Below are 57,671 nucleotides of genomic sequence, written 5' to 3'. Positions count from 1 at the left end.
CATAGTTCGTATGCCAAGAAAAAGCTTTTTCTAAAATATGAGGAGTTTGTCCACCTCTTATTTTTGCTTCTTCGTAATAAGCTCGTAGCTGTTCACGATACATTGGATGTGCGCAATTCTCAATAATAAGTTCCACTCTTTCTCTTGGCGCAAGTCCCCTTAAGTCGGCATATCCCTGTTCAGTGACGATAACATCTACATCATGTTCAGTATGGTCTACATGAGAAACGAAAGGAACGATACTTGAAATGTTACCACCTTTCGCAATCGATTTAGTAACAAAGATAGCTAGGCGGGCATTTCTTGCAAAATCGCCAGACCCACCAATACCATTCATCATTTTTGTACCTAAAACGTGAGTAGAGTTAACATTTCCGTATATATCTAATTCTAATGCAGTATTAATTGAGATTAATCCAAGGCGACGAATAATTTCAGGATGATTGGAAATCTCTTGTGGACGCATCATTAATTTGTCACGATATTTTTCAAAGTTAGAAAATACTTGTTGCATTTTCTCTTCAGAAAGCGTGATAGAACAACAAGAAGCAAAATTGACTTTTCCAGCATCCATAAGATCAAAAACTGCATCTTGTAAAACCTCGGAATATACTTCTAAATCTTCAAATTCTGAATCTAATATTCCATGCAATACGGCGTTAGCCACTGAACCAATTCCTGATTGTAACGGCGCTAAACGATTTGTTAATCGGCCTACTTTGACTTCTTCTCGAAGGAATTCTATTAAATGCTGTGCCATAATAACAGTTTCTTCATCCGGAGGAACAATTGTCGATGGCGAATCCAATTGATTCGTAAACACAATTCCCTTTACTTTTTCAGGATCAATTGGAATACCGATTGTTCCAATTCGGTCATCTGTTTTCACAAGCGGAATTGGAAGCCTCTCCCCTTGTTTACCTGGTTCATATAGATCATGTAGCCCCTCTAATTGTGCGGATTGAGCCATATTCATTTCAATAATAATAGACTTAGCATTTAAGGAAAACGCTAAGGAATTTCCAATTGAAGTGGTTGGAATAATCATTCCGTCCTCTGTAATCGCAACCGCTTCCACAATGGCGAAATCTATATCCAGAACGTCAGCACGGAGTAACTCTGCTGTATGAGACAAGTGTTGATCCACAAATAAAAAGTCTCCGTTATTAATTCCTTTTCGCATAGTCGCGTCAGCTTGGAAAGGTAATCTTTTCCCTAAAATTCCTGCCTCAGCAAATAATTTGTCTACATCCGATCCTAAAGAAGCCCCAGTATAAACATTTACTTTAAAAGATTCATCATTCTTAACTCGGTTTACAAGCGCAAATGGGACTGCTTTTACATCACCTGCACGTGTAAACCCACTTAAGCCTAAAGTCATTCCACTTTGAATCCAGGAAGCTGCTTCTTCAGGTGTAACTACCCGATCTTTTAGACGTTGATCTCTGATTCTATCTAAATTGTTCTCCATATGTAATCCCTCTCTCATTGAATATTCATAATTATTTTACACATTAACACTATCAAAATAGGGATTTTAGTATACAATGCCGAAAATTCAGACAGAACAGCAAATCTAGGTTCTAAAGCAGAAAAATTTAGAATCCTAGAAGTTTACGGAAATAACTAGCGTATGATTGACTAACTGGTACTCTCTCACCATTATCCATTGAAAGTACAAAAGTAGAATGGGTATCAGGATAAATCGCTTTAATATGATTAACATTTACAATAAACGAACGGTGACATCTAATAAATGAATCTTTCGGAAGCAAGTATTCGAATTCTTGCAGAGAGTATTTATGTGTTCCTGATAACTCTTCTGAATTCACATACGTCTTTTTATCTTTAGCCTCTAAATACATAACCTTTGAAAAAGGAACCGGAATCCAGCCGTCTGTTGTTTTTAAAGTAACAACTGACTTTCCATCCGTTAAAGCTGGATAAATTGCCGTTACGCACCCTTCAAGCTTTCCATTGTTTGAAAATGGTACAGCCATTCCATGATAAGGAATACCAAAAACATCCCGATTAATAAACTCAGAGGTTTTTTGATTCATCACCATCGCTTTATGAGCAATCGTTCCTTCTTTTATAGGATCCCCGACACTAATCTTTAAATCAATTCGTTTACTTGGCCGATAGTAAATATATTCTTTCGTATTCGAAACAGCAATTGAAATTTCATCTGAAAATAATTCCCCAACAACATCTAGTAATAAACCTAACGTTCTATCTTCCATTCTATTAACACCTCATTCACTATTATACTACTATTATGAACAGGCATCTGTTGCTTTATAAAAAGTTTGATTTTAAGTTACTTTTAAAATTAGTTTTATTCACTATTACTTCGTTACTACAAAAAACCTCACTTCAGAAAAGTGAGGTTTCCTCTCATACAATATTTCTTTATTTTTTGAACGACTATAGAATAAGATTTATTTTTTATTAAGTAAAGTGAATTTAAGAATTTATTGCCCCTATTTCTGTATAATAAATAATCCCAAACTACAAACAGTTTGGGATTATCTTTCTCATTTATTATGCGCATCTAACCACGAAATTAAATCTTTAAATACTTCATCCTTATTTACTTCATGAAACATTTCATGTCTACCATTTTCATATAAACGTAGTGTCACGTCTTTCACACCACATTTTTTATAGTTTTCATATACTTCTTTTACACCTTTCCCCATATCGCCAACAGGATCACGATCACCAGAGAATATATGTATTGGAAGATTCTTTGGCGTCTTCTTGTATTCTTCTAGTTTATTTACTTCTAATACTCCAGAAAATAATTCTCGGTAAAAACTCGTCGTACAAATGAAACCACATAACGGATCCGCAATATATTTATCAACTTGATTATTATCTGAAGATAACCAATCAAATTTTGTACGATTTGGCTTAAAGTTCGAATTGAAGTTTCCAAAAGATAAAAAGTTTAACATTGGACTTTTCGTTTTTGCCCCGCGCAATTTCATTTCGATTGTTGCTACTTTATGACCAATAGCTCCTAAAAGCCCTGGATTTCCACCTGTTCCTGAAATTAGAAATCCATCATATAGTTCACCCCTAAGTTGTACAGCACGTCTTGATAAAAAAGAACCCATACTATGTCCAAGTAAAAACAAAGGACTTGACTGTTCTTCTTTTATCCTTTCTGAAACAAAGATAACATCCGATACAACTTGATTCCACCCTATATTTGGTTCAAAATGACCATAATCTTCTTCTTTTTTTACTGTTTTCCCATGTCCTTTATGATCATGCGCATAAACACCATAACCTGCTTCCAATAAAGCATCTACAAATTCTGTATACACCCCTGCATGCTCTGTCATGCCATGTGCAATCTGAATAATTCCTCTCGGATCTCCTTCTGGTAACCATTTACGCAAATAAATTTCCGATCCATCCAATGCCGTAACGAAACTTTCCTGTACATTCATTTCGTCAGCCCCCAAATTTATTATGTATACCTTTAAGAAAAATGAATATCCATTCACTTTTCTTATTTTATATTATATGTAATTGCTTTCATTATGACAAATGATGTATTTTTCAGACTTGCTTTCAAACTAATCTCTTGACGAACCAAAAATAAAATTATATAGTTACTTACATAAAGTAATTATATAATTTTTAGGAGGTTTCTACTATTATGATGCCATCACTATTTTTAGCACATGGTTCGCCTATGCTCGCTATTCAAGATACAGACTATACACGATTTTTAAAAACACTTGGAGAAACATATAAACCGAAAGCAATTGTTATTTTCACTGCTCACTGGGAAACTGAAGTATTAACGATTTCCTCATCAGATAACGAATATGAAACAATTTATGATTTTGGAGGTTTCCCCCCTGAGTTATACGAAATCAAATATCGTGCGAAAGGCTCTTCTAGCATTGCATCTATGTTAGAAACAAAATTTAGAAACAAAGGTATTTCAGTCCATCATAATATGACCAGAGGTTTAGATCATGGTTCATGGACACTCCTGCACCGCATGTATCCAGAAGCAAATATTCCTGTCGTGCAAATATCAGTAAATCCATTCCTTTCTGCAAAAGAACAATTTGAAATTGGAGAAGCACTTAAAGGACTCGGACAAGAAGATATTTTAGTAATCGGTAGTGGCGTTACCGTTCATAATTTACGAGCACTGAAATGGAATCAAACTACACCTGAAAAATGGGCAATTGAATTTGATGATTGGATTATTAAACATATGCAGAATAACGATAAAGATGCATTGTTTAATTGGGAGAATAATGCTCCTCATGCACAATTAGCCGTACCAAGAGCAGAGCATTTTGTTCCTTTGTTTATTGCAATGGGAAGTGGCGAGAATAGCGGTGAAGTCATTCACCGTAGTTATGAGCTTGGTACATTAAGTTATCTCTGTCTTCGATTTTAAAGAAAAAGGATGAAGCACATGTTGCTTCATCCTTTTTCTTTTTCATTCACTTAGTTAACTAACTTCCAAACGTTGTTTCTCTGATACTTCTTCGTTCTTATTATGAAAATAAACCCAAATACACGCAATAAATAATAGTGATGATGTAGAGAGGAAAACATATTGGAAGCCTGCATGCGCTGCAATTTGTCCCCCGAGCACTGGCCCAATCATATTTCCTAAAAACTGAAACGACTGATTATATCCAAATATTCGTCCCGTAACATGGGTTGGTGTATGTTGTTTTAGTAGAGTTTGTACGGAAGGCAATAATCCTGCTTGTGCGATACCTAATAAAAATCGAAGAATTAATAGTTGCCAAGCTGAGGTTACAAATGCTTGCGGGATAAAAATAATTCCTGCTGCAAATAACGCTACAACTAACGTTTTTTGAGGACCGATATGATCTGATAATCTTCCTAGTCTTGGTGCTGCCAAAATAACTGCTAATCCTGTCGCTGACATAACTGCACCCGCAATTGTTTCAATATGTGCAGTATGAGGACCTACTAAATTTTTCACGTACAATGTAACAATTGGTTGAACTGACATATTAGCAAGTTGAATAATAAATGTTGTTACAAATAAACTAATAATTAAATGCTTCGCTGGGACCATCGTCCATACTTTTTTCGGCTGTGTTTTTTTTGCTTGAGCAGAGTGATTTTCTTCATGCAGAAAGAAAAAAACGATGAGAAAGGAAAGGAATAAAAAAGCTCCTGTAACAAGAAAGACATGACGCATTCCAATTAACTCAGACAAATAACCTCCAAGTAACGGGCCAAGTAACGAACCGCTCACACCACCAGTTGAAATTGTGGAAATCGCCCAACCTGAATGTTCTTTCGGAGTTTCTGCTGCAATAAATGTCATCGCTGTTGAAAGGAAACCAGATACTGCTCCCATTAAAAATCTTAGTGCGACTAGTTGATACACATCCGTTACAAATCCCATAAGCGTCATAATAATCGCCATACCAAGGCTAGCACGAATAAGCATCAATTTCCGTCCATGTATATCACCAAGCTTCCCCCATATTGGTGATACAATCGCACCCATTAAAAATGTTACACCAAATGCAAGTCCCGACCACTGTGCAATGCTTGAAGTGCCAGTTACTCCTAATTCCTCAATATAAAAAGATAAGAAAGGAATTACTAAACTCATACCGGCTGCAGTGGTAAAACAACCTAGCCAACAAATCATTAAATTCCGTTTCCAGCTGGCCATTTTCACACCTTCTTTCTTTAGATACCCATTCTACACCCTTTCTTGTAAAAAGTTTAGTAATTTGCTTTATATGTAAGATTTACTACAAAACCCGCTATTTTCTAGTGAAAATCACTACAATCCCACATTTTTTTCATAATAAAACCAACTCCCACTAAATGAAGTTGGTTAATAATCCATTAAACCGTAACCATAAATAATTGAAACAATTACACCCACTACCAATATACCTGGAAGTAAATTTGCCACCTTGATTTTAATAATACTAAGCAAGTTCAATCCAATAGCAGATATCATAATGCCGCCCGTAGCCGTCATCTCCACTATAAATTGGTTCATTAATTCTTTCGGGACAAAACTATTAATTTGTGTTGCAAAAACTGCAATACCACCTTCATATAAAACAACTGGAATCGCCGAAAATACTACGCCAATTCCTAGAGTTGTCGTTAATATAATAGAAATAAATCCATCGATAATCGCCTTTGTAAATAAAATATCATGATTTCCGCGAATCCCACTGTCAAGTGCACCAAGTATCCCCATCGCGCCAATTGCAAAAATTAAAGTAGCTGTTACAAAACCTTCTGATATGCTACCTTTCCCTTTCGATCCAACTTTATTTTCTAGCCAATCCCCTAAATGTTTTAACTTTTCTTCTAATTGTAACCATTCTCCAATTACCGTACCAATCACTAAACTCAGTATGACAACAAGAAAGTTTTCACTTTTTAATGCCATTTGAAGCCCAAGCACAGTAACCGCTAAACCGATTGCGTGCATTATCGTCCCTTTCATACTTTCTGGAATCCTACTAAATAATTTACCAAGTAAAGTACCAAATATAATACAAATCCCATTTACAACTGCTCCTAATATAACCATTTCTCATTCTTCACCCTTCGAATTCTTTATTTCTATATTTTGGTTTATACATTGATTTACAGGTTATCTATATGTTAACTTAATATTGAGAATATTAACAAATGTTTTCCACTACATAACCCGCTATTTTTTGTAACTTTAATTACCTTTAATAGATTCAGTGTTAATTTAATTGCGGGATAATATTAAAAGGGAAGGTATATATGAAAACTTTACTAAAACGATTTTTGTTAATAGCCTTTTTCATTACACCGATTGTTTTATTAATCAATTACTCTTTTATTTCAAAAGCAAAAGACAAACCCGATTTGCAAAACAAATCTAGTAAAACCGCTTCAAAAAGCGAAAAGAAAATAGAAGACCAAGAAATCACACTCACCTTCTCTGGTGATACAATGTTCGATTGGCAATTACGTCCTATAATCGAAAAGAATGGGGCTGATTACCCATTCCAACATGTAAAAGAAGAAATAAAAAAAGCTGATATTTCTTTTGTAAATTTAGAGTCGGCATTTACAACGAAAGAAAAGAAAGCACCTGGGCAACTGTTTTGGATTAAAAGTGATCCATCTACACTACAAGCTATTAAAAACACTGGATATGACATCGTAAATATTGGGAATAACCACACACTTGATTATGGGCAAGATGGATTATTAGATACGATTTCTCACGTAGAAAAATTAAAGTTCCCTTACATTGGAGCCGGAAAAAATGCGAAAGATGCATATACAGCACGAGAAATGACCGTAAAAGGGAAAAAGTTTAAATTTCTTTCCTTCGTTCGATTTATGCCTGATTCTAATTGGGTAGCTGGTGAGAATAAACCTGGCGTTGCGAATGGCTATGATTTAAATCTTGTAACAAAAACAATTAAAGAACAAAAACAAGATGCAGACTATTTAATCGTCTATATGCATTGGGGCGTTGAAAAATCAAATCGTCCGGTAGAATACCAAAAGCAATATGTACCTAAAATGGTTGAAGCAGGAGCTAACGCAATTGTCGGAAGCCATCCACATTGGTTACAAGGGTTTGAGTATTATAATAAAGTTCCTATCGCTTACTCATTAGGTAACTTTTTATTCCCGAGTTATGTGAATGGGAAAAGCGCTGAAACTGGCGTATTAACTTTAACTTTTAAAGGAAAGGATGTCCAAATGTCATTCAATCCTTATATCATTCGCAACAACCAAGTTTCCCCTGTAAATGAGGGAGAAAAGAAAAAAGCTCTTCAATATTTACAAACAATTTCAACTGATGTAGAAATTGATGATACAGGGAAAATAAAAAACAAACGAAACTAGACAGCTCAAGATCTATTTCTCTGTAATATACTTTACAGAATAGGTGATAAACATGCTGAAAGACTTATTAGAAAATGTAAGTTTGTTAGAGAACGTTTATGAAATGTCTATAGCAGTTCTACTTTTATGTTCCTTTTATTCTGTGAGACTATTAAAAAAAATAAAGCGAGAGAGAAATCTTACTCCTTTTGAATTTACAATGTATGTAATCATTCGTATTGCGATACTCTTTTGGTTAGCTAGCTTTATTCTTCTTGAATTTAATGAGTACCTAGTTTAACTATAAAAAAGATAGAACAAGCACTATATTCCCTCGCTTGTATCTATCTTTTTTATTTACATTCTAACTCTCTCCTTCTATTAAATAAGCAAATCAAACAAAACAGGGTTTTTATTAAGTTCCATAAATTGAATATTATTTTCTTTAAAGCGAGTAATTAATTGCTCATAATCTTCTTTATGTTTTAATTCTACGCCGACTAATGCTGGACCATTTTCTTTATTATGTTTCTTAATATACTCAAAGCGCGTAATGTCATCTTCTGGTCCTAATCCTTTATCAAGAAATTCTCTTAGCGCACCTGAACGCTGCGGAAATTCAATGATAAAGTAATGTTTCAGTCCTTCATAAATGAGCGAACGCTCTTTCATTTCTTGCATTCTATCAATATCATTATTTCCACCACTTAGCGTACATACAACTGTTTTACCTTTTATTTCATCTCTATATAAATCAAGCGCTGCAATAGAGAGTGCACCAGCCGGTTCAGCTACAATCGCATTTTTCTTATACAGTTCTAAAATCGTCGTACAAACTTTCCCCTCTGGTACTAAAATAATATCGTCAATTACATCTTTACAAGTTTCAAATGTTAACTTTCCTACTTTTTTAACAGCTGCCCCATCAACAAAGCTATCTATTTTCTCCAATGCTACATTTTCATTTTGAAGAAAAGCCTCTTTCATAGATGCAGCTCCCATTGGCTCTACACCAATAACCTTTGTAGTAGGACTAACACCTTTTACATATGTACCAACTCCTGATGCTAATCCACCACCACCGATTGCTGTAAAGATATAATCAACCGGTTTCTCCATCTCATGCATAATTTCAACTGCCACTGTCCCTTGACCTGCAACGACATACGGATCATCAAACGGATGAACAAATGTCATTCTATTTTCTTCACAATAACACTGTGCTTCTTGGAAAGAGCTATCGAATGTATCACCAACTAATACAATCTCTGCGAAATCACCACCGAAAAATTGTACTTGTGATACTTTTTGTTTCGGTGTTGTTGTGGGCATAAATATTTTTGACGGAATCTTCAATAAATTACACGTATAAGCAACTCCTTGCGCATGATTACCAGCACTTGCACAAACAACACCGTTTTGTAACTTTTCTTTCGGTAAACTTTGAATTAAATTGTACGCACCACGAATTTTGAAAGAGCGAATTAATTGTAAGTCTTCTCGTTTTACATAAACGTCACAATCATATTTCTCAGATAAAACTGTATCACGTTGTAACGGTGTTTTAATAACGATATCTTTCAGGCAATTATGCGCCATTAAGATATCTTCAATTTTCACTCTCTCCTTTACCTTTTGCACCATTATATATCATCCTTATCTCTTTTAAATTGGCTCAATCAAAATGTGGGATTTTCAGAACAGCCCCTGTATTCGCCGATGTTACCATTTGTGCATAACGTCCAAGCCAGCCAGTTTTTACTTTCGGTTCTGGTCGTTTCCATTCTTTTTTACGCTTTTCTAATTTTTCATCACTCACTCTTACTTCTAGTAAGCGTTCTTCAACATCAATACATACAATATCCCCTTGTTCAAGAAGTGCAATCGTTCCACCAGCTGCTGCTTCTGGTGAAATATGTCCTACTGAAATTCCACGTGAAGCTCCAGAGAAACGTCCATCCGTTAATAATGCAACCTCAGCACCTAATCCCATTCCAGCAATTGCTGATGTTGGGGCTAACATTTCTGGCATACCAGGGCCACCTCTTGGTCCTTCATAACGAATGACAACTACATCTCCTTTTTTCACTTTCCCAAGCATAATGCCAGCAAGTGCCTCATCTTGTGAATTAAAAATAACGCAAGGCCCTTCAAAACGCTTTACTTCTGTTGCACCGCTTTTAATAACCGCTCCATCTTTAGCAAGATTTCCTTTTAATATACGTAAGCCCCCCTCTTCACTATGAGGGTTTTCGAGAGAGTGAATAACCTCCTTATCTTTAATCTCTGCCTCAGCAATATTTTCTCTTAATGTTTGCCCAGTAGCAGTGATTCGATCAAGATGAAGTACTCCTTCTTTCCGGCTCATCTCTTTCAAAATTGCACTAATCCCGCCCGCACGATCAATATCTTCCATATGCCAATTTGAGGCTGGACTTACTTTACATAAATGAGGTACACGTCTTGAAACTGCATCAATACGGTTCATATCATAATCTAGTCCTGCCTCTTGTGCGAGTGCTAGCGTATGTAATACTGTATTCGTTGATCCACCCATCGCCATATCAAGTGCAAAAGCATCGTCAATTGCTTCTTCTGTTACAATATCACGCGGCTTAATATCTCTTTCAATTAAAATTTTCAATTTCTCTGCTGCTTGTTTAATTAACTCTTCGCGTCTTGGATCAATTGCTAAAATACTCCCGTTACCAGGAAGAGCTAAACCTAACACTTCACATAAACAATTCATAGAGTTCGCGGTAAACATACCCGAACAAGAGCCACAAGATGGACAGCCATGATCTTCAATATCTTTTAATTCTTCTTCTGAAATTTTCCCAGATTGATAAGCTCCTACTCCTTCAAAAACGGAACTCAGATCAACAACTTCCCCTTTAGATGTTTTTCCTGCTGCCATCGGGCCGCCTGAAACAAACACAGTCGGAATATTAATACGTAGTGCAGCCATCATCATACCTGGTGTAATTTTGTCACAGTTTGGGATACAAATCATGCCGTCAAACCAGTGTGCATTTACAACCGTTTCTACTGAATCTGCAATAATTTCACGACTTGGAAGAGAATAACGCATACCGATATGTCCCATCGCAATACCATCGTCAACTCCAATTGTATTGAATTCGAATGGTACCATACCTGCCGCGCGAACTGCCTCTTTTACAAGTTTCCCAAACTCGTTCAAGTGTTTATGCCCTGGAATAATTTCAATAAAAGAATTACAAATCGCTATGAAAGGTTTATCAAAATCTTCATCTTTCAAACCAGTTGCTTTTAATAAACTACGGTGCGGTGCTTTATCAAAACCTTTTTTAATCATGTCACTTCTCATCTTGTCAAATCCCCTCTTACATATTTTTCATTTATACTCTCTTACTCTATTTCTTTACTAATTCTTTCGGTGCATGAATCCAGCTCATCATTTCACGAAGCTCTGCTCCCACTTTTTCTAATTGATGATTTTGTTCTGCTTTTTTCATTGCGTTATACGTCGGACGCCCTGCTTGATTTTCTAAAATCCATTTCTTCGCAAATTCACCTTGCTGAATTTCTGTCAGAACACGCTTCATTTCCTTCTTCGTTTCATCTGTAACAATTCTCGATCCTGTTACATAATCTCCAAACTCTGCCGTATCTGAAATAGAATGGCGCATAGTCGTTAATCCACCTTCGTACATTAAGTCAACAATTAGCTTTAATTCATGCAAACATTCAAAGTATGCAATTTCAGGACGATATCCACCTTCCGTTAACGTTTCGAACCCGGCCTTCACAAGTGCAGTTACCCCGCCGCAAAGTACAGCTTGCTCACCGAATAAATCCGTTTCGGTTTCTTCTTGGAATGTCGTTTCAATTACCCCCGCACGTGTACACCCTACACCTTTTGCATACGCCAGTGCTACATGTAGCGCTGTTCCCGTCGCATCTTGATGCACTGCGACTAATGCTGGAACACCATTTCCTTCTTGAAATACACGGCGAACGAGATGACCTGGACTTTTTGGCGCGACCATCGCTACATCTACGTAACTTGGCGGATTAATTTGTCCGAAGTGAATGTTAAATCCATGTGAGAAAAGTAACATTTGTCCTTCACGAAGATTCTCTTCTACCTCTGCTTTATACACATGAGCTTGCTGTTCATCTGGCAATAACATTTGTACAACTTGTGCGGTTCGAACCGCTTCTGAAACAGACATTACTTCAAATCCATCCGCTTTCGCTACTTCATACGACTTACCAGGACGAACACCAACTACAACCTCTACACCAGAATCACGTAAATTTTGTGCTTGCGCATGACCTTGTGATCCATAACCAACTACTGCAACAGTTTTTCCTTGTAATAACTCTACATTTGCATCTTTTTCATAATATGTTTTCATATTCCATACACTCCTTATAATTTATTTACTTGCAGAACATCAATTAATTTTTTCAACTGACTAACAAGTAATGTCGCTTCATTTTCAGTACAAACTGCTGTGAGTTTCATTTCAGAAACACCACTAGTATCTCTTTCTTTTAAATGTAAAGAAGAAATATAATAACCACGCCGAGCAAAAATCCCACTTATACGTAATAAGACGCTTGGCTCGTTATGAATAACGAGTGAAAAAGTATGACTCATTCTTCCCACCTCTTCATAATCATTTCGTTATTCCCTTTGTTTGGCGGAACCATCGGAAATACGTTTTCACCTTCTTCTACACAAAAATCAACTACGACAGGACCTTCGTGAGCAAATGCTTCTAACATCACTTGTTTTGCCTCGGTTGAATTTGTTGCTCTTAATCCCTTTACTCCATAAGCTTCTGCTACTTTCACAAAATCTGGTGATCCAATTTTTGATTCTGATAAACGATTTTCATAAAACATTTCTTGCCATTGCCTTACCATCCCTAAAAATTTGTTATTTATGATAAATACTTTTAAAGGGATGTTATTTTCAGCAATTGTTTGTAGTTCTTGAATGTTCATTTGAAAAGAAGCGTCACCTGCAATACAAATGACAAGTTCTTCTTTTTTAGCTAGCTGAGCACCAATTGCTGCTGGAAAACCAAACCCCATTGTTCCTAATCCTCCAGAGGTAAGGAACATCCGAGGTTTTCTTGCTTTATAGAAGTGAGCAGCCCACATTTGATGCTGACCTACTTCTGTTGTGACAATCGCTTCACCATTCGTTAATTCACTTACTAAGTTGATCACATGCTGTGGTTTTAACTCAGATTCTTTTTGCTTATAAGAAAGTGGATATTCTTCTTTCCATGTCTTTACTTTCTGAAGCCATTCGTCTGTTTGTGTATAAATAGACATATGTAACAGCATGTGTAACGCTTTTTTTACATCACCAACAATCGGATGTTCTACAGTTACATTTTTATGAAACTCAGAAGAATCAATATCAATATGTACTTTTTTCGAGTTTGGAGAAAAAAGTTCTAATTTTCCTGTTACACGATCATCGAAGCGAACACCTAATGCAAGTAGTAAATCACATTCTGTTACCGCCATATTAGCAGCGTATGTCCCATGCATACCAAGCATCCCTAGAAACAATGGATCATCCGGTGGATATGCACCAAGTCCCATTAAAGTTGAAACGACTGGAATACGGTTCTCCCTTGCGAATTCGAAGAGTTCATCGGATCCACCTGAATGAATGACACCTCCTCCAATATAAAGAAGTGGACGCTTAGATTTTGAAATTGCTTTAGCCACCTCTCTAAGTTTCATGCTGTCTGGTACAAGTTCTGGTTTGTACCCCGGAATATCAACTTCTTCATTAAAGAAACTGGTGACTTTTGCATTTTGAACATCTTTTGGAATATCAATTAATACTGGTCCCGGGCGCCCGCTTTTGGCGATATAAAAAGCTTCTTGCACAATTCGTGATACATGATTCACATCACGAACCTGATAATTATGCTTCGTAACAGGTACTGTAATTCCGACAACATCCGCTTCTTGAAATCCATCTTTACCAATTAAAGGCGTTGCAACTTGCCCGGTAATGACAACTAAAGGAATCGAATCCATATAAGCGTCTGCTAAACCCGTAACTAAATTTGTCGCCCCTGGGCCAGAGGTAGCAAAGACTACCCCAACCTTTCCAGAAGCTCTCGCATATCCTTCAGCCGCATGAATGGCAGCTTGCTCATGACGAGTTAAAACATGTTTCAAACCACTTTCGTATAACGCATCGTATACTGGTAAAATCGCTCCGCCTGGATAGCCGAAAACGGTCGTTACACCCAATTTCTTCAAACATTGAATCACGTGCCCAGCGCCTGTCATTTCTTCATACTGTAACTTCTCATACGCTGTATACTGCTGCTTCATTTCCATTAACTCCTCTCCTTATTTATGCTAAGCTTTCCGTCAGCCCGGGAACACGTACTCCTCTTTCTCTCGTTAATTTTTTAAATTCTTCGGTCAATTGTTTCGTTACACTTCCTGGTTTCCCATCTCCAATTTCTCTGGAATCAACTTTTACAACTGGAATTAACTCCGCTGCTGTTCCTGTTAAAAATACTTCATCCGCTACATATACATCATGGCGAGTGAATGGTCTTTCCTCACACGGAATATTCAGTCGTTCACATAGCTCGATAACACTATTTCTCGTAATACCTTCTAATGCTCCTAAATAGGATGGCGGGGTTAGCACTTTTCCATCTTTCACAACGAAAACATTATCGCCAGAACCTTCACAAACATATCCTTGTTGATTTAACATAAGAGCCTCTAACACTCCTGCTTGTGCTGCTTCAATTTTTACAAGTACGTTATTTAAATAATTCATTGACTTAATACGTGGATCTAACGCATCTGGCGTATTACGTCTTGATGCAACAGATACAACGCTTAGCCCATTATCATAAAATTCTTGTGGGAATAACTTTAATTGTTCTGCAATGATAATTACGCTCGGCTTCACACAACTTCTCGGATCGAGCCCTAAGTCACCTTTTCCTCTTGAGACAATTAAGCGAATGTAAGCATCAGCGTATTCATTTTTTTGGAGTGTATGTAAAACTGCTTCTTCCATTTCTTCTACCGTCATTGGAATTGTTAGTAAAATAGATTTCGCTGATTCATATAATCGTTTCACATGTTCTTTTAAACAAAATACATTTCCTCCGTAACTACGAATCCCTTCAAATACACCGTCTCCGTATAAAAAACCGTGATCATATACTGAAACAACTGCCTTTTCTTTTTCTACAAATTCCCCATTCATGTAAATGTACTGGTTTCCCATCTCACATCGCTCCTCTTTTTTTCTCTATTTTTTGCAATCTATTTCTACATCGATTGCTGAGATGAGTATTTTTAACAGAATATTCAGTATATAAATCTTAAAAATATACTCGTCTCAACAATCGATTACTTACATACTTGTAGCAATCCATTGCTGAGACGAGGGAATCGTGGTACCACTCAGCTTCCTTATACTTCTCACGAAATATAAGCTCTGCAAGTCCAATTAGACTTTTGTTTTTCTATCGGGAACAACCCCGCTACTTTTTACTAGTTTTCAAAAGTAGTGCTCCAAGGTGATTTTCAATGAGTGAATTGTTACCACCCTCACAGCCTCGGGGCAGCTCTCTGAAACAATCTTTATCATTTACTCTCCTCTTCTACGCATTCTCTTCTTCTATTTTTAAAAATAAAAACTCTCGCCTCAGCAATCAACTACTACAATTTAGTAGCTTTGATTGCTGAGGCGAGAGTTTCGCGTTACCACTCAGCTTCCTTATACTTCTCACGAAATATAAGCTTTGTAGGTCCAATCAGACCTCCGTCCTTTTACCGGAGACGATGCCGCCGCCCTCTACTCAGTTTCCCTTTCGCAAGCGATGCTCCGAGGTGATCTTCAATGATTCGATTGTTACTACCCTCACAGCCTTGGAGTAGCTCTCTGAAACGATCATAATCATCTACTTTCCTCTTCTTTGCATATACAACATATAAAGTTAGAAAATTCTTAATTAACTTTTATTTGTTACACGTATTATAGGACGTTGTTCTTTTCCTTGTCAACATGTTTTTTCAAAAAAATCAAAATTAATTCTATTTATTTTTTCTCAAATCAAAATTGGAATGCATTACTTACATACACTCATATATTACTTAAGTATGTTTGCATTACTACATAAAGAAAAACTTATAAAGTTTATGAGGAGATGAGGAAACTATGTTAAAAGGGAAAGTAGCGTTAGTTACAGGAGCAAGCCGAGGAATTGGACGAGCAATCGCTAAACGTTTAGCAAATGACGGTGCATTGGTTGCTGTTCATTACGGTAATCGAAAAGATGACGCTGAAGAAACTGTTCATGAAATTCAATCAAATGGTGGCCAAGCTTTTTCTATCGGCGCAAATTTAGAATCCTTACACGGTGTAGAAAACCTTTATAAAGCTTTAGATACTGAATTACAAAAGCACACTGGTGAAATACAATTTGATATTTTAATAAACAATGCTGGCATTGGTCCTGGTGCTTTTATTGAAGAAACGACTGAACAATTTTTTGATAGAATGGTTTCAGTAAATGCAAAAGCTCCATTCTTTATCATTCAACTAGCACTACCACGTTTACGTGACAATAGCCGAATTATTAATATTTCATCCGCTGCCACCCGCATTTCTTTACCTGATTTTGTTGCATATAGTATGACGAAAGGCGCTATTAATACAATGACTTTTACGCTAGCAAAACAGCTTGGAGCACGAGGAATAACGGTGAATGCAATACTTCCAGGATTTATCAAAACAGATATGAATGCAGAACTCTTGAGCGACCCAATGATGAAGCAGTACGCTACTACTATTTCCGCTTTCAATCGCTTAGGTGAAGTAGAAGACATTGCCGATACTGCTGCATTCCTTGCTTCTCCAGACAGCCGCTGGGTTACTGGACAATTAATTGATGTGAGCGGAGGATCTTGTTTATAAAAAACATATATTTTCAAATCTTTTTTATTGCGCAATAAAACAATTTATATAATACTATATAAAACATATACATTTAGGAGGATTACAGCAATGTCCGAAAAAACATACGAACTCGCAACCTTCGCAGGCGGTTGCTTTTGGTGCATGGTAAAACCATTTGATGAACTTCCTGGTATTCATAAAGTACTTTCTGGCTATGCAGGAGGTCATGTAGAAAACCCAACATATGAACAAGTAAAAGCTGGAACATCTGGACATTTAGAAGTTGTTCAAATTACATTCGATCCTTCTATTTTTCCTTATCAGAAATTACTAGACTTATATTGGCCACAAATCGACCCAACTGATGATGGCGGACAATTTTTTGACCGTGGTCCATCTTATCGTACCGCTATTTTTTATCATAACGAAACACAAAAAGGGCTTGCTGAAAAATCAAAACAAGCTCTTGCAGAAAGCGGTATGTTTAAAGATCCAATCGTGACTGAAATTCGTCCTGCTGCACCTTTTTACGCAGCAGAGGAATACCACCAACATTTCTATAAAAAGAATCCAGAGAAATATGCTACTGAGCAAAAGGAATCTGGTCGTGAAGACTTTATTAAAGAAAATTGGCAAAAAAAATAATAAAAACGCATCGTGCTTTTTTAATACGATGCGTTTTTATTTTTGATAAAAGTACCATACAATGATGAGAACAACCGCTGTTAATGCCCAAAGCGCTACTTCATTTTTCACTCTACTCTTTTTCTTAGTCATTTCATCTCCTCCTAATAGCAATACAACGTATTCAAGATTTCCTCTGTTTCATTGTCCACCTTATATACATAAATACATCCTTACCAATCCTTATAACAAGACCACCAATAATTCCGATTGCAATTGAAATTACTAACATCTGTCCAAAGCTAAAAGAATTTGTGTACGTTATGTAGAGAACGATACATATAAGTAAAACATCCGGTAAAGAAAGCAAAAACTTTTTAAGCATTTCTTTATCTCCTCTATACTTTATTTATATCTTCTACTGTAATTTTGAAATATAGTTTGTTCAAAAATTCCATTTAGACCCTCATTTTATGAAAAATAATAAGAATCCCTTTTCAAAAGAGATTCTTATTCAGTAGATTTAAGTTTAATTATTTTCTACATATCCTATTCCATAATTACTCCTAAAATAGAATAATATTACTAATCATTTATTGTAAATTGACTATTTGCCAGGCAACCGAATGTCGCGCCAGCTACCTACATCGCATTGGCCAAATTCATTATTACCTACCGCGATCACCGTGCCGTCTGATTTTAGTCCGACTGTATGTGCACAACCAGCCGCTATCGCTACAATATCTCTCCAATCACTTACGTTACATTGACCATACTCATTCCAACCCACTGCCACCACGGTACCGTTTGATTTAAGTCCGATTGTATGATTCGTACCAGCCGCTATTGCTACAATATCTCGCCAGCCACTTACATCACACTGGTTATGTTTATCATTCCCCACTGCTGTTACCGTACCGTCTCGTTTAAGACCAACAGTATGAAGATACCCAGCCTTGACCGCTACAATACCTCGCCAGCTACTTACATTGCATTGACCATATCGATTATTCCCCACAGTCGTCAATGTGCCGTCCAATTTAAGACCGACTGTATGCCAGTCACCCGCTGTGACTGCCACAATACCTTGCCAACTGCTTACATTGCATTCTCCTTCTTTATTTCGGCCCACCGCTACTACCGTGCCATCCGATTTCAGGCCAATAGTACGACGCCACCCTGCCGCAACCGCTACAATATTATGCCAATCGTTTACATCACATTGTTCATGCTTATTCCAACCCACTGCTACCGCAGTACTGTCACATGTAAGACCGATTGTATGAGCATTACCCGTGTTCGTTGCCATATGAACATTGCCCACTGCGACTGCTTCAATATCTCGCCAGCCACTTACATTACATTCCCCTTCTTTATTCCGGCCCACCGCTACTACCGTGCCATCCGATTTCAGGCCAACTGTATGACAACGCCCCGCCGCTATCGTATCTTTAGGCCATCGCTTCACTTTTTCTTTCGATAAAAGGTAATCCATGTTTTACCTCCTTGCATATAAGCAACTGTATCATAATAGATATTTTTATCAAATTTCATTATAAATCTACATTTACAAAGAAAGCTTATTTTACTTCTTCAAAAAATAAAAACCTCCAGTTTAAATACTAGAGGTTTTCTCGTTATTTCTTCAAGCGTTCAATAAAATCGTTCAATTTATCTAGCGATTTCATATTCTGATTGCAAGCTACACCATCTTTGCAAATGTAGTTTCCCTTTTTAACGAAAGTTCCTGGTACATCGCCTTTAATTTCAACTAAAAACATTCCTACTTCTTCATGTCCATGACATAACGAACAAATGCTTTTTTTATTTAAACTTTGGAACGTTCCTTGCAGACCAACAAATTTATTTTTATCATTTTTCGCTATAATAAATTTCCTGCTTGACCCCTTATCAATCCAGCTTAAATAAGATATTTCTTTCATATCCATTTCTTCCATATCAGGAAGTTTTAACTTTTTCGCTTTAGGAAATAATTTTTTTAATGTTTGTGCTGTAACTTCTTGAAACGGAATTACATACGGATTTATTTTCATTAAAAATGATTCTGCATCTTCTCTATTTTGAACTGTTAATACCGTATCAATTAACTCTTTCTGTTCATCCGTTAAATTCTCAAATACATGTATTATCTTTTCAATCGCAAGCGATTTTAACGCTTGAATTACACCTCTATCATTTGCCGTTGCATGCCCGTTTGCTAAAATATAAGCTTGTGATTTTATAAAATTATATTGATCACTTCTAATAAACGCTTCCATCTTTATCACTCCATACAAATTGTTGATCTAGTTTTATTGTATACAATGATTACGTTTTTTGATATGTAAAAGATAACTTAGAAACAAACATTACATATATCACTTATTCTCTACCGCTGCATTTCCTGACAAAAGAAGCCATCATCTGTTTTCCATTCCGCATATAATACGTCTTCAAATTTAGTAATTCCTTTTTGCTTTATTTGTTTATAAAGCCATCCTTCATCAAATCCCGCTTCCCTCAAATTATCCTTAACTACTTTTCCATCACTAATTAATGAAATTGGTAAGTATACAGGCTTATGTTTTAAACTTAAATCATTTATAGTAGGAGATTCGTATTTACTTTTTTTCAGAACGCTTATGTTTCCGTTCGGTTCCAATATCATATATTCAACTTCTCGGATTGAAAATATATCTTTTTGTTGCCTAAGCATTTGTTGTAATTGGTTTATATCCAAATGATTTACGCTTAATTGTTCACGATCAATCTTTCCGTTACGAATAATAATTGAAGGATACCCTTCAAAAAACCTTCTTGTTCCTCTTACTTTTTGTGTTATCACTTCTATAGTATAAATTAAAATTACCCAAACAAATACTGAATATAAAATAGACCATACTTTAATTTTAGGATCATATATTGAATTTCCAACGAGCTCACCTAGGACGATTGCAGAAATAAAATCAAATGGTGTTAGCTGAGATATTTGTGTTTTCCCTAATATTTTTGTAGCAATTAATAGAACAAAAAAACCAACTAAAAGCTCTATCGTTATTTGTCCAATATGATTCATATATGTTCACCTTTCTACTTTTCAAGTGCTCTGTATACCATTTAATAAAAAAACGGCACATTTTTTCTATTATCATGCCCGTTCACACCTCATATATCCAATACACATAAAACAAAAAGAGTCTGATTCAAAGTAATATATGAATCAGACTCTTTTCCTCTTATTTAGAATACACAATCTTTTTAATCGTTTCCCCAGAAAGAAAATATTCTTCTGCAAGTTGATGAATAGCAATCCCACTTTTAAACGCTTCTTTAATTGCTTTATTTCTTTCATCTAGTTGTTTTCTTCCGCCAGATCGTGTACCCCATTTATAATGTTTCGTTTCTTGTTTCGGAATGTAAATTGTTTCACCTTGTATATACTTTTGAATTTCAGTAATTAAACTCTCTGGTAAAACAGCATTAGCTTTTACGTATTTCATTTCTGCTCGCCCCTTATTTTTTATGGTTCATTTCAATAAGGTGCAAAGCCAAATATAAAAAATGATACGAGCTCATATAGGCGATTGTATATTACTTGTCTACCTCACGCAAAGTATCGCCATTTCCATACTTGGCTTTGCATGAGACGTTGCAGTGTCTGGCAATTGAATTATAATCGCCATATAAACACCTCCTAATATACCTTTTGCATTTTATTATATGATAAATTCCTTCTCCTTGCATCCACACCCTTCTTAAAGCACGAAATTACTTAGTTTGATATAATACTTTTTAACTGAATTAAAAATCATTGTGAGGTTACATTATGAAGAAAAAAATTATCATTACAATCGTTACACTATTCTTTATTATCACGGCATTATTCGGAACATACAAATTGATGAACGCAAGAAGCTTTCAATTATTTGGAGATTTAACACAACGCGTAGAAACAAATGAAAAAGTGATTGCTTTAACTTTTGATGATGGCCCTACTAACAATGTAAAACAAATATTACCGCTACTAGATAAATACAACGCTAAAGCTACTTTCTTTTTAATTGGAAATGAATTAGAGCAAAATTTATCGTTAGGAGAAGCTATCGCGCAATCTGGGCACCAACTTGGAAACCATACATATTCTCATAATAGAATGGTTTTCAAAACACCTTCTTTTATTAAAGATGAAATAGAAAAAACGAATTCATTAATCCGCCAAACAGGATTTACAGACAAAATTGATTTTAGGCCCCCTAACGGAAAAAAATTAATTGGACTACCCTATTATTTAAATAAAAATAATATCGAAACCATTATATGGGATCTTGAGCCCGATACTTTTTATAAATCTGCAGCTGATAAAATTGAATATGTTAATAAAAATGTAAAACCAGGTTCTATCATTTTACTGCATTCTATGTATGATGAGTCTAATGAAAATTTTAAAACGATTGAAGGTATTTTAGATTCTTTATCTAAGAAGGGCTATCAGTTCGTAACAGTAAATGAATTGCAAAAAAGAGCAAAATAAAAAGATAGCGTATCTTTGTATGATACGCTACCTTTCTTTTTATATAATGCCAAGTACATTTAAGAATACGATAATAATCGCAATTGGTGCGATATAACGAAGTAAGAATAACCATAATACGAATAGTTTATAACCTTTATTTTTACTTACACCTAGCTCTTTCATTAATACATCTTTCTTCATTTTTAAAGGAACAAAGATAGAAACTAATAATACACCAAGTGGCATTAATACGTTACTTACTGCATAGTCCGCTAAATCAAAGACTGTCTTCCCGAAAATCTTCAGATCACTTAATATACCGAATGATAATGCTGATGGTACCCCAACAACGAAGATTAATAACCCTACAATTAAGGCCATTTTTTCACGTTTCCCTTTACCTTTTGATGTTAACGATGCAACACTAATTTCTAACATCGAAATTGCTGATGTAATCGTAGCGAAGAAGAATAGTAATAAGAAAACAATGAAGAATAATTTTCCGAACGCCATTTTACTGAAAATAGCTGGCAACACGATAAATAATAGTCCCGGCCCTTGAGATGGTTCCATTCCAAATGCGAACACAACTGGGAAAATTGCAAGTCCTGCAAGTAATGTAATAACAAGAGTTAAGGCTACGATAGAAAATGCTGAACGTGGTAAGCTTTCTTCTTTCGGTAAGTACGAGCTATACGTTACCATAACGGCTACCCCGACAGATAATGAGAAGAACGATTGCCCCATTGCGTATAATATAACTTCTGATGTTACATGTGAGAAATCAGGTTGTAAGAAGAAACGAACGCCTTCTCCAGCACCATCTAATGTAAGTGCACGAACGATTAATACAAAGAATAAAACGAATAATGCTGGCATGAAATATTTATTTACTTTTTCAACACCATTTTGTACACCTTTACTTACGATGAAAATAGTAATAAGGATGAATAATAGCTGTGATCCAACTGCTAAATATGGATTGGAAATGATTTCACCAAACGTAGCTTCGTATGCTCCATTTCCTTCCCATAGTCTACCTGTAATTGCATTCCATAAATATAATAAAATCCAGCCTCCTACAACACTGTAGAAAGAAAGTAATATGAAACATGTTACAATTCCTAATTTACCTAACCAAGGCCATAACGTTTTAGGAGCAATCTCTCTATATGCATCGACAGCCTCTTTTTGTGTACTTCTTCCAATAACAAATTCAGCTAATAATAGCGGTAAACCAATTAATAATGTGAAACCGATGAAAATTAGGAAGAACGCTCCGCCTCCTCCAATGCCGGCCATATATGGGAATTTCCAAATCGCCCCAAGACCAATTGCCGAACCTGCTGCAGCTAATACGAAACCTAATTTCGATGTCCATTGCTGTGAATTCATTTGTTAATCTCCTCTCTATCTCTTTTTCTTTGTTACAATTCGGTATTTATATTGTTCTATCAATACTCTTTTCTAATACGTTCACTTCCTCCCTAATAAAAAAACGTCCCTACGTAAATACGTAGGGACGACAAAAATATCGCGGTACCACCCTAGTTGTGAAGAACACTAAGAAACCACCTAAATAAAAACGCCCCTACGCAAAAACGTAGGGACGATAAAATATCGCGGTACCACCCTAGTTATGAAGACACACCAAAGTTAGGACCTAAATAAAAAACGTCCCTACGTAAATACGTAGGGACGATAAATATCGCGGTACCACCCTAGTTGTGAAAAAATCTTCACCACTTTATTTGATAACGGTATAAACTACCGTCTTTCATTTCCTCATAATGCGAGATTTATGAAAGATGCTCCAGGACGAACTTCATGAATAATCTATATACTGATTCACACCAACCATCAGCTCTCTGAAATAGGGAGATATTCACTACTATACCCTTTCATTGCCCAAATATTATTTTCCGAATTGATTACTATCATTTTTATCACACATTAAAAATAGTGTCAACTTATATTTCGAATTTTTATGTATTACAATCTATTTCAAAATTCGAAATATAAGTTTTTAGTTTAGAAAACAAGTGGATTAGTACATAACGAATTCTAACAGGCAATAGAAAAAGAATTACGTATTATTGATACTTATTCAATAATACAAATCATCTAGAAACATAACCTGTCTCTCTGTATTAATTTTTTAAGAGTTTGATGGATACCAAGAAAATTTCGCATCACTATCCAGTGGTCTATTTTTCGTTTCTTCTTTAATTACACGAAACCATTCATTTAGAATTTGAGTTTTGGGCAATTGAGCAGCAAGGTTATCTTCCCAAATTATATGTGAAAACCAGGCTTTCGTTTCCCATTCAAACTGCAATTGCGCAAACGAAATTATAGGGTGATCAGCTTCATGAAATTGCTCATTTACTGCATTTGAAACTTCTGGAGCTTGCGGTAACAACTCGTTCTGAATTCTATTTCTTATCGTCTCATTTTCTAGCTGATCCCAGAAATACAATTTCCCATTTATTTGATAGAAAATATCAAATGAAGCCTCACCTTTCTTCAAATTCAATAATACGAAGGCACGTTCCACATCATTGTCAGCCGCCTTTACAGCATTAACAATTATATTTTGTACCATTGATACCCAGTAACTAGTCGCTTCCTCTACCGGTGATTCAACATACAATTCTTCACTTAATTCATGAAGAGTGGCTTCTTGCTCATTTACTTTTTCAACTTTTTTAAAAAACCTATTAAAAAAACCCATAACTTCCCCTTTATTACTGTTTTCTATTTCACAAAATAAAAAATCGATTTTTCTTGCTCATCCACATTTACTCCTGGCGCGTATGTATGAACTTGTTGCAACACTTCTTCTATTAGCAACTCTAACTCCTGCACACTATTTTCTGGACTCCCTATTAATGTGTCCGCCATACGTTCATATAAATTTTCAGGTTTAATAGTCATTCGTTCCACATTATTAGGCATCCATTTAAACGCTGGATGATGTACATACATTTTATTCAAACCAAATAAAACACCGAATACGTTCCTTTGTACTTCGCAAATAACATCATAAAGCATAAGCCAATCTTTCCGTTTTAAAAGCGCCTTTCGATTGTGCCAACGATTACTTAACCATAGATTTTCTGAAATCATTCGTTTTACTAGTTCATCTGGATATACCACTACTCTATCTTTTAATTCATTCACTTTCTCTTCTCCATACAAACTAACACCATCATGAACGGATGATACAATACATTGTTTTTCATAACTTATATCATATTGATCCACCACATCCGAAATCACTTTCTCTACTGTCTCTGTTAAAAAGTTACTAATCTCTAATTTAATTCCCTCTTTCGTTAAATACGTTTCCGACCATTCTTCTTCCTCATACGGATGATACGATAATATTGTCCCATCAATATGATGAATAGGGGCCCTACGATCCTCATCTTCTGGCGGTGTTGACCATAAAATATGTAATTCTATATCTGAATGTTCATCTTCAAGCTTTCTAGCTACTGAACCCGCTAAAATAATGGCTTCTACTTTCGGATTTTGCCTATAGATCTCTGACATCTCTATTGCTTTCTCTTTTAATCCCATTTCATTTCCCCCTAAAATTGCAGTAATCCCCTATATTTCATTTATCTATTTCGATATTACAGCTTGCATTACCTTTTCAAATTCCTACTACATCATATTTCTATCCAAAAGCGCTGAATAACTTCACCAGTACGAGAAGAAACTATTTCATTTTCTAACACACCGCCAACCTTTTGAATCGTTTTAGCAGAACCGATATTGGATTTATCACAAGTTATTAATACTTTCTGCAATCCTAATTTTTGCGCTTCAGCTAATGCAAGTTGTAGTTGTTTCGTAGCGTAACCGTGGCGACGTTTATTTGGATGGACACTATATCCAATATGACCGCTTTCCCGTAATAATTCTGGATTTAATCTATGTCTAATATTCACAAAACCTATAAGTTCCTCTTTTTCAAAACTTAAAAACTGACTAGATGGCACTCGATTAGCTAGTAAATTTTCTCCTATTTCTTGTTTACTCACTTTTTCAAACCATTCATCAAGAGAATCAAAGTTTTGTAAAGAACTACTTCCATGTGGTTGTTCCCCTGAGTGTAAAAACGCGTGTCTATACGCTGTAATATGCTCACTATATTCATGGGTTGGTTTTAATAGTTTCATTGTTCTTCTCCCCCTCTTCATTCCATAAAACAAACACCTTAATAGCAGCTATTCACTATTAAGGTGTTTCTATCCTTTTTATTCAAATAACCCCATGCTCAAATAACGTTCACCTGTATCAGGCGCAATACATAAAACTTTTTTACCAGCGCCTAGACGTTTCGCTATCATGATTGCAGCATAAACAGATGCTCCAGAAGACGGCCCAACTAATAATCCCTCTTGTCTAGCTAAGTTTCTCATTGTCGTTAAAGCCTCTTCGTCTGCAATTTGAATAATTTCGTTATACACTTCTGTATTTAAGTTTTTCGGGATAAACCCTGGGCTTGTTCCTACTAGTTTATGAGGACCTGGCACACCACCTGATAAAACGGGTGATCCTTTCGGTTCCACTACTGCAATATATAAGTTTGGTAATTTCTCTTTTAACGTTTCACCAGTCCCTGTAATCGTTCCGCCTGTTCCTGCCGTTGCAACAAAAGCGTCCAGCTCTCCATCCATTTGTTCGTAAATTTCAAGCGCAGTCGTATAACGGTGAATATTCGGATTAGCTGGGTTTTCAAATTGTTGCGGAATAAAACTATTCGGTATTTGCTTTTGCAATTCTAACGCCTTCGCAATTGCTCCTGGCATTCTTTGTTCTGCTGGTGTTAAAACTACTTCTGCTCCGTATGCTTTCAATAAATTAATACGCTCTTTTGACATATTATCTGGCATAATTAAAATCGCTTTATACCCTTTAGCTGCTGCATTCATCGCTAAACCAATCCCTGTATTCCCGCTTGTCGGTTCAATAATTGTATCTCCTGGTTTGATGAGACCATTTTCTTCTGCAACGTGAAGTAAATTATAAGCAGCACGGTCTTTCACACTGCGCGATGGATTAAACATTTCTAGTTTCACATACACATCTGCTGCGTCTTCCGGAATAAATTTAGATAATCGGACGACAGGTGTATCTCCTATTAATTCCGTAACGTTTTCACACAATTTCATAGCGCATCCCCTATTCTATCGTTTTCTTATCACTTGGCAGTAACCATGAAGTGAGTCCAATTAATGGTAGACAACTACATAATAGCATAATAAATTGCAGGCTATATATATCTGCTAATTTCCCAAGAACTACAGCACCTAATGCTCCAAGTCCAAACGCAAGACCTACGATTAATCCTGACACCATTCCCACTTTTCCAGGTACAAGCTCTTGTGCATATACAACAATTACACTAAAACTACTTGAACTAATAAAACCGATACATAAAAATAACGGTACGACCCACACAAGTGAGACATGTGGTAATAACAGTGCAAGTGGCGCTGAACCTAACATTGAAAATACGATGATATTTTTCTTACCAAATCGATCTGCTAACGGTCCTCCGAAGAAAGTTCCTAACACACCAGCAATCATAAATGCGAATACGAAATACTGGGCATTTTTTATAGATAAACCGTAATGCTCTATTAAGTAAAATTGATAGAAATTCCCGATACCAGCACCGTACCAAGAGCGTACAAAAGTAAGAAAAACAAGAAGTATAATAACGAATTTAATGTGTGTACTTACAATTGCATTTTCCGCCTCAAGTGCAGCCCTCTTCTTCCTTCTTACAGCACCCGTTGCTAATTCATTTTTGTACCAATTCGATACGAAAATTAATAATACAATTCCTACTGCTGCAAATGCTGTAAAACCTAATGAACCAATTTGACCGAGTGGAACGAAAATTAGCGCTGTAAAAATAGGAGCTAGAGAATTCCCCGTGTTTCCCCCAACTTGATAAATTGCTTGCGCTAACCCTCGTTTTGCACCTGCCGCCATATACGCAACACGAGCGCCTTCTGGATGAAAGACCGCGGAACCTAAACCAATAAATAAAACAGAAATAATAACAATAATAAAGTTTGGTGCAAACGCGAGTCCAATCATTCCAAGCATACTTGAAAACATGCCGAGTGGTAATAAAAATGGTGACGGCTTCTTATCTGAATACATACCAAACACCGGTTGCATAATCGATGACGTCATATTTAATGCAAACGCAATCCACCCTACTTGCATATAGGATAAATTCATCGTTTTTTCCAAAATAGGAAACAACGCCGGCACAACTGCTTGCATCGAATCATTTAAAAAATGCCCAAAGCTAATCGCAAATAAAATTCGATATATTGTCGGTGTTTCTACAGTTTTTTTGTGTGAAACTGCCTGCATATGTGAATCTCCCCTTTCTGTACAAAATATATATTTATTACAGTAGGTGTAATAAATTCTGACTTTTGAAACATTTCTATTCTATACTGCTTTCATTTCTTTTTCCAGAAATATAACTTAACTCCCGTCATTGGCTTGCATCCTTGTAACTTTCAGCGGTAAAACAGTACAAAAAAAGACAACCCAATCACATACTGGGTTGCCTCTTACATTAAATTGCAAAATGCTTATACTTCTCGTAATCACTCGTCTTACATTCTATTTGTAATTTGGTACCTTCGTTTTCGTAACTCGTAGATAAAACGTGTGCATGATTATTGAAATACGAAACTACCTGTCCTTGATCATATGGAATTAACATTTCACACTTCGTATATTCTTTATAGATGTGTGAGCGAATCATTTCTACAAGTTCTTCAATTCCAACATGTTTCTTCGCTGATAAATAAACGCGATCTTCTTGCACTTTCGGAATTTCAACATCTACCATATCTGATTTATTATAAGCATAGATCGTTGGAATATTTTCTACTCCAATTTTCTTTAACGTTTCATTTGTAATATCAATTAATTGTTCATAATTTGGATTTGCGTAATCTACAACGTGAATAAGTAGGTCTGCTTCCGCTACTTCTTCTAACGTTGAACGGAACGCCTTCACAAGATGATGTGGTAATTTACTTACAAATCCAACTGTATCTGTTAATAAAAATGATTTATTATCTGGCAAATCAATATTTCGTACAGATGTTTCTAACGTCGCGAATAACATATCTTTTTCAAATACTTGTTTTTCTTCTGTACCATTATAAATTTCAAGCATTGCATTCATCGTCGTTGACTTTCCTGCATTCGTATAACCTACTAATGCTACAACAGGTATTTCATTTTTCTTACGCTGCTTTCGCTGCGTTTGACGCTGGGCAACGAGCGCTTCTAAATCTTTATTCAAAACTGAAATTTGTTCTTCGATTTTACGACGGTCTAACTCTAACTTTTTTTCACCGACACCTTTATTTTTCGTACCAACGCCGCCGCTCTGTCTCCCTAACGATTCACGAAGACCGATTAAACGAGGCATCATATACTGAAGGTGTGCTACTTCTACTTGTAGCTGTGCTTCTTTCGTTTTCGCACGTTGCGCAAAAATATCTAAAATTAAAATGGTACGATCAATTACCTTACAATCTAAATCCTCTTCTAAATTTCGAATTTGTGAAGGAGATAATTCATCATTAAAGATAACCATATTCGCATCTATTTCTTGTACATACTCTGCAACTTCTTCAATCTTTCCTTTTCCGATATAATGCGATGGATTTACTCGTTGTAAATTTTGCGTTACTTGCCCAATTACCTCTACATCACAAGCTTCCGCAAGATTTGTTAACTCTTCCATCGAATATGCAAAATCATCTTCATTACCTACATTTACTCCAACTAAAACTGCTCTTTGTAATACTTCTTCCATATATTTATTCCTCCATTTCGATTACGTAAAATAAAAAACACAGGTCGCTGCCTGTGTTTTCGTAAACGGATAAGGGTTCACCAAAGAAATAGAAGAAAGCTATGCTTTCATCCTATTTTATAGTCAAAAAGTCCCAAGATTGTATACGTATCCACAGTAAATGTTCACTTATACAATCCCATTCTATTTATAAAGGCAAAACAAAAAGAGGGCGTATTCGTCCCTCCCTCTTTTTCACATATAAGCTTAATAAAGGGTTCCTTTAAAATAGGCAGACCAATCCCGTTCACTCTGTACACAGACAGAGCCTTTGAGCGCTATTCAATTATTGGCACAAAGTATTGAGACGTAATCTGATTAAGATCAAAGGAAGCCCCTCCGTTCATTTTAAGTTACATAAAGTGTAGCATAAGTAATTCGCTTTCACAAGGTTTAACAACCTATATCACACTAAAGAAAATCTTTATATTTTTACTTTAATCGTCATTTTTTGCGAGTTTTTCTCACAATAAAAATAACAAAAGCAATTATCAATTTTAGAAACTTCTCGTATATTATTTTTACAGCACTCGCCAAATTCCTTCATAGTAAGTTAAGTATTATCGTTTTAATACAACAAAAATCTTTATTGACATTTTTATAACCTAATATTAGTATCAGGTTATAAAAAATAAAAGTTAGGAGATGTTCCTATGCATTCTAAATCTCGTATTACTGCAATTGGTACTTATGTTCCAGATCAAATATTGTCTAATAACGATTTAGAAAAGATGGTCCATACGAATGATGAATGGATTGTACAAAGAACAGGAATGAAGGAAAGAAGAATCGCTAGCGACGAAGAATACTCCTCAAACTTAGCCATTAAAGCAATTGAAAATTTATGTACAACATATAAGAAAAACTTAGAAGATGTCGACTGTATCATTGTCGCTACTACTACTGCTGATTACGTTTTCCCTAGTGTTGCTTGCCAAATACAACAATACTTCAACATACCTCATACACTAGCTTTTGATTTAAATGCAACTTGTGCTGGTTTTACATATGGACTACACGTCGGTAATAGCTTAATCACTTCTGGATCACATGAAAAAGTACTTGTCGTAGCGACAGAGACATTATCTAAAGTTACTGATTATAGCGATAGAACGACCTGTATTTTATTCGGTGATGGTGCTGGAGCTATTTTATTAGAAAGAGATGAAGACACCCCAAGCTTTATCGCTGCTCACATGGGAACAAACGGTGATGGCGGCATTCATCTATATAGAACAAACTTATCTACTACTATGAATGGCACACCACTGCAAACAAATGAAAAAATCGTTCAAAATGGAAAAGAAGTATATAAATGGGCAACACGTACAGTGCCAAAAGGCATAAAAGATTTAATACATACCGCAAATATGCAAGTAGATGATATAGACTGGTTCATACCCCACAGCGCTAACTTACGAATGATTGAATCTATTTGCGAAAAATCTCAAATTCCAATACAAAAAACATTAACGAGCGTGGAATATATGGGGAATACCTCTTCAGTCACCATTCCACTCACTTTAAATTTAGCTATAAAAGAAGGAAGGTTAAATAACGGAGACACACTTTTACTATACGGATTTGGTGGCGGACTTACGCATTTAGGACTTATTGTAGAGTGGAATTTAATTTAAGTGTATAAAAAGAGGTTCTAGTCAGTAACTAGAACCTCTTTTTCATTTAATTTCTTGCCCCTTTTCGAGACCATATCACAACAGGAATAAGTAATAACGCTAACACGCCTCCAGCCAATGACAATGCCGCATAACTTGAATTCGCTACTACCATACCTGACATTGCTCCACCAGAAGCTCCAGCTAGCGCAATAAAAACATCTATTTTCCCTTGTGTTTTAGCACGTGTAGACGGTGTTGTGGAATCAACGATTTGTGCTGTACCACTTATCAATCCGAGGTTCCATCCTAGCCCAAGTAAAGACAGAGCAACGATTAATAATAATAAAGAATCACTTGGCGCTATCGCAGCTATGACACCCGCTGCAAGTAAAATCACTCCACCAGCTATGCTCATTGTAGTTCGGCCAATTTTATCAATTAACATTCCTGTAACGAGAGATGGAAGATACATTGCACCTACATGAAAACCTATCACAAGTCCTACTGCACTTAAACCGTGACCGTGGTGTCCCATATGAACTGGCGTCATCGTCATAATCGCAACCATCACTATTTGCGTAAGTATCATTACGATTGCTCCAACTGTAATACCTCGTTTATTTTCTTTCGCTTCTTCTGTTATTGGTTGTCCTTTATATGTATGTTCCTGTTTATATCTTTCTATTATGTTAGCAATAATCAAAGGATCTGGACGAAGCATAACAAAAAGAACTAGACCCGCCAGTATAAATGCTGCTGCCGATAGTATGAACGGACCTGCAAGTTTAGGAACTCCAATTGAATGAGCAAAACTTCCCATTCCCCCTACTAAATTTGGTCCTGCAACTGCACCGAAAGTCGTCATTACCATCGTAATACTAACAGCCGTTGCTCTCTGCTTCTTATCTGCTAAATCTGTACCTGCATAACGAGCTTGTAGATTCGTGGCTGTACCGGCACCATATATAAGTAAAGAAATAAGTAAAAGAATAATACTATTTGTTAAAGCTGCCATTACAACACCAATTGCTCCAAATCCGCCTACTATAAACCCTGTTGCAAGACCTATCCGGCGTCCATATCGTTGCGAAAGCTTCCCTACTATGAAAGCTGCTAATGCCGATCCTAATGTAAACATAGCAGTTGGTAATCCTGCAAATGCATCTGTTCCAAGCATTTGCTGCGCAAGAAGTGCTCCCACTGTAATACCAGCAGCTAGTCCTGCACCGCCAAACATTTGTGAAATGCTGACGATTATTAACGTTCGTTTGTATAGTTTTTGTTGCTCTTCTTCTGTGTACACATGATTATCTATTAAAGCCCCTGCCTTATCTAGCAATTCCCCATCCTCCTTTTAAAATTAATCCCTCTTGTTAATGTACTATGTATAACGTTACATATTCAATGGCATTTTCCATTCCTTCCTTTCATTCTAAAAAACTTTCTAATCATACTCGACTTATCCCATGCTATATTAAAAATACTACTATTCACAATATGCAAGGAGAAAACAATGAAAAAAACAGGCTGCTATAGCCTGTTTTTCTTTACGCTTCTTCTACTAATCTTCCCCTTCTCTTTTTACTCAAAGCTTTCCCTTCCCAAAACAACAAACTTACGAAAGCACAAATTAAAATAATTGGCACACTTGCTTTATATAAATCTGTAAAACTCATTGCCATCTGATTCTTGGCATAATGATTCACATCATTCGAAAATGTGAGTACCTCTTTCTTTATACTTTCCTCTTGTTTTTCAACTTCTTTTGTCACTTGCCTCATAACTTCTTCTCTTTTTACATCTCTATATTCTACTGGAACTTCTCTTAATATTTCATCCGTCTTGTCGCGAATCAATTCTTCCTTTTTCTCTTTACTTAATCCCATTGTCATTGCATTTTGTTTCTTATTTATATTCGACTCTAAACTTTGATTCTCTATTTTCTCTTTAGTCATTTGTAAAATTTCAGTTTGCTCAGTACTATTCACATGAATAGTACGCACCTTTTCTTCTGCATAACGATATACTTTTTCTTTATTTACAGTTAAATTGTGAGTTAAATTAGAGACAAATATTGCAACCGCCAATACAATTCCAACTTGTCGTAACATTGATACAACACTTTGAGAAGCAGTTAACAGTTCTCCTTCAAATGAAGAAGCACTTAAAACTGTAATTGGCCCCACTACTAAACCATATCCAACACCTAATATCATACATGGAATAATAATTTCTATATTTGTTGAATTAACATTTATTATTTGCAACCAATAGTAGGAAAGCCCCATAACAAGAAATCCTGACAAAATAATAGTTACTTTTCCGAGTTTTTCAATTAAAGTTGCTGCAACTGGTGAGACAAAAAATATCATTGCTGAAATTGGTGTCACTAAAAAAGCCGCTTCAATTTCCGTTCGACCTTGTAGTTTCGTCAAGAAAGTTGGAAGCAATACAGTAACTCCAATTAAAAATAAATTACTCAATATAACAACGATTGACGCTCCGACAAACATTCGATCTTGAAATAACTTTAAATTCACCATTGGATTATGAATCTTTCGTTCTACTAAAACAAATAGAATAAGAGAAATAGTGCTAATTGCATAACAAGACAAAGCAATATTACTTTGCCATCCCCATGTATTACCTTTTACTAATATGAGAGTAAATGAAAAAATTGCTGTGCTACTTAATAGTAGTCCTATCCAATCTATTTTTGAGATAATACGTTCTTCATTTTTTATTTGTAGCATGATGCAACATAACACGATTCCTATTATACAAACCGGAACATTAACGAAGAACACCCATCTCCATCCTAAATTTTGCGTAATAATTCCACCTATTACTGGTCCCATAGCAGCTGACAATCCTTGTGTTACTCCTAAAATTGCAAGCGCAACATGCCTTTTAGCTAACGGCATAGCTGATACACCAATTACCATACTTGTTGGAAATAAAATTGCTGCCCCAATACTTTGTATAAAACGAGAAAAAATAAGAAAATCACCTGTATTAGCAAAAGCGCAAAGTACCGATCCACCACCAAAAATCACCAGACCAAGAATATACATCTTTGCTTTTCCAAAGATATCAGCTATCCGCCCTAACGGAATGGCAAGTACTGCAATCGTCATTGTATAAACATTTAATACCCAAGACATCTTTTCTAACGAAGTATTTACACTCGATTGTATTGCCGGTAAAGCTATATTCATAATTGTCGTATCAATCATACAAAGAAAGATACCTAGACACATTAAAAAGACAATCTTAATACCCTTTGATTGCTCCATCTTTATATACCCCTTTATTTATTGTGAACGCGTTTTTCATTCTTCTGTTTTATTGTTTTCTTTCGCCTCTAACTCTTCTAATTTTTTCTTCAAAGTCTCCACTTGTGCACTATACGATGCAATACCTACATCTAGTGAAATTTCTTCGACGAAAGTAATACCTACTCTCCACTTTTCATATTTCAATCGAAGATCTGCAATGTACGCTTCTTTTCTTTCAATTTCATCTTTAATCCATTTTTTTATTGTTACATCATCACTATAGTTACCAAAATACATTCTCATTAAAAAATCCGAACGTAAAACATCCTTCTCTACAGGTGTCTGCATGTATTGATAAAATTCTTCACGCCCCTCATCTGTAATAAAGTACATTTTCTTATTCGGTTTTCCCTCTTGCATGACAACCTCTTTTTTTATTTTCCCTTCATTCTCCAATTGTCGTAACGTTGGATAAATCATTCCAAAACTTCCATCAAAAAAATGAGTAAATACGTCTTCAAACACAATTTTAATATCGTAACCAGACAATTCCTTTTCCATTAATAAACCTAAAACAACATCTCTTCCCTTCAAAGTAAAACCCCCACATAGTATATAATCAATAATCATATCAACAATATTAATATGATTATTGATTATATACCTTATTCTGTTAATTGTAAAATGTTTCTAAATAAAAAAGCCCCATAATTTGGTTTCACCAATTCACAGGACCATTTTCTTTTTTACTCTTTAACACCTACATCTTGCAAAACTTCGATATCCTCTTTCATTTCATAATAATAAGAAGGCAATTCTATACCATGTTCTAAGAAATAATCCTCAATGAATGAAATAATAATTTTTAACGTTTTCACACGAGCATACAATTTATCGTTACTTTCAATAATATGCCACTTCGCATTTGGCTTACTTGTTTTTTCAAACATGTCTTCCATTGCTTCAACATATTCATCCCATTTTTCACGATTACGCCAATCTTCGTCTGTAATTTTCCATCTTTTCAAAGGATTTTTCTCTCTATCTTTAAATCTCTTTAACTGTTCCTCTTTACTTATATGGTAGAAGAACTTCCCTATTATGTAATGGTCATCTGTTAGTAGTTTTTCAAAATCATTAATCTCATCATATGCTCTCATCCACTCTTCCTTTGTAGCAAATCCTTCAACACGCTCAACTAACACACGACCGTACCATGAGCGATCAAAAATGGTGATTTGCCCGTACTGTGGAATTTTACGCCAGAAACGTTGCAAATAATGGTAACGTTTTTCATGAGGTGCAGGCGCTCCAATTGGATTTACTTGGAACCCACGCGGGTCAAGATGTTCCGTCACCCGCTTAATTGCCCCACCTTTACCAGCCGCATCCCATCCTTCCATAACAAGCATAACCGCGATTTTTTCTTCTTTCAAAATTTGCTGTAATGCTAATAAGTGCCTTTGATATTTTTCTAATTTCTTATTGTACTTAGATTTTGATTCAATTTTTTTCGTTAAGTCTACTTTAGCAAGATGTCCATTTTCCATAAAACAAATCCCCCTTGTTGTATGACAATGTTATTTTAACATATTTTTGGTAATTTTTTCATATCCTAAATAGCTGTGTAGAAACATCTCTACACAGCTTCCCTCTCTAATTTCACATATACAAGTACATTTAACTACATTAAAACAAATAATTTATACGGAACTCTTAGTATATTCTTTTTATTAAAACGTAAAAATAGCCCTTTTAAAAAGGGCGGCAATCTAAGTATAGAAAAAACAAATTTATTCTTTCTTACTACATACGTAATTATGCCAGCTATAAGAGTAGTGAATAAGATATTGATTCACTACTCACAATAACCACTTTACATTATATGGTATATTTACTTATGAAAAGAAGATAATAACAAGTAAATCCATTAAAGAATGGGAGCTCTCAAAAAATGAAACGAAAAATATTAACTCTCTTTACGCTTATATGTTTAGCACTACCAATGCAAGCTAGTGCTTACACATTTCAGTCACTACCGATTGCGTCAAAGTCTAAACAATGGTATGTCGAAATTGATAAATCTCATAACTCAAACAAGCAAGCAATCCAGCCAAAGCAAGGTGTATTTGATACGTATAGTTTACTCGTAAAAAACATCGGTCATGATGTATCAAACGTATCTGTGGAAATACTTGATAACAATCCTACCTCTAAAGCTACCTTTAAACCTACTACACCTAATGAAAATATTTCTAAAAGTCATACAAGCTTTGACTACATGGTATTCCCATTAGACTTTAATAGTCATAATTTTAAAGTTGTGATCACTTGGGAAGAAAAGAATTTCTCTTATAACGGCCATCCGGTAAATGAAGGTAAAAAAATGAAACAAACATTTGTATTTAATGAAGAATAAGTCCTAATTTCTTTAGGGCTTATTCTTTCTTATGGATACCAATCGATACAGCACTAAAGCTACCTATGCAAACTTGGTTTAAAGAAAGATTCCCATTATTTTTTGAAACAGGCACTTTTGAAATTCAACGTGTTTGGGATAATGAGCTAAATAAACAAATTTCTATGACAATTACCCATACATAAAAAAGCTTGGAAACCCATCCAAGCCTTTCTTACTTCTGTGCAATTTTTTCAATCTTATAATGAATATGTAAAAATTCAAGTCCAAATAGCCACATGCTATGATGAGCTGTTAACATTTTATCCTTACCCTCTGTAATGATGAAAGTCTCTGCTAACGGTAAACGGATTGTTAAGAACCGAGTATGTAAATAAATCCCCTCATCTCCCTGGCCATTTTCTCTTAACTTACTAGTAATGATTAAATCATGATTATCATTACATAGCCTCAAAATACCAGTCATATTCGAATAAGGTAAAGGCAAGGCGATATTCATATATGTCTCATCCTTATCTGTATGCTTTGAATAAAGAGCTACAAAAATAGATTCACCTGCTTCATTTTTCCTTAGCCAAGCCCTTACATTCTCTCTTCCATCTTCCTCATCCATTACACCAATGATAGAGCCATGCATCGTTTCCCACTTGTCGCCCATTCCTAAATGTATTTGTCCTACATGCTTGCTCATTTTCTCATAACAAAATGCAAATAGGCGGAACCAACGAGCCCATTTAATATTTGATTGCAACTCATACTCTGTTGTATTTTCATAAAAACGAATAATACTTAAAGGTACCTTCGTCACGTCAAATGACTCACTATGAAAATCAGTTATTTGATCAACTAAACCGTTGTATTCCTTACTGCCTACTAAATTGTCGCTATATAAAAAAGCCTCACCAATTGCCACACTTCCTCTTAATTTACTCATTGGTTTCCCATAGTATTTATAATTCGGAACACTCTTTTCGATCATCCAGCCGACAAATGCCGGTAACGCTACTCCAATTCCGTTGACAACACCGTGAATCCAAACCATTTGAGCAATTGTAATCGTCATTACATGCTTCAAATTCCCGTATGAGTATATAAGTGAGAACATAATTGTAACCATGAGTGTACTAGACGAAACGATTAAAAGAATCTTTGCACTGATAGCATTAAATTTTGCTCTCCAAACGTAAAATCCATATCCATAAATCGCACATAAATATAGGAGCACTGCAAAAAATTCAAATATTCTCGAGTATGTAATTCCTATTGCAACTGTCATAGGTGAAATCATGATGATAAACATAATAGCATCATATACTTTACTTCTCTTTTCTCTTTTTCTCCCTATTAAACCAGCTGATAATGGCAATAGAAACGCCGAATAATGAAAATGTGCAGCTGTGAGTAAAACAATGTCAGAGCTAAAATGCATAATTGAAAGTTTTGCTGCTGAAGCAAAAAACCAAAAACCACCTAAAAACAAATAAATAAACGCACTATCTATGGCGATCTCTTCTAACGGCTTCCATCCTCTTTCTAGCAATCTACTTACACCAAATAACGCAACGATTCCTGTATATACAAACCAAACTAGCGCAAATACATAGTGATTTGTGACGAAAGCTAGCATTGCACAAATTGCTGCGATTGGATATAAAAACGATACGAATTTATAAAATAATAAATACGATCCATCTCTTTTTCTTTTATCACTAATACAAAGTGACATTGGTATAAATAATAAAACAGATAATAATATAATTGCTTCAACAGGATTTATATTCGACCACTCATATATTAGAAAAACAACATAACAAGCAAGCCCAAATATTATATTTTTCATATCGTTTATTTCCTTTCCACAAATGTTCCCTTATATGAAAAAAGCGAGCCAATTAACGGGTTTCGTACTTGTACATGAATTCGAAAACACTGTAGTGTTGCATCATAACTTTCAACAATTTTTGCTTCACCATACAAAAATTTTGGTAACGGCATTTTTCTTCCAAACATATAAAACCATTGTTTCTTTGAAGAAATATGCATTGCCCCTAACTCATCGATATGAAAATGCAGTGTAGAAACGAGTAAATGTGGTTCGCCAAAATAATCTACAATTTCATTTTCGTTTCCATCCAATTGCATAACTGCGTTAAAATATCTTTTCTTATTTCACCTATTGATTCCCCTTCTCCAGCTATTTCAAGCCCAAATCCAATCTTTGTTTTATACAAAAACTTCTGTGGTTCTCCTTCTTTTTTCTCTAAATACGAAATTTCAGTAAAGCGAGCATCCCACTCTGTATGTATATCTGGTTCTTGCGTATATTCCCGTAATTTTCCCATCGTCGTGTTCATTTTTGTCGCAACATAAATAGGCTGTTTCCTTTTCATTCTCCCACCTCCTATGCACTATAAGTTTAATGTACATGCAATGAATTTATTTTGCTACATTTTTCACAAACTTCCTCAGAAAAAGAAAGAATTTTTAAAATATATATAAAACACTTGATTCCCCGAAAAATTTAAATTATTATAAAACAAATGTTACCAACAACTTCATAAATCAAACACTCTCGCCTAAAACGTGAGATAGAGGTTGCAATACTTATGAGTATTCTAATGGAGACACAGAGATGTCTATGAACTTAGATGAAAGGAAGTATTGCCGAAATTGATAAATTTCTCTGCATTTATCAATTGGGGCTGTTTTCGAATAGAAACAGAACTGTCATATGTACAGACGTGTATGTATGAAGAGCTATCTACAAAAAAGAGATATCATTTTTTATGATATTCCTTTTTTGGCGGTTTTTTTATTAGCTCCGTTTTCTGTTTCCCTTTTCCTGTAACAGCACCATCCTCACTTATTTGAGATGGTGTTTTTTGTTTGTCTTTCTGGTAACTACAGGAGTATTGGGATTTATATATTTCCTAATCTATTCTTAAAAATAGACGAAAGAAGGAATTTGCAATGGAAACAATTGTTCAAAAATTTGGTGGCACTTCTGTCGGAAGCGTCGAGCGCATTCAACATGTAGCAAATTTAATTATTGAAGAATATGAACGAGGTCATAGCGTTGTCTCTGTCGTTTCAGCAATGGGAAAAAGCACGGATGAACTTGTCGCACTCGCTAACGCAATTACAGAAAATCCAAGTAAACGCGAAATGGATATGCTTCTATCGACAGGAGAGCAAGTAACTATTTCATTATTAACAATGGCACTGCAAACAAAAGGCTATCGTGCAATTTCATTAACAGGATGGCAAGCTGGTATTACGACAGAATCTGTACATAGTAGTGCACGGATTACTGAAATTAATACAGATCGAATTCAGTCTTATCTTACTAAAGGCACGATTGTTATTGTAGCTGGTTTCCAAGGAGTCAGTGAAGATTTTGAAATTACAACGCTTGGACGAGGCGGTTCTGATACAACTGCTGTCGCATTAGCTGCTGCACTAAACGCAAAAAAATGTGATATTTACACAGATGTGACCGGCGTATATACGACGGATCCACGAGTTGTAAAAGATGCTTATAAATTAGATGAAATTTCTTATGACGAAATGTTAGAACTTGCAAACCTCGGTGCTGGTGTATTACACCCGCGTGCTGTTGAGTTTGCTAAAAATCATAATGTCATTTTAGAAGTTCGCTCAAGTATGGAACAAGAAAACGGAACAATTGTAAAAGGAGAATGTAACATGGAACAACAATCAATCGTTAAAGGTATTGCATTTGAAGATAATATTACACGCATCACAGTGAAAGGATTAGAACAAGGTTCACTTTCAACTGTTTTCTCTACATTAGCAGCGGCACATATTAATGTAGATATCATCATTCAAAGTATTACAAATGAAGGAACTGTTCATCTCTCCTTCTCCATCCATTCTAATGATTTAAGAGAAACATTAGAAGTATTGGAACAAAATCAAGAGGCACTTCACTATGAAGCAGTAGAATATGAAAATCATTTAGCAAAAGTATCAATCGTAGGATCTGGCATGGTATCTAACCCTGGTGTCGCTGCAAATATGTTTACTACTTTAAAAGAAGAAGATATTCATATTAAAATGGTAAGTACATCAGAAATTAAAGTGTCTGTCGTTATTGACCGCCTTCATTTAGTAACAGGTGTTGAGGCACTGCATCAATCATTTATGGCGAAAATTGAGCCTTTCGTGCAAATGAGCTAATTTGATATGTTCAGTAACACTTATAAAAAAATCATATTAATCTACTTCCTTCCTATTAAATAAAGGCTGTTCGTTAACAAGATGCTATATGACATATAAAAAAACACCTTGTCACATTTTCCTATACTACGACAAGGTGTTTTTGACTGAAAGGAATTTGTAACTACTTAGTAGTATAATTATGAGGATGATTAAATAATAAACTTTCATACATAAGGAGATAAGAATATGGCAAAAAACAAATTACTACGAATGGACAATGTCAGCATTGTTGTAGAATCTCTTGATAACGCAATCTCTTTCTTCGAGGAAATTGGCTTGAACCTCGAAGGGCGAGCCAATGTCGAAGGTGAATGGGCTGGTCGCGTAACTGGACTCGGCTCTCAGTGCGTAGAGATCGCTATGATGGTCACTCCAGATGGCCACAACCGAATTGAACTTTCGCGATTTCTCACCCCTCCTACTATAGCAGATCACCGAAAAGCTCCTGTAAACACCCTCGGTTATCTACGCGTCATGTTCACCGTTCAAGATATTGACGAAATGGTATCGAGACTCACTAAGCATGGTGCAGAGCTCGTTGGCGAAGTAGTTCAGTACGAGAACTCGTATCGTCTCTGCTACATTCGTGGAGTCGAAGGAATTTTAATCGGTTTAGCGGAAGAACTCGGTAATAAATAAGCAAGTGACGTTTTATAAAAAGGCACTATCATTGAATAAAACGTAGACTCTTAAGCGATTTTATTATTATATTTTGAACCCCGTCCTAGCTTTAGACCGGGGTTATGCTTGTTTGAGCTTTTAAAATTAAATAACTTTATTATCATTTTACATATAGATTTCAAGGATCTACCCAAATAGCTTTCATATTACCGATATCCCAAAATCATTATAATACAATAAAAATATTCGTTATACCCTTTCCTAGGAAATATAACTAACTCTTCTTACTTTTTATCACATATATCTTTTCGCTCTTTCTCTTGAAAAAACGATCTATATTCATTCAAAATAACTTTCTTCACATTCGAATAAAAAACCATCATGAATAGTGCAACTCCTAATACAAATACTTGTATTCCTTCATAATCAATGAATGCACTCATAATTAGCAATCCAAACCCAATATAAAAACCAAAATCATTCTCTTTCTCAAAATCCTCATCTTCTTCATCAATATGTATTTTTTCTTTAATATTCTGTTTCCCTTTTATTAACTCATCAAGCGTAACATTGTACATTTCGCTTAGTAAAATTAGATTATCAATATCAGGATAACTTTTATCATTTTCCCATTTGTACACTGCTTGCCTCGTCACACCAATCTTTTTAGCAACATCCTCTTGCGAAAACCCCTTTGATTCTCGTAGTTTTTTTAGCTGCTCTCCTATGCTCATAACGTCCCCTCCTTTAACAAATTATTACATAAAAAGAGATATAAATGAAAGAAACCATTAGTAAAACTCTCTGTAAACCATTCGTTTACACAATTTAAAAAAGAGGGAATAGCTCTATATTTAAGCTATTCCCTCACTTCTATTAAAACAGATGAATGTTTTCTTTTTTACAAGCTGCACGTAAATCGTCAGGCCATACAGAAGATTGAACTTCACCGATATGTGCTTTACGTAAGAAGTACATGCACATTCTTGATTGTCCAATGCCACCGCCGATTGTTAATGGTAGTACGTCTTCTAATATACCTTTATGGAAATCATACTCACGTTTGAAGTCTTCACCAGTTTTCGTTAACTGCTCATCAAGCGATTTACTATCAACACGAATTCCCATTGATGATAACTCAAATGAAGATTGTAGTACTGGGTGCCAGAATAAAATGTCACCGTTTAATTTCCAATCGTCATAATCAGCTGCGCGTCCGTCATGCTTTTCACCTGAACGAAGTGCATCACCAATTCCGATAATGAAGACTGCACCGTGTTCTTTTGCAATTGCATGCTCACGATCTTTCGGTGTTAATTCTGGATATTTATCTTCTAGTTCTTGGGAAGTAATGAAAACAATCTCTTCTGGTAAATACTTTCCAAGGAACGGATATTTTTCAAATAAATGATCTTCTAAATCTTTGAATATTCCATAAATTGTTTGTACTGTTTTTTGTAAGTAATCGACAGTACGCCATTCTTTTTGAACGATTTTTTCCCAATCCCATTGGTCAACGTAAATGGAATGCGTTGCATCAAGTTCTTCATCACGACGAATCGCGTTCATGTTTGTATATAAACCTTCACCAGCTTCGTATCCGTATTCATGTAATGCAAATCGTTTCCATTTCGCTAGTGAATGAACAATTTCTAATTCTTCTCCTGAATGTAACATATCAAATTCAATTGGGCGTTCTACACCGTTTAGGTGATCGTTTAATCCTGATTTTTTCGTTACGAATAATGGTGCAGATACGCGGAATAGTTCAAGGCGTCTTGCTAATTGGTCCTCGAAAAATGTTTTAACTTCCTTAATTGCGATTTGAGTCTCTCTTACTGTCATTAATGATTGATACATGGTGGTTTCCTCCTAAAATGTTTGGATGTTGTGAAAAGAAGCCAACAAAAAAAGCCCTTCTTTCCCAAAAAACTGGGACGAAAGGCTTTGGTTCCGCGGTACCACCCAAATTAGCAACAGAGGTTGCTCACTTATACAATACGGAGATGAAATATCTCGATACTGTTCTTCTTGTAACGGCGAAGTTCCCGGCTAAGTCTACTTTCCTATAAAGGATTTCGGTTAGCAACTCCAGGAGGTTCTTCATAATAGGCTTCGTATCAGGCTCACACCACCCCTGACTCGCTTAAACTACGTCCTACTACTACTCGTCCTTTCATAGTCGTTTTGTTGTCACATCTCTGAAACATTTTATTAATGATTATTCTATACAAAAAATAAAGAAAGTCAACAAAAAGTTTTAAAATGTTTTTAAATTCTTTATTTTACGGCTTTATTGATTGTTGTTAATTTAACATCTTTACTTTTTCTGCCTCGTCAATCCAAAAAATGTTTCACTGACCGAAACTAACGTATACACAACAATTAATGTGATCGTTCGGAATATAGAATCCGCAGTATTTCTTATTATTTTCATTTTCTTTATAATTCCTTTCAGTTTACTTGCAATTTCATGATATACTATAGCATTCAAGCAGTTTATTTTTACTTAAAGCAATCATAGTCATTTATAAAGAGTATTTTCTAAATCATTGACTATTATCAAATAAGATTTTTATATAACGGAGTGATCATATGAGTAAAACGAAAGCAAAACCGAAAAAAGGTGTAGGACAAGGTACAGGAAGTAAAGGATGGAACCGTTGGCAATCAAGTGCAAAGAAAAAGGCAGCTGCCAAACCATACAAAAGTAAAGGTACAAAGAAGTAATTTAAATAACATTTGATTTCTTTACTTTGTACAAAACAAAATATAATTATTACAACAAAAAAGCTATGCCCTCATAAATTTGAAGGCATAGCTTTTTTATATTAAATCATTAAAATATCTCGAATTTCTTCCTCTGTGATTGAGGACAATTTCTCTTCTCCCGGCTCAATCACTTCAGCGATTAAATTTTTCTTACTTTCTTGCAGTTCATGCATTTTCTCCTCAATTGTTCCCTGAGCTACTAGCTTTATAACTTGCACTGTATTTTTTTGTCCCATTCGATACGCCCTATCGGCCGCTTGTTGTTCAACAGCTGGATTCCACCATAAATCATATAATATTACTGTATCTGCACCAGTTAAATTAAGTCCGGTACCACCAGCTTTTAAAGAAATGAGAAATAGATCTCCTTCTCCTTCGTTAAACCGATCGCACAGCTCTACACGATCCTGCGCTGGTGTACTCCCGTCTAAATAAAAGTATGGAATTGCTTGTCGATTTAACTCCCGACCAATAATGGAAAGCATCTTCGTAAATTGAGAAAAAATTAATATTCTCTTCCCTGTACTTCTACATTCCTCTAAAATCTCTAACAGTTGTTCAAATTTAGCTGAACTTCCTTTGTAATCATCAACAAATAAAGCGGGATGACAACAAATTTGTCGCAATCTCGTTAAACCAGCTAAAATTCTAATTTTATTTTTACGTAACGTGTCTTTGTCTAAATGCTTTAACGTTTCTTCCCTTAACTTCGCTAAATAAGCAGCATAGAGACTCTTTTGATCGGGTAATAACTCCGATGATTGTAAGTGCTCTATTTTCTCTGGCAACTCATTTAATACGTCCCCTTTTAATCGTCTTAATACGAATGGTTTCACTCGCTTCGCTATATCTTCACGCCTTAAATCACCGAACTCTTTTCTTCCTGGTAATAATTCCGGGAAGACGACATGGAAGATAGACCATAGCTCTTCTAATGAATTTTCTACAGGTGTACCAGTTAGTCCGAAACGGTATTCAGCTTGAATTGTTTTCACAGCTCTTGCCGTTTGCGTTGTAGGGTTTTTAAACGCCTGTGCTTCATCAAGAAATAGTGTATGAAATGGTCTTGCATATAATCTTATATCTCTTCTCAGTAATGGATATGACGTGATTACGACATCAAATTCCGTTATATCTTTCAAAATTTTCCGGCGCTCTGCTTGGTTTCCATCTGCAATAACTGCTCTAATATGCGGGGCGAATTTTTTCAATTCACTAAACCAATTATAAACAAGAGATGATGGTGAAACGACTAATATTGGCAGTTTCTTTTCTCGAATCTCAGTCAAAACAGAATCTATAAAAGCAATGCTTTGCAACGTTTTTCCAAGTCCCATATCATCTGCTAAAATACCGCCAAAACGGTAATGAGCAAGTGTTTTCATCCATTCGAACCCATATACTTGATACTTTCTCATTTCTGCATTTAAAGTATTTGGCACAGCAAACTTTAATTTTTTCGGGTTTTGAATGTTTTCTACTAACTCTTGAACTGAATCATCCAAACTTAAAACATTGCCTTCGTGAAGTCCGTTCATCCATTTTACACTCCGAATAAGCGGAACATTTACCTCTTCTCCATGTAAAAATTCTTTCCGAATACCTGATTCTTTTATAAACTGATTAATTTCATTAAACTCTTTACTCTCTAGCGACAAAAACGAACCGTTCGCCAATCGATAATATTTACGTTTCTCTTCAAGGGCCGCTAATACACCTTTAATTTCTGCTTCTGGTATTCCTTTTATATCAAAACGAAATGACAACCAATCAATTCTTTCTTTTCTTCTCACTCTAATAAGAGGAACTGCATCCCCTTTACTAATTCGCAATTTGATTGCTGTCGTCGCATAAATATCAACTAAACCTTTTAATGTTGGCACGACGTGATATAAAAAGTTATACTCAGCTTCTTCATTATGCATAAAGTAACCGCCTTCTGTTTTTGCAAAGGCACTTTTACTCATAATGTCTAAAATCTCTTTTTCTTTTTTCTCATCACGATTAAAAACAGACGGCTGTCCATCCTCTTCTAGCGGATTAATCATGACGTTCCCATAGTGAAATTCAAGACCTGCTAATAAGCGATTTTTCACGCGGTCTAAATACAATTTCGCTTTTAGCGAAGGTGTTTCAACACGATCCGATATTACTTCATCAATGTGTACCGTTCCGAGCTTCATTAAGCCTGGTACAACTTTCGCGACGAAATGTTCCATCTTACTTTCTGGAATATAAAACTGATTACTATTTGAGCGACTCATCATCTTTTGTAATTCAATAAGTCGCATACAATCTTCAATGTGTAAGTGATATAATTTCCCACCATAAAGTGCATTGTTATACATATCCATAACTTGTACACGATTTAGACCATCTATATGAAGTGTAAATCCGCCATTATTTCCCTTCGTAAATTCAAAGTGTAACGGCAACAAACCTTTTGAAACTTGTAATCCCTGAAACAGTTGTTTATTTTGTTTCAGCTGTACATATTCAACTTTAGAAAGTGAAGAGAGCATATCTTTCCATGAAGCTGGTGGTATAAATATCATACTTTCATCTTGTTTCGCATGTACTTCTAGCGCATCCTCATACATTTTTTCGTTATGATACATTTTAATGAGCTGCTGAATAATTGCATCCGTTTCTTGTTTAAAACTATGTACATCTGTTGTATATGTAAATTCATTTGAACAATGAAAAGACTCTCTTTTCTCCACCTTAGAAAGAAATTCTCTAATATGATTTATGAAATACAACTTGGCAAGTTTCAATTGAATTCCAAGAAGAGCACCACCACTTCTCGTAGCTACTGGTGTACATATAAACTCAACATCTAATATTTCACGTGTATCAAAACGGTGTTGTTTACTTTTTGGCCTCAGTGGTTTGTCTGCAAACAGCTGAAACATACCACTTGTCAATTGATCATTTCTGTTACTAGTGGAGCTCATTCCACCTGTTTGTTGATTATAGTTTATTTGTATTAATACTGCTGCAACATGTTGACAGTACGTTTGAAAAGACGCTAATGAAGGACAACTACATTTTGCAACAACATCACCCTTTTTGGCTTTTGCTACTGTAACATGGAAATCCTCGTTCCCTTTTACTGTCGCCTCACAAATCTCTTTATTTTCATCGTAATGATCTATTATCACTTTATTTGATTTATAATAGGTTTCACCTCTTTTATATGAGGTCTCTCCGCACACTTCTTTAATAATCGATTTATTCAATGTGAAACTCATCGCTTTGACACTTCCTTAATATAAAACCATTTTCTCTTACTTAACATTTTACATGCTCCACGAGAAAATATAAAATGTTGATTTAACAAAAAAAGATGCTTATTTATAAGCATCTTCTTCACTCTATCTCCATCAACCTCTTCGCCTCAAAATACAACACTTGAATAAACTTCTTCGTATTAATTCGCGTATGACCAGAAGATGCGAGTTCATCTTTCGTCATTTCTGTCATCCGTTTTCTAACTACGGTGAAATCGAAAAATTTTGGAGCATAGCTTTCAAATTTTGGATTTGAAAAGTCTGTTAGTCCTAAAGAAGCCAAATGATTTAACGACTGATAAATAGCTCGACGTACTCTTTGTTCAGACGCTTTTTTCTCTTTATCAATATCCGCACCTAAAGCTAGATCCCCTAATTTCCTTATCGTAATATGATGAAAAATTTCTTTTAACGCAGGAAAGCCAAACTCAAATGTCTGTGCCTTTTCTTGACCATATAAATATTCCAGCATACTAAGTAAATCTTTACTTCCATTCTCTCCCGCAATACCGAGTTCTGATAGTAAAAAGCGTCCTAAATCCCCTATCTTTTTTCCTTCTTGCACTGGTTCAGTACGCAATTGCGGTTTTTCCCACTGAAACACGTTATTCAATGATTTTTGAATATCATGTATAGAACGCTCCAATCTAATACGCTCCATCACTTTGCGTACAACAGATACAACTTCGATTTTATTTAATGGTTTTGTAATATAATATTCTACACCAAGTGTATATGCCTCACCTATAAGCTGCTTCGATTCCACTTGAGAAATCATAATAATTTTCCCCGTGAAAGTTGACGCAATGTGACGAACTGTTTCAATTCCGTCCCTCATCGGCATCAACAAATCAATAAATAAAATATCTACTTTTTTAAAATTTAGTTGATCCGCTTCAATAAAAGCTCCGTCATCCGCCTCACCAATTACTTCTCCAAGATCTCCATCTTCAATAATTTGCGAAAGCATCGAACGGAAAACTTCATCATCGTCTACGATATAATAAAACAAATCTATTCCCCTTCCCGCTTTAAACTATCCTCTGGTAAACAAACGATAAACTTACATCCTCTTTTATTTTCTCGGTCTTCTAATTTCACTTCTCCGCCTAGCTCTGTTACCATTTCATTTATGTAAGAAAGCCCAATACCAGTTGACGGTGTTCCCGTTTGATCATACTTGGAAGTAAATCCTGGCTTAAATACTAATTTCTTATACTTTTGTGTAATACCAGGCCCATCGTCAATTACTTCAAAAAATATATGCTGATTTCTTTTATATAGCTTAATAATAACGAAACCTTTATCTTCAATTGCTTCAACTGCATTTGCAACTAAGTTATTAAAAATTGATAGCACTGTATACACGTGGTATGCAGCATGCTCACCTTCTATATGTTTAGAAAAACGTATATCCTTTTCTAGCATTTCAGCATACTTCTCGTTTATTCTAACAATCATCTCTGCTAACTCATGTCCTTCTACATATTCAGCCACATTTTTATCTAATAACAGTTTAGATAACCCTGCAAATATCCTTTGATTATCCTTTTTTATTTCATGCACTTCCCCCGCTATTTTCAATGCTGTTTTACTACTTGAATCAGCGCTTACTTGTAAATTTCGATATAGTTGATATGCTTCTTGTGTAATTAACTCCGCATTTTGTAACGTCTTTTTCAAATGAACAGATTCCACATATAAATTAGAAAGATGCATTAACATATTTTCATTTTCTTTTCGAACTTGCGATTCTTTTAATTTCGTTTCATATAAATTCATCATATTTAAAAAACCAAGTGCAAAGAAACTACGAAAAATAGCAATAATAATAAGTTTATTCACTTCAGAAATCGTTATTGTTGTACCTAGTACTAACATGTGATAAAACGCAAGTTCTGACATACTTGCAACAATTTCAATTGAAATTCCAAGGCATCCAATAATGATTGGTTTCTGATGGAACTTATTTACCCTACAAAGCGAAAAAAAACTGCCATAAATAAAATAATAGAAGAACACAGGATAACGCAAATAAAATGATTCTGTCATATGAAATGAACCTTGCATGATCCAGTCAAGACATACTCGGAATAAGACTACAGATATACCAACAAGAATACCTGCAACTCCTGCTGGTGCTCTTCTTAAAAATAATAATAAAAAGAAGAATAGCGGTGTACCGAAGCTAACTCGAAATGTATCATTAAAGGGATGAAAGTTCAGCTCCCCAGCAATCGGAACAACGACCATTAATATAATTAAAAGGGACATATCTTTCTTCCATAATTGATTCCAATTCAAAGGTGACACTTCCTATACTTTTTTTCAGTAGTAAAAGTGAAAGCCCGCTTATTGTTATAAACGGGCTTTTTTTCTATATTCTAACCTTTTCTACCGCTTTTATTTGGCGATACTCTGGCTTCCACATTACTTCTTGCACTGCCATCTTGATATCGTTATCACTTAAGTTCACTCTTGCAACACCTTCTGCAACTGCAACTTTCGCTACTTCAATTGCAACCATTTCTGAGATATTACGTAATTCTTCGACCTCTGGTAAAATAGGTGCTCCTGGCTGACTTGTATCTACCATACTTGCAACTGCTTCAGCAGCCGCTGCGAACATTCCATCCGTCATGACGCTTGCTCGTACTACAATTGTTCCAAGACCAAGCCCTGGGAAAATAAGTGCATTATTTGATTGTCCAATCACATACGTTACACCGTTATATGTAACTGGTTCAAATGGACTTCCTGTTGCAACTAACGCTCTTCCTTCTGTCCACTCGATTAAATCTGCTGGTTTTGCTTCAGCAAGTGGCGTCGGATTCGACATTGGTAAAATGATTGGTCTTTCTACGTGAGAAGCCATTTCTTTAATAATCTCTTCTTTAAATGCACCTGCAACAGTAGATGTACCAATTAAAATTGTCGGTTTTACATGTTTCACAACTTCAGCAAGTCCGATCACATCATTTTCTTTCCACTCACTTACTTCTGCTTCTTTTCTTGCGTACGGAATTTGGAAATCAAGAAGATCTTCCATATTATCTGTAACTAACCCGTTACGATCAATACACCAGAAACGCTTATATGATTCTTCTTCAGATACACCTACGCGGACCATCGCATCTCTAACTTGATCTGCGATACCGATTCCAGCCGTACCAGCACCAAATACAACAACGCGGTGTTCACTTAGCGGTACACCAGAAGCTTTCACTGCCGATAATACTGCCGCAAGTGAAACTGCACCTGTACCTTGAATATCATCATTAAACGTACAAACGTCATGACGGTATTTATCTAAAATTTTTCGTGCGTTACGAGAGCTAAAGTCTTCCCAATGTAAAAGTGCTTTCGGGAATTGTTTATTTACCGCTTGTACAAACGTATCAATAAATTCATCGTAAGCTTCACCTGTTATACGAGGGTGACGATTTCCAATATAAAATGGATTGTTTAATAGTTCCTCACGGTTTGTACCTACATCTAAAATTACCGGTAATACGCGGCTAGGATCGATTCCAACTGCGGCCGTATAAACAGCTAGCTTTCCGATTGCAATGTTAATACCACCAACGCCCCAGTCACCAATTCCTAATATGCCTTCTCCATCTGTTACAACGACTAAATCAATGTTCTCAGCTGTTGCACCAATATTGGTGAATGCTTCTTCAATACCTGATGGATCGTTAATCGATAAATAAACACCACGTGGTTTACGATATTCATGACTATATCTTTGAATTGCTACACCGACAGTTGGTGTATATACAATCGGTAACATTTCACGTAAATGATCTGTTAATATACGATAAAATAATACTTCATTTCGATCATGTAACGCAGTTAAGTATACATTCTTTAATAAATCATCCGGCTGAGAACTAAATTGTTCGTATGCTCGGCGTGCCTGTTCTTCTAACGTTAAAACCGCTGGCGGTAATAACCCTTTTAAACCTAACTCTTCTCTTTCATTTTGTGTGAAAGCTACCCCTTTATTTAAAAGTGGTGTTGATAATACTTCTGCTCCTCTTAATGTTGTTTCTAATGCACCATTAGAAGCTACTGTAAACTTGCTCATAACATCCCTACCTCTATTCATATATAGCATTTCTATATTGTAAACAAAAAAGAGGGGCTTGTCCCCCCTCTTCTTTTAATTTTTCTTTAAAAGAGTTGCTCCTGCAATCCCTGGGTGCGTCATTTCGAATGGATCTAGAATTAACTCTAAGTCTTCTTGTGACAGTACACCATTTTTCACACAAAGTTCTCGAACGGATTGCCCTGTCGCGATTGCTTCTTTCGCAACGCGAGCTGCAGCTTCATAACCGATATGAGGGTTCACGGCTGTAATAATTCCTACACTTTTCTCAACATACTCTTTTAAGCGATCTTCATTCGCTTCAATTCCTTTTAAGCAATTATCTGTAAAGGCACGGAAACCGTTATTCATAATGCTAATTGATTGCAGTAAGTTGAAAACAAGTACTGGTTCCATAACGTTTAATTCTAATTGTCCTGCTTCTGAAGCAAGGCAAATTGTATGGTCATTACCAATTACTTGGAACGCAATTTGGTTAATAACTTCTGGCATAACAGGGTTTACTTTCCCTGGCATAATAGATGAACCTGGCTGACGAGCTGGTAACATAATTTCTGCTAAACCAACACGTGGACCTGATGCCATTAAGCGAAGGTCATTCGCAATTTTAGACATATTCATCATACATACTTTAAGTGCTGCAGATACTTCTGTGTATGCATCTGTATTTTGCGTTGCATCTACTAAGTCTTCTGCACCAACTAGTGGTAGTTCACTAATTGCAGCTAAATGTTTTACAACTGCTTCAATATATTCTGGGTCTGCATTTAAGCCTGTACCAACTGCAGTTGCTCCCATGTTCACTTCATATAAGTGTTGACGTGATTGTTGAATTCGTTTCATATCACGTTCAAGTACGCGAGAGTATGCTTTAAACTCTTGTCCAAGACGAATTGGCACAGCATCTTGTAAATGTGTACGACCCATTTTAATCACATGATCGAACTGTTCTGCTTTTAATTCAAATACATCGTGCATATAACCCATCGTTTGTAATAAGCCTTCTAATGCATTTAACGTTGCGATATGAATCGCCGTTGGGAATGCATCATTTGTTGATTGCGCCATGTTTACATGACTATTTGGACTAATATAGTGATAGTCTCCCTTTTCCATTCCTAATAATTCAAGAGCACGATTGGCAATGACTTCATTTGCATTCATGTTCATTGAAGTACCTGCTCCGCCTTGAATTGGATCTACGATGAAATGATCATGCCATTTTCCATCAAGAATTTCTTGAGCAGCTTCTGCAATCACGCCACCCTTGTTCAATTCCAATCTTCCTACATCTGTATTCGCAAGTGCTGCTGCTTTTTTTACAATTGCGAACGCTCTAATTAAGCCTTCATGGATTTTGTATCCTGTAATTGGGAAATTTTCAACTGCACGCATTGTTTGTACGCCGTAGTATGCATAGTTTGGTACTTCTTTTTCACCTAAAAAATCTTTTTCAATTCGAACACCATTTTTAACTTCAGTTAATGTTGCCATGATTATTCACTCCTTAACGATTTCTTATGCTGCTTTTGTTTCTTTGACTGTTTCTACATATTGTTTTGCTTTCTCATTATCGAATTCGCCTTCCCACTTCGACATAACAATGGCCGCTAATGCATTTCCTAATACATTGACAGATGAGCGAATCATATCTAAAATGCGGTCAATTCCCGCAATTAACGCGATACCTTCTAGTGGTAGCCCCATTGAACCTAACGTTGCTAATACAACAACGAACGATGCACCTGGAACTCCCGCCATACCTTTGGATGTTAACATGAGAACGAATAATAACGTTATTTGCTCCGTTAGTGACATGTGCACACCGTACATTTGTGCAACAAACAATGCCGCTAACGCTTGATAAATAGCCGATCCAGTCAAGTTAAATGTATAACCTGTCGGAATTACGAAAGAGGCAACTGCCTTTGGACAACCGAACTCTTCCATTTTTCTCATTATATTAGGTAAAACAGCTTCTGAACTTGCTGTCGTAAACGAAAGAATCAGTTCTTCTTTTAAAATTTTTATTAATGTAAAAATGTTTACTCCAACCATTCGTGCATTAATACCTAATACAATCACAACGAATAGTATAACAGTTACGTATACAGCTAGCACTAGTTTTCCTAGCGGAAGTAATGTTGCTACACCAAATTTTGCAACTGTAACGGCAATTAATGCGAATACACCAAATGGTGCAAATTTCATAACTTGATTTGTAACCCAAAACATTGCTTCGAGTACGCCTTCAAAGAAGTTAAAAACAGGCTTTCCTTTTTCCCCAATTGCCGCAACTCCTAAGCCGAATAATACTGAGAAGAATATAATCGGTAATAGGTCACCTTGTGCAATCGATTCAAATACGTTTTTTGGTACAATGTGAACAATTGTCTCAGCAAAACCTTTCTTCTCCGTTGCATCTGCTGTTTGTTTATAAGAAGAAATATCACTTTGCTGTAAATTACTCATATCAACACCAGTACCTGGTTGGAATATATTCGCTGCAAGTAATCCCATTAAAATAGCAATCGTCGTAATAATTTCGAAATAAAGAATTGTCTTACCGCCCAGTTTCCCAAGCTTTTTCATATCTCCTACACCAGCTACCGCAACAATTAAGGCTGAAATAACAATTGGTACTACAATCATCTTAATTAAGTGAATAAATATATCCCCAATTGGTGTGATATAAGAAATCGCCGTTTTATTGCCATAAAAGACTGCCCCTACTACAATCCCTAAAACAAGCGCGACAAAAATTTGTGTTGCCAATCCGAATTTTTTCATTTATGTTCATCCCCTTCATGCGAACGCTTTCAATTTGAATTTATAAAAGCTACTCACACATCTTATAAGCGAACCTACAAAATCATACAAAAACCTACAAGTTCGTCACAAAAAATTCAAATATTTTTCTTCTTTTTTTCATTGACACCATTTTGTTAAAAAACGATAAAATAAACTTGATAAGTAATCAGATTGTTTCGTATAATCAAAAAGATATATACTTAAAACAAATCAAAATGAAAAGGAGTGGATGTTATGAAAAACTATACAAAGCAATTCGTCCTATCTTCTTCTTTTCTTTTTCATTTTCTTAAAAAGGAACAAAGGCATTCGCCTTTGTTCCTTTTTTATTGCGATCTATATAGGGGGAATTGTTATGAGACCATATAAACGTGTCTTAATTAAATTAAGCGGCGGTGCACTTGCCGATCAAACTGGAAATAGCTTTAACTCCAAACGATTAGAACATATCGCAAACGAAATTTTATCCATTGTTGATTTAGGTATCGAAGTATCCATCGTCATCGGTGGCGGTAACATTTTTAGGGGGCATCTAGCTGAAGAATGGGGAATCGATCGCGTGGAAGCTGATAATATCGGTACGTTAGGTACAATTATTAACAGCTTAATGCTTCGCGGTGTTTTAACAAGTAAAACAAATAGAGAAGTACGCGTTATGACTTCCATTCCATTTAATGCAGTAGCTGAACCATACATTCGCTTGCGTGCAGTCCACCATTTAGATAACGGCTATATCGTTATCTTTGGAGGCGGAAACGGCCAACCGTTCGTGACAACAGATTATCCAAGTGTACAAAGAGCCATCGAGATGAATAGTGATGCCATATTAGTCGCAAAACAAGGGGTAGATGGCGTCTTTACAAGTGATCCAAAGCATAATAAATCAGCAAAAATGTACAGCAAACTAAACTATAATGATGTCGTTAGACAAAATATACAAGTCATGGACCAAGCGGCATTACTGCTTGCCAGGGACTACAATTTACCAACGCATGTCTTTAACTTTGATGAGCCTGGGGTCATGAAGAAAATATGTTTAGGCGAACATGTGGGGACGTTGATCAATGATGATGTTACGATGCTGGTGCATGAAAAATAATGATTTCCCACCAAAAAGGGTGCCTTTTGTAGGCACCCTTTCCTAATCCATCATCACAAATAGAACTCAACCAATCCCGCTACTTTCTCCTTACAACGCTCCCAAAAAGATAACTTTTCAAAAAACTCTTTCGTCATTTCTTTCGAATCATGAAAATCCTCTGTTAATGCCTTATTAACTTGTCCTACAATAGGACCACCATAAATATAAAAATTCATTTCATCATTTATGTTGAAGCTACGCGAAGTAAAGTTTGTTGTACCAATAACGGTTAATTCATTATCAATAAGCATTAATTTACCATGGAACATTCCTTTTTTATACCCATATACAGTAATCCCATTATTAACAGCTTGACGTATGTATGGATACGCCGCTTCTTTTATAAGAGGTAGATCTGGTTTATATGACCAAAGTATTTTTACTGTAACACCACGCTTTTGTGCTGCGATTAAAGCATTCATAGATTCTTTATTTTTTGCTATAAAATACGGCGTTGCAATTACAATGGAGTGTTGAGCTTGTTTTATGAGCTCTATATATTTTTCAGCAACGTAATGCCCATTGTAACTAGTCATAGTATGTAATGTATTCCCTTTACTAGCTTTATTCGTACTCCTCTTTATCTCTTCTTTCGTATCTCGTTTCCAATCTAAAGCAAACTGCTCTTCTAAATCTTTTGCTCCTTCTCCTTTAAGCCGTACATGATAATCACGCCAATATCCAAATCGCTTATCTTTCCCTAAGTACTCATCTCCTATATTAAATCCGCCTGTATAGCCAATCTCCCCATCAATCGTCGTAATACGGCGATGATTACGATGGTGAAGTGAATAAAATCCGAATGGCAATGCAGGTTTTCTACTATATGTAAAATGCACACCACTTTCCCTCAATTCATTTATCATCTTTCTTTCAAATGATAAATCATTCATGCGATCAACTGATAAATAGACGTTTACTCCTTCTTTTGCCTTCTCTTTTAATAAGTTTAAAAAAGTATGACTACTTTTATCATCCGACAAAATGAAGAAATAAGTGTAGATGGAGCTTTTCGCTTTTTTAATATCTTCAAATAGCTGTTCATATAATGATTTCCCTTCTACATATAATTGAAAATCACTATAATGAGGCGTATACTCTGTCGGCATGTTTTTCCCAGCTTCCATTTTCCTACCTAAGGTAACATCGATATGCATCCATATTAAAATAAAAACGAAAATAGCAATAGCAATAGAAGTAACTCGCAATATTTTTTTAATCATTTTGATTTCCTTCCGATCATTTTCTTTCCACCTTTCTATTTTGTCATTCAAGTTTAGATTTCATGCTTCATACAAAAAAGGATGTGACTTAACGTCACATCCTTTTCACATTAAACAAAATTCCTCGCATCATTATTTCTTCCAAACTTATAAATCGCAATTAAGAAGAATGCAATCGCGAAAGCGAATAAAATTAAAATGTTTAAATACAACTCAGAGAATGGAATTCCTTGCTGTAGTTTCGATACTGTA

General features: G+C 35.6%; 50 protein-coding genes, 3 pseudogenes, 1 riboswitch and 3 other annotated features (2 of these 57 cut by a window edge). Of the genes and pseudogenes, 13 read left to right on the top strand and 40 right to left on the bottom strand.

Features of this window, described 5'->3' with window-relative positions:
* From scpC to AC1Q51_RS00510, 3 genes are all read right to left on the bottom strand, one after another.
* On the bottom strand, positions 1–1,471 hold the 5' portion of the coding sequence (gene scpC / locus AC1Q51_RS00520) for a succinyl-CoA:acetate CoA-transferase ScpC (protein ID WP_071714441.1). 44 nt of this gene lie to the left of the window's left edge; 1,471 of the gene's 1,515 nt are visible here — the first part of the coding sequence; its start codon is at positions 1,469–1,471; its stop codon lies beyond the left edge, outside the window.
* 127 nt (positions 1,472–1,598) lie between these two features.
* The gene (locus AC1Q51_RS00515; RefSeq protein WP_000390209.1) at positions 1,599–2,243 is read right to left on the bottom strand and encodes a LytTR family DNA-binding domain-containing protein; all 645 of its coding nucleotides are present in this window, start codon (positions 2,241–2,243) and stop codon (positions 1,599–1,601) included.
* 294 nt (positions 2,244–2,537) lie between these two features.
* A complete protein-coding gene (locus AC1Q51_RS00510) occupies positions 2,538–3,461 on the bottom strand; it encodes an alpha/beta hydrolase (RefSeq protein ID WP_001102583.1) in 924 nt (307 codons plus the stop codon).
* A 212-nt stretch (positions 3,462–3,673) separates the two neighbouring features.
* Between AC1Q51_RS00510 and AC1Q51_RS00505 the strand changes: the two genes are divergently transcribed.
* A complete protein-coding gene (locus AC1Q51_RS00505; RefSeq protein ID WP_071714442.1) occupies positions 3,674–4,435 on the top strand; it encodes a DODA-type extradiol aromatic ring-opening family dioxygenase in 762 nt (253 codons plus the stop codon).
* Positions 4,436–4,489: 54 nt separating this feature from the next.
* On the opposite strand, the gene AC1Q51_RS00500 is transcribed toward AC1Q51_RS00505, so the two are convergent.
* Together AC1Q51_RS00500 and AC1Q51_RS00495 are read right to left on the bottom strand one after the other, a co-directional pair.
* Positions 4,490–5,704, bottom strand: a complete 1,215-nt coding sequence (locus tag AC1Q51_RS00500; protein WP_000179302.1) for a multidrug efflux MFS transporter — start codon at positions 5,702–5,704, stop codon at positions 4,490–4,492.
* A gap of 168 nt (positions 5,705–5,872) precedes the next feature.
* Positions 5,873–6,589, bottom strand: a complete 717-nt coding sequence (locus AC1Q51_RS00495; protein WP_000236031.1) for a DUF554 domain-containing protein — start codon at positions 6,587–6,589, stop codon at positions 5,873–5,875.
* Between the two features lie 203 nt (positions 6,590–6,792).
* Here AC1Q51_RS00495 and AC1Q51_RS00490 point away from each other — a divergent pair, with 203 nt between their 5' ends.
* Entirely contained in the window at positions 6,793–7,896 is a 1,104-nt protein-coding gene (locus AC1Q51_RS00490; protein ID WP_000854539.1) for a CapA family protein, read from the top strand.
* Between the two features lie 52 nt (positions 7,897–7,948).
* On the top strand, positions 7,949–8,176 hold the full coding sequence (locus AC1Q51_RS00485; protein WP_492331304.1) for a hypothetical protein: 228 nt from the start codon (positions 7,949–7,951) through the stop codon (positions 8,174–8,176).
* Between the two features lie 80 nt (positions 8,177–8,256).
* Here the strand turns inward: AC1Q51_RS00485 and ilvA are convergent, their stop codons facing one another.
* Genes ilvA through ilvE form a run of 6 tightly spaced genes read right to left on the bottom strand, consistent with a single transcriptional unit; the run spans position 8,257 to position 15,157 of the window.
* Positions 8,257–9,519, bottom strand: a complete 1,263-nt coding sequence (gene ilvA / locus AC1Q51_RS00480; protein WP_492331303.1) for a threonine ammonia-lyase IlvA — start codon at positions 9,517–9,519, stop codon at positions 8,257–8,259.
* A gap of 31 nt (positions 9,520–9,550) precedes the next feature.
* Positions 9,551–11,224: a dihydroxy-acid dehydratase gene (ilvD, locus tag AC1Q51_RS00475; protein ID WP_090976151.1), complete on the bottom strand. Its 1,674-nt coding sequence runs from the start codon at positions 11,222–11,224 to the stop codon at positions 9,551–9,553.
* Between the two features lie 46 nt (positions 11,225–11,270).
* Entirely contained in the window at positions 11,271–12,278 is a 1,008-nt protein-coding gene (locus AC1Q51_RS00470) for a ketol-acid reductoisomerase (protein WP_000861143.1), read from the bottom strand.
* A gap of 14 nt (positions 12,279–12,292) precedes the next feature.
* Entirely contained in the window at positions 12,293–12,523 is a 231-nt protein-coding gene (locus tag AC1Q51_RS00465; RefSeq protein WP_000019909.1) for an ACT domain-containing protein, read from the bottom strand.
* On the bottom strand, positions 12,520–14,235 hold the full coding sequence (gene ilvB / locus AC1Q51_RS00460; protein ID WP_492331430.1) for an acetolactate synthase large subunit: 1,716 nt from the start codon (positions 14,233–14,235) through the stop codon (positions 12,520–12,522). Before ilvB ends, AC1Q51_RS00465 begins: the two co-directional genes overlap by 4 nt.
* 22 nt (positions 14,236–14,257) lie before the next feature.
* The gene (gene ilvE / locus AC1Q51_RS00455; RefSeq protein ID WP_000528154.1) at positions 14,258–15,157 is read right to left on the bottom strand and encodes a branched-chain-amino-acid transaminase; all 900 of its coding nucleotides are present in this window, start codon (positions 15,155–15,157) and stop codon (positions 14,258–14,260) included.
* A 151-nt stretch (positions 15,158–15,308) separates the two neighbouring features.
* Positions 15,309–15,548: a binding site (T-box leader), on the bottom strand.
* 545 nt (positions 15,549–16,093) lie between these two features.
* Between ilvE and AC1Q51_RS00450 the strand changes: the two genes are divergently transcribed.
* Together AC1Q51_RS00450 and msrA are read left to right on the top strand one after the other, a co-directional pair.
* Positions 16,094–16,852 carry an SDR family oxidoreductase gene (locus AC1Q51_RS00450; protein WP_492331302.1) on the top strand — a complete coding sequence of 253 codons (759 nt, stop codon included), beginning with the start codon at positions 16,094–16,096 and terminating at the stop codon, positions 16,850–16,852.
* 90 nt (positions 16,853–16,942) lie between these two features.
* The gene (gene msrA, locus AC1Q51_RS00445) at positions 16,943–17,479 is read left to right on the top strand and encodes a peptide-methionine (S)-S-oxide reductase MsrA (RefSeq protein WP_492331301.1); all 537 of its coding nucleotides are present in this window, start codon (positions 16,943–16,945) and stop codon (positions 17,477–17,479) included.
* 163 nt (positions 17,480–17,642) lie between these two features.
* Here msrA and AC1Q51_RS00440 read toward each other — a convergent pair whose 3' ends face one another.
* The 5 genes from AC1Q51_RS00440 to AC1Q51_RS00420 all read right to left on the bottom strand — a co-directional run bounded on the left by AC1Q51_RS00440 (position 17,643) and on the right by AC1Q51_RS00420 (position 20,958).
* Positions 17,643–17,843: a hypothetical protein gene (locus AC1Q51_RS00440; protein ID WP_000913386.1), complete on the bottom strand. Its 201-nt coding sequence runs from the start codon at positions 17,841–17,843 to the stop codon at positions 17,643–17,645.
* Between the two features lie 222 nt (positions 17,844–18,065).
* Entirely contained in the window at positions 18,066–18,953 is an 888-nt protein-coding gene (locus AC1Q51_RS00435; protein ID WP_025118568.1) for an RCC1 domain-containing protein, read from the bottom strand.
* 142 nt (positions 18,954–19,095) lie between these two features.
* Positions 19,096–19,737, bottom strand: a complete 642-nt coding sequence (locus AC1Q51_RS00430; protein ID WP_000387074.1) for a FusB/FusC family EF-G-binding protein — start codon at positions 19,735–19,737, stop codon at positions 19,096–19,098.
* Between the two features lie 110 nt (positions 19,738–19,847).
* Positions 19,848–20,534 carry a DUF421 domain-containing protein gene (locus tag AC1Q51_RS00425; RefSeq protein WP_001015543.1) on the bottom strand — a complete coding sequence of 229 codons (687 nt, stop codon included), beginning with the start codon at positions 20,532–20,534 and terminating at the stop codon, positions 19,848–19,850.
* A 160-nt stretch (positions 20,535–20,694) separates the two neighbouring features.
* Positions 20,695–20,958 carry a CD3324 family protein gene (locus AC1Q51_RS00420; RefSeq protein WP_000878325.1) on the bottom strand — a complete coding sequence of 88 codons (264 nt, stop codon included), beginning with the start codon at positions 20,956–20,958 and terminating at the stop codon, positions 20,695–20,697.
* A gap of 326 nt (positions 20,959–21,284) precedes the next feature.
* On the opposite strand from AC1Q51_RS00420, the gene AC1Q51_RS00415 reads away from it, so the two are divergent.
* Positions 21,285–21,989, top strand: coding sequence for a polysaccharide deacetylase family protein (locus AC1Q51_RS00415; protein WP_110496417.1), 705 nt, complete (start codon positions 21,285–21,287; stop codon positions 21,987–21,989).
* A 39-nt stretch (positions 21,990–22,028) separates the two neighbouring features.
* Here the strand turns inward: AC1Q51_RS00415 and AC1Q51_RS00410 are convergent, their stop codons facing one another.
* The 7 genes from AC1Q51_RS00410 to hflX all read right to left on the bottom strand — a co-directional run bounded on the left by AC1Q51_RS00410 (position 22,029) and on the right by hflX (position 29,850).
* Positions 22,029–23,366: a sodium-dependent transporter gene (locus AC1Q51_RS00410; protein ID WP_001088187.1), complete on the bottom strand. Its 1,338-nt coding sequence runs from the start codon at positions 23,364–23,366 to the stop codon at positions 22,029–22,031.
* A gap of 296 nt (positions 23,367–23,662) precedes the next feature.
* Positions 23,663–23,885, bottom strand: a binding site (T-box leader).
* Positions 23,886–24,129: 244 nt separating this feature from the next.
* Positions 24,130–24,705 carry a hypothetical protein gene (locus tag AC1Q51_RS00405; protein ID WP_492331300.1) on the bottom strand — a complete coding sequence of 192 codons (576 nt, stop codon included), beginning with the start codon at positions 24,703–24,705 and terminating at the stop codon, positions 24,130–24,132.
* A gap of 23 nt (positions 24,706–24,728) precedes the next feature.
* Complete coding sequence (locus AC1Q51_RS00400) at positions 24,729–25,556, bottom strand: DUF4037 domain-containing protein (RefSeq protein ID WP_492331299.1); 828 nt, start codon at positions 25,554–25,556, stop codon at positions 24,729–24,731.
* A 92-nt stretch (positions 25,557–25,648) separates the two neighbouring features.
* Complete coding sequence (locus tag AC1Q51_RS00395; RefSeq protein ID WP_090976142.1) at positions 25,649–26,161, bottom strand: GNAT family N-acetyltransferase; 513 nt, start codon at positions 26,159–26,161, stop codon at positions 25,649–25,651.
* Between the two features lie 78 nt (positions 26,162–26,239).
* A complete protein-coding gene (cysK, locus tag AC1Q51_RS00390; protein ID WP_000762271.1) occupies positions 26,240–27,157 on the bottom strand; it encodes a cysteine synthase A in 918 nt (305 codons plus the stop codon).
* Positions 27,158–27,167: 10 nt separating this feature from the next.
* Positions 27,168–28,379 (bottom strand): MFS transporter, encoded by a 1,212-nt coding sequence (locus AC1Q51_RS00385; protein ID WP_001149399.1) that lies wholly within the window; start codon positions 28,377–28,379, stop codon positions 27,168–27,170.
* A gap of 211 nt (positions 28,380–28,590) precedes the next feature.
* On the bottom strand, positions 28,591–29,850 hold the full coding sequence (gene hflX / locus AC1Q51_RS00380; RefSeq protein ID WP_098235558.1) for a GTPase HflX: 1,260 nt from the start codon (positions 29,848–29,850) through the stop codon (positions 28,591–28,593).
* Positions 29,851–30,542: 692 nt separating this feature from the next.
* Here hflX and AC1Q51_RS00375 point away from each other — a divergent pair.
* A complete protein-coding gene (locus tag AC1Q51_RS00375) occupies positions 30,543–31,526 on the top strand; it encodes a ketoacyl-ACP synthase III (RefSeq protein WP_492331298.1) in 984 nt (327 codons plus the stop codon).
* Between the two features lie 46 nt (positions 31,527–31,572).
* Here the strand turns inward: AC1Q51_RS00375 and AC1Q51_RS00370 are convergent, their stop codons facing one another.
* The 4 genes from AC1Q51_RS00370 to AC1Q51_RS00355 all read right to left on the bottom strand — a co-directional run bounded on the left by AC1Q51_RS00370 (position 31,573) and on the right by AC1Q51_RS00355 (position 36,336).
* A complete protein-coding gene (locus AC1Q51_RS00370) occupies positions 31,573–32,847 on the bottom strand; it encodes an MFS transporter (protein ID WP_000884505.1) in 1,275 nt (424 codons plus the stop codon).
* A 208-nt stretch (positions 32,848–33,055) separates the two neighbouring features.
* Positions 33,056–34,804, bottom strand: a complete 1,749-nt coding sequence (locus tag AC1Q51_RS00365) for an MDR family MFS transporter (protein WP_492331297.1) — start codon at positions 34,802–34,804, stop codon at positions 33,056–33,058.
* Between the two features lie 36 nt (positions 34,805–34,840).
* Complete coding sequence (locus AC1Q51_RS00360; protein WP_000678333.1) at positions 34,841–35,380, bottom strand: PadR family transcriptional regulator; 540 nt, start codon at positions 35,378–35,380, stop codon at positions 34,841–34,843.
* A 152-nt stretch (positions 35,381–35,532) separates the two neighbouring features.
* Positions 35,533–36,336, bottom strand: coding sequence for a polyphosphate kinase 2 family protein (locus AC1Q51_RS00355; protein WP_061666795.1), 804 nt, complete (start codon positions 36,334–36,336; stop codon positions 35,533–35,535).
* A 404-nt stretch (positions 36,337–36,740) separates the two neighbouring features.
* On the opposite strand from AC1Q51_RS00355, the gene AC1Q51_RS00350 reads away from it, so the two are divergent.
* Both AC1Q51_RS00350 and AC1Q51_RS00345 read left to right on the top strand, forming a co-directional pair.
* Complete coding sequence (locus tag AC1Q51_RS00350) at positions 36,741–37,205, top strand: YozF family protein (RefSeq protein ID WP_000823337.1); 465 nt, start codon at positions 36,741–36,743, stop codon at positions 37,203–37,205.
* A gap of 29 nt (positions 37,206–37,234) precedes the next feature.
* A pseudogene (locus tag AC1Q51_RS00345) lies at positions 37,235–37,390 on the top strand (DNA mismatch repair protein MutT); the annotation flags it as partial.
* 29 nt (positions 37,391–37,419) lie between these two features.
* Here AC1Q51_RS00345 and AC1Q51_RS00340 read toward each other — a convergent pair.
* The 3 genes and pseudogenes from AC1Q51_RS00340 to AC1Q51_RS00330 all read right to left on the bottom strand — a co-directional run.
* Positions 37,420–39,045: a YndJ family protein gene (locus AC1Q51_RS00340; protein WP_492331296.1), complete on the bottom strand. Its 1,626-nt coding sequence runs from the start codon at positions 39,043–39,045 to the stop codon at positions 37,420–37,422.
* Positions 39,046–39,050: 5 nt separating this feature from the next.
* Positions 39,051–39,374, bottom strand: a pseudogene (locus AC1Q51_RS00335) (DUF4166 domain-containing protein); the annotation flags it as partial.
* A pseudogene (locus AC1Q51_RS00330) lies at positions 39,317–39,595 on the bottom strand (hypothetical protein); the annotation flags it as partial. The pseudogenes AC1Q51_RS00330 and AC1Q51_RS00335, both read right to left, overlap by 58 nt.
* Before the next feature lie 191 nt (positions 39,596–39,786).
* A riboswitch (Lysine riboswitch) is annotated at positions 39,787–39,973 on the top strand.
* Positions 39,974–40,175: 202 nt separating this feature from the next.
* Here AC1Q51_RS00330 and AC1Q51_RS00325 point away from each other — a divergent pair.
* Both AC1Q51_RS00325 and AC1Q51_RS00320 read left to right on the top strand, forming a co-directional pair.
* Entirely contained in the window at positions 40,176–41,405 is a 1,230-nt protein-coding gene (locus AC1Q51_RS00325; protein ID WP_492331295.1) for an aspartate kinase, read from the top strand.
* 228 nt (positions 41,406–41,633) lie between these two features.
* Entirely contained in the window at positions 41,634–42,086 is a 453-nt protein-coding gene (locus tag AC1Q51_RS00320) for a VOC family protein (protein ID WP_492331294.1), read from the top strand.
* Positions 42,087–42,352: 266 nt separating this feature from the next.
* Here the strand turns inward: AC1Q51_RS00320 and AC1Q51_RS00315 are convergent, their stop codons facing one another.
* Both AC1Q51_RS00315 and asnA read right to left on the bottom strand, forming a co-directional pair.
* Entirely contained in the window at positions 42,353–42,802 is a 450-nt protein-coding gene (locus AC1Q51_RS00315) for a helix-turn-helix domain-containing protein (RefSeq protein WP_023521645.1), read from the bottom strand.
* Positions 42,803–42,944: 142 nt separating this feature from the next.
* Positions 42,945–43,928: an aspartate--ammonia ligase gene (gene asnA, locus AC1Q51_RS00310; protein WP_000284919.1), complete on the bottom strand. Its 984-nt coding sequence runs from the start codon at positions 43,926–43,928 to the stop codon at positions 42,945–42,947.
* A 70-nt stretch (positions 43,929–43,998) separates the two neighbouring features.
* Positions 43,999–44,257, bottom strand: a binding site (T-box leader).
* A gap of 406 nt (positions 44,258–44,663) precedes the next feature.
* Between asnA and AC1Q51_RS00305 the strand changes: the two genes are divergently transcribed.
* Positions 44,664–44,798, top strand: coding sequence for a DUF3934 domain-containing protein (locus tag AC1Q51_RS00305; protein ID WP_000047588.1), 135 nt, complete (start codon positions 44,664–44,666; stop codon positions 44,796–44,798).
* 101 nt (positions 44,799–44,899) lie between these two features.
* On the opposite strand, the gene AC1Q51_RS00300 is transcribed toward AC1Q51_RS00305, so the two are convergent.
* The 6 genes from AC1Q51_RS00300 to AC1Q51_RS00275 form a co-directional block, all read right to left on the bottom strand.
* Positions 44,900–48,094 carry an SNF2 helicase associated domain-containing protein gene (locus AC1Q51_RS00300; RefSeq protein WP_492331293.1) on the bottom strand — a complete coding sequence of 1,065 codons (3,195 nt, stop codon included), beginning with the start codon at positions 48,092–48,094 and terminating at the stop codon, positions 44,900–44,902.
* Between the two features lie 118 nt (positions 48,095–48,212).
* Positions 48,213–49,145 carry a response regulator gene (locus tag AC1Q51_RS00295; RefSeq protein WP_006918521.1) on the bottom strand — a complete coding sequence of 311 codons (933 nt, stop codon included), beginning with the start codon at positions 49,143–49,145 and terminating at the stop codon, positions 48,213–48,215.
* Positions 49,146–49,147: 2 nt separating this feature from the next.
* Positions 49,148–50,446 carry a sensor histidine kinase gene (locus AC1Q51_RS00290; protein WP_080477855.1) on the bottom strand — a complete coding sequence of 433 codons (1,299 nt, stop codon included), beginning with the start codon at positions 50,444–50,446 and terminating at the stop codon, positions 49,148–49,150.
* A 64-nt stretch (positions 50,447–50,510) separates the two neighbouring features.
* Entirely contained in the window at positions 50,511–52,223 is a 1,713-nt protein-coding gene (gene malS, locus AC1Q51_RS00285) for an oxaloacetate-decarboxylating malate dehydrogenase (RefSeq protein ID WP_065228756.1), read from the bottom strand.
* 75 nt (positions 52,224–52,298) lie between these two features.
* Positions 52,299–53,738 carry an aspartate ammonia-lyase gene (aspA, locus tag AC1Q51_RS00280; protein ID WP_000224200.1) on the bottom strand — a complete coding sequence of 480 codons (1,440 nt, stop codon included), beginning with the start codon at positions 53,736–53,738 and terminating at the stop codon, positions 52,299–52,301.
* A gap of 24 nt (positions 53,739–53,762) precedes the next feature.
* Positions 53,763–55,034, bottom strand: a complete 1,272-nt coding sequence (locus AC1Q51_RS00275; protein ID WP_000713291.1) for a cation:dicarboxylate symporter family transporter — start codon at positions 55,032–55,034, stop codon at positions 53,763–53,765.
* Positions 55,035–55,410: 376 nt separating this feature from the next.
* Here AC1Q51_RS00275 and pyrH point away from each other — a divergent pair, with 376 nt between their 5' ends.
* Positions 55,411–56,154, top strand: coding sequence for a UMP kinase (pyrH, locus tag AC1Q51_RS00270; protein WP_001248061.1), 744 nt, complete (start codon positions 55,411–55,413; stop codon positions 56,152–56,154).
* A 53-nt stretch (positions 56,155–56,207) separates the two neighbouring features.
* Here pyrH and cls read toward each other — a convergent pair whose 3' ends face one another.
* Positions 56,208–57,419 carry a cardiolipin synthase gene (cls, locus tag AC1Q51_RS00265; protein ID WP_492331292.1) on the bottom strand — a complete coding sequence of 404 codons (1,212 nt, stop codon included), beginning with the start codon at positions 57,417–57,419 and terminating at the stop codon, positions 56,208–56,210.
* Between the two features lie 110 nt (positions 57,420–57,529).
* Positions 57,530–57,671, bottom strand: partial view of an ABC transporter permease gene (locus AC1Q51_RS00260; RefSeq protein ID WP_090976120.1) — the 3' end only. 1,004 nt of this gene lie beyond the right edge of the window; the window shows 142 of its 1,146 coding nt (coding positions 1,005–1,146); its start codon lies beyond the right edge, outside the window; the stop codon is at positions 57,530–57,532.

The sequence above is a fragment of the Bacillus sp. MT94 genome, from assembly GCF_058792475.1.
The sequence above is the reverse complement of the archived record's forward strand: the minus strand, read 5'-3'. Positions and strand labels throughout refer to the sequence as shown.

Excerpts from the sequence above, each read along its gene's own strand:
- AC1Q51_RS00500 (WP_000179302.1), bottom strand. The coding sequence starts at position 5,704 with ATGGCCAGCTGGAAACGGAATTTAATGATTTGTTGGCTAGGTTGTTTT.
- AC1Q51_RS00355 (WP_061666795.1), bottom strand. The coding sequence starts at position 36,336 with ATGGAAAATGGACATCTTGCTAAAGTAGACTTAACGAAAAAAATTGAA.
- AC1Q51_RS00305 (WP_000047588.1), top strand. The coding sequence starts at position 44,664 with ATGAGTAAAACGAAAGCAAAACCGAAAAAAGGTGTAGGACAAGGTACA.
- aspA (WP_000224200.1), bottom strand. The coding sequence starts at position 53,738 with ATGGCAACATTAACTGAAGTTAAAAATGGTGTTCGAATTGAAAAAGAT.
- AC1Q51_RS00495 (WP_000236031.1), bottom strand. The coding sequence starts at position 6,589 with ATGGTTATATTAGGAGCAGTTGTAAATGGGATTTGTATTATATTTGGT.
- AC1Q51_RS00375 (WP_492331298.1), top strand. The coding sequence starts at position 30,543 with ATGCATTCTAAATCTCGTATTACTGCAATTGGTACTTATGTTCCAGAT.
- AC1Q51_RS00420 (WP_000878325.1), bottom strand. The coding sequence starts at position 20,958 with ATGAAATACGTAAAAGCTAATGCTGTTTTACCAGAGAGTTTAATTACT.
- AC1Q51_RS00470 (WP_000861143.1), bottom strand. The coding sequence starts at position 12,278 with ATGAAAACATATTATGAAAAAGATGCAAATGTAGAGTTATTACAAGGA.
- AC1Q51_RS00320 (WP_492331294.1), top strand. The coding sequence starts at position 41,634 with ATGGCAAAAAACAAATTACTACGAATGGACAATGTCAGCATTGTTGTA.
- AC1Q51_RS00315 (WP_023521645.1), bottom strand. The coding sequence starts at position 42,802 with ATGAGCATAGGAGAGCAGCTAAAAAAACTACGAGAATCAAAGGGGTTT.
- AC1Q51_RS00485 (WP_492331304.1), top strand. The coding sequence starts at position 7,949 with ATGCTGAAAGACTTATTAGAAAATGTAAGTTTGTTAGAGAACGTTTAT.
- ilvB (WP_492331430.1), bottom strand. The coding sequence starts at position 14,235 with ATGAAGCAGCAGTATACAGCGTATGAGAAGTTACAGTATGAAGAAATG.
- AC1Q51_RS00410 (WP_001088187.1), bottom strand. The coding sequence starts at position 23,366 with ATGAATTCACAGCAATGGACATCGAAATTAGGTTTCGTATTAGCTGCA.
- AC1Q51_RS00425 (WP_001015543.1), bottom strand. The coding sequence starts at position 20,534 with ATGAATCATATTGGACAAATAACGATAGAGCTTTTAGTTGGTTTTTTT.
- AC1Q51_RS00465 (WP_000019909.1), bottom strand. The coding sequence starts at position 12,523 with ATGAGTCATACTTTTTCACTCGTTATTCATAACGAGCCAAGCGTCTTA.
- malS (WP_065228756.1), bottom strand. The coding sequence starts at position 52,223 with ATGAGCAAGTTTACAGTAGCTTCTAATGGTGCATTAGAAACAACATTA.
- cls (WP_492331292.1), bottom strand. The coding sequence starts at position 57,419 with ATGATTAAAAAAATATTGCGAGTTACTTCTATTGCTATTGCTATTTTC.
- hflX (WP_098235558.1), bottom strand. The coding sequence starts at position 29,850 with ATGGAAGAAGTATTACAAAGAGCAGTTTTAGTTGGAGTAAATGTAGGT.
- cysK (WP_000762271.1), bottom strand. The coding sequence starts at position 27,157 with ATGAAATTGTGTGAAAACGTTACGGAATTAATAGGAGATACACCTGTC.
- AC1Q51_RS00275 (WP_000713291.1), bottom strand. The coding sequence starts at position 55,034 with ATGAAAAAATTCGGATTGGCAACACAAATTTTTGTCGCGCTTGTTTTA.
- AC1Q51_RS00300 (WP_492331293.1), bottom strand. The coding sequence starts at position 48,094 with ATGAGTTTCACATTGAATAAATCGATTATTAAAGAAGTGTGCGGAGAG.
- AC1Q51_RS00350 (WP_000823337.1), top strand. The coding sequence starts at position 36,741 with ATGAAACGAAAAATATTAACTCTCTTTACGCTTATATGTTTAGCACTA.
- AC1Q51_RS00450 (WP_492331302.1), top strand. The coding sequence starts at position 16,094 with ATGTTAAAAGGGAAAGTAGCGTTAGTTACAGGAGCAAGCCGAGGAATT.
- AC1Q51_RS00510 (WP_001102583.1), bottom strand. The coding sequence starts at position 3,461 with ATGAATGTACAGGAAAGTTTCGTTACGGCATTGGATGGATCGGAAATT.
- asnA (WP_000284919.1), bottom strand. The coding sequence starts at position 43,928 with ATGTATCAATCATTAATGACAGTAAGAGAGACTCAAATCGCAATTAAG.
- AC1Q51_RS00405 (WP_492331300.1), bottom strand. The coding sequence starts at position 24,705 with ATGGGTTTTTTTAATAGGTTTTTTAAAAAAGTTGAAAAAGTAAATGAG.
- AC1Q51_RS00385 (WP_001149399.1), bottom strand. The coding sequence starts at position 28,379 with ATGCAGGCAGTTTCACACAAAAAAACTGTAGAAACACCGACAATATAT.
- AC1Q51_RS00505 (WP_071714442.1), top strand. The coding sequence starts at position 3,674 with ATGATGCCATCACTATTTTTAGCACATGGTTCGCCTATGCTCGCTATT.
- AC1Q51_RS00515 (WP_000390209.1), bottom strand. The coding sequence starts at position 2,243 with ATGGAAGATAGAACGTTAGGTTTATTACTAGATGTTGTTGGGGAATTA.
- AC1Q51_RS00435 (WP_025118568.1), bottom strand. The coding sequence starts at position 18,953 with ATGGATTACCTTTTATCGAAAGAAAAAGTGAAGCGATGGCCTAAAGAT.
- msrA (WP_492331301.1), top strand. The coding sequence starts at position 16,943 with ATGTCCGAAAAAACATACGAACTCGCAACCTTCGCAGGCGGTTGCTTT.
- AC1Q51_RS00325 (WP_492331295.1), top strand. The coding sequence starts at position 40,176 with ATGGAAACAATTGTTCAAAAATTTGGTGGCACTTCTGTCGGAAGCGTC.
- AC1Q51_RS00400 (WP_492331299.1), bottom strand. The coding sequence starts at position 25,556 with ATGGGATTAAAAGAGAAAGCAATAGAGATGTCAGAGATCTATAGGCAA.
- AC1Q51_RS00340 (WP_492331296.1), bottom strand. The coding sequence starts at position 39,045 with ATGAAAAATATAATATTTGGGCTTGCTTGTTATGTTGTTTTTCTAATA.
- AC1Q51_RS00430 (WP_000387074.1), bottom strand. The coding sequence starts at position 19,737 with ATGGAAGCGTTTATTAGAAGTGATCAATATAATTTTATAAAATCACAA.
- AC1Q51_RS00365 (WP_492331297.1), bottom strand. The coding sequence starts at position 34,804 with ATGGAGCAATCAAAGGGTATTAAGATTGTCTTTTTAATGTGTCTAGGT.
- AC1Q51_RS00490 (WP_000854539.1), top strand. The coding sequence starts at position 6,793 with ATGAAAACTTTACTAAAACGATTTTTGTTAATAGCCTTTTTCATTACA.
- AC1Q51_RS00395 (WP_090976142.1), bottom strand. The coding sequence starts at position 26,161 with ATGAAACTATTAAAACCAACCCATGAATATAGTGAGCATATTACAGCG.
- ilvD (WP_090976151.1), bottom strand. The coding sequence starts at position 11,224 with ATGAGAAGTGACATGATTAAAAAAGGTTTTGATAAAGCACCGCACCGT.
- pyrH (WP_001248061.1), top strand. The coding sequence starts at position 55,411 with ATGAGACCATATAAACGTGTCTTAATTAAATTAAGCGGCGGTGCACTT.
- ilvA (WP_492331303.1), bottom strand. The coding sequence starts at position 9,519 with ATGGTGCAAAAGGTAAAGGAGAGAGTGAAAATTGAAGATATCTTAATG.
- AC1Q51_RS00415 (WP_110496417.1), top strand. The coding sequence starts at position 21,285 with ATGAAGAAAAAAATTATCATTACAATCGTTACACTATTCTTTATTATC.
- AC1Q51_RS00440 (WP_000913386.1), bottom strand. The coding sequence starts at position 17,843 with ATGCTTAAAAAGTTTTTGCTTTCTTTACCGGATGTTTTACTTATATGT.
- ilvE (WP_000528154.1), bottom strand. The coding sequence starts at position 15,157 with ATGGGAAACCAGTACATTTACATGAATGGGGAATTTGTAGAAAAAGAA.